The sequence below is a fragment of the Paraburkholderia sp. SUR17 genome (genome assembly GCF_029536165.1).
Lineage (GTDB): Bacteria > Pseudomonadota > Gammaproteobacteria > Burkholderiales > Burkholderiaceae > Paraburkholderia > Paraburkholderia kururiensis.
This window is the reverse complement of the sequence record NZ_CP120508.1, coordinates 2,292,721-2,350,391: the sequence shown is the minus strand read 5'-3', so window position 1 is coordinate 2,350,391 and position 57,671 is coordinate 2,292,721. Positions and strand designations below refer to the sequence as shown.

The following is a 57,671-nucleotide window of genomic DNA, read 5'->3' as shown; positions in this document are numbered from 1 at the left end:
GTATTCGTAGCCCTTTTTTCCGTCGAGCCACGGAAAGCGCGTTGAGCCCGTCCGCCCATCCGGCAGGACCGAGCGCCGTTGTGCTTTCATTTGCCTGTCAGGTGGCCGAATCAATATTACGGTCAATTACGGGAACACGGATCGCACGCCTTCAACCCGGCAGGCTGCCGGCGCCATGCCGGCGCGGCGGCTCATGTGCGGGGCGCAAGCAGAAGGAGTCGGGATCGTGCGAAAGAGCATTCCCAGCAATGTTTTACCGAACGGCCGTGCGGCCCGAGGGCGGCGCGCCGCGCGGGGTAGCGGCCAATGACGCTTCCATCGTTGCCTGTTTTGGAGTGGCTCGCCATTGCGCTGTGCTGTGTGGCCACGCTCTACGCCGTTGTCGCGGCGCTCGCCATGCCGTCGTTCGGTACCGCGCGCTTCACGCGCGAAGCCGTGCGGCGTGCCCGCGCCCAAACGCCGATGTCGGTCAGCGTGCTCAAGCCCCTGTGCGGCGCGGAGCCGCGTCTTTACGAAAACCTTGCAAGCTTCTGCGAGCAGTCGCATCCGTGCTTCCAGCTGCTGTTCGGCGTGTCGTCGCCTGCGGACCCCGCGATTGCCGTGGTGCGCCGGCTCGAAGCCGCCTATCCGCACCTCGACATCGAACTCGTGGTGGACCCGCGCGTGCACGGCAGCAACCTCAAGGTCAGCAACCTCATGAACATGGTGGCGCGGGCGCGTCATGAGGCCATCATCATCGCGGACAGCGACATCGCGGTCGAACCGGACTACCTGAGCACGGTCACGGCGCCGCTCGCCAACCCCGAGGTGGGCGTGGTCACGTGCCTGTACCACGCGAAGAGCATTGGCGGCTTCTGGCCGCGCGTGGGCTCGCTTTTCATCAACGAGTGGTTCGCGCCCTCGGTGCGGGTGGCCCACGCGGCCGGTTCCCGCGATTTCGGCTTCGGCGCCACGCTTGCGCTGCGCCGCTCGACGCTCGCGAAGATCGGCGGCTTCGAGGCGCTCAAAGACTGCCTCGCCGACGACTACATGCTGGCCGAACACGCGCGCGAGCAAGGCCTTGCCACCGTGCTCGCGCCCGTGATGGTGGAAACCGACGTCATCGAGCCGAGCCTGCGCACACTCTGGCTGCGCGAAACGCGCTGGTTGCGTACCATCCGCTCGGTCAACCCGTCCGGGTTTGCGTTCCTGTTCATCACGTTCACGTCGCCGTGGCTGCTCGCGGGTGCGCTGTTCGCCTGGCTGCTGGATGGCAGCGGTGCCACGGCGGGGCAGCCGCTTGCGGCGAATCTGCTGGTGGCGAGCACGGTTGCGGGTATCATCGCGCGTGTTTTGCTGCATGCGCGCAGCGCGCGGCATGCCCGGGCGTTCTGGCGCGACCTGCCGCTCGTGCCGCTGCGCGATGGTTTGCTTGCGCTGCAGTGGCTCGGCGCGGTGTTCGGCACCCACGTGGTGTGGCGCGGCGCCCGGATGGCGGTGGCCAATCCGGTGACCGCGCAGCCGCGGCCTTCCGTGGTCGAGGTGTCGGACGGTCGCTGAGGGGCAGCGCTTGGGGGCGGCGCTTGGGGGCAGCGCTTAGGGGCAAAAGGTCCCGAAGGCGAGGGCGGCCAGCTGTCGCAAGGCGCTGGCGCCACGCCCGAAGCGCGATCCCGAACACGAGGCCGCAGTGCGTCGCGCGCCCATCAGCATCGGTTAAGCAGGACGACGTAGGCTGCCCCTTCAGGCGCCCGCCCCCCACGTGCAGGCAAGCGCCGCGAAGCCGAGGCACGACGTCGATAAAAGCAGGCGCGCCCGCACGGGCGCCATTCAACAAGAGTCTTCAGTTACAACGCAGGTTGCCGGAGCATTCATGAAAACGCTGTTTTTGCAGGCACCGTCCTACGACGGATTCGACGGCGGCGCGGGTTCGCGCTATCAGGCCAAGCGCGAGATCCGCTCGTTCTGGTATCCCACCTGGCTCGCCCAGCCGGCTGCGCTCGTGCCTGGTAGCCGTGTCGTCGATGCGCCGGCCGACGGCCTGTCGGTCGAGGAAACGCTGAAGATCGCCAACGACTACGACCTCGTGATCATCCACACGAGCACGCCGTCGTTCCCGACCGACGCGATGTTCGCGCAGGACCTGAAGAAGATGAAGCCGTCGCTGCTGGTCGGCATGGTGGGCGCGAAGGTGATGGTCGATCCGCACAACTCGCTCACGGCGAGCGACGCCATCGACTTCGTGTGCCGCGAGGAATTCGACTACACCTGCAAGGAACTCGCCGAAGGCAAACCGTTCCCCGAGATCAAGGGCTTGAGCTGGCGCGCGAAGGACGGCTCGATCGAGCACAACGAAGCGCGTCCGATCCTCGAGAACATGGACGAGCTGCCGTTCGTCGCGCCCGTCTACAAGCGCGACCTGAAGATCGACAACTACTTCATCGGCTACCTGAACTATCCGTACGTCTCCATCTACACGGGCCGCGGCTGCAAGTCGCGCTGCACGTTCTGCCTGTGGCCGCAGACGGTGAGCGGCCACCGCTACCGCACGCGCTCGGTCGAAAACGTGCTGGAAGAAGCGAAGTGGATCCGCGACAACATGCCGGAAGTGAAGGAACTGATGTTCGACGACGACACCTTCACCGACGACCTGCCGCGCGCCGAAGCCATCGCCATTGGCCTCGGCAAGCTCGGCATGACGTGGTCGTGCAACGCGAAGGCCAACGTGCCGTACAAGTCGCTGAAGGTCATGAAGGAAAACGGCCTGCGCCTCTTGCTGGTCGGCTTCGAATCCGGCGACGACCAGATCCTCGTGAACATCAAGAAGGGCGTGCGCACCGATTTCGCGCGCCGCTTCAGCGCGGACTGCAAGAAGCTCGGCATCAAGATCCACGGCACCTTCATTCTCGGCCTGCCGGGCGAGACGCAGGAAACCATCAAGAAGACGATCGAGTACGCGAAGGAAATCAATCCGCACACCATCCAGGTGTCGCTTGCCGCGCCGTATCCGGGCACGACGCTCTACAAGCAGGCCGTCGAAAACGGCTGGATGGAAGAGAACAAGACGATCAACCTCGTGAGCAAGGAAGGCGTGCAGCTTGCAGCCATCGGCTACGCGCACCTCTCGCGCGAGGAGATCTACCACCACCTCGAGCAGTTCTATCGCCAGTTCTACTTCCGTCCGTCGAAGATCTGGGAAATCGTGCGCGAGATGCTGACGAGCTGGGACATGATGAAGCGGCGTCTGCGCGAAGGCGTGGAGTTCTTCCGCTTCCTGCGCGCGCACGAGGCGTAATGCAGTCCACCGGGCTCGCGCCGCAGCGTCCTTCCGGCCGGGTCCGCACGCTGATCATCACGGCGGACGACTTCGGCCTGCACGAGCGCGTGAACGAGGCCGTAGAGCGCGCGCATCGCGACGGCGTGCTCACGGCGGCAAGCCTCATGGTCGCCGCACCGGCGGCGCGCGATGCGGTGGAGCGCGCGCGCCGTCTGCCGCACCTGCGCGTGGGCCTGCATCTCGCGCTTGCCGACAGCGACGCGATGCTGCCGCCCGCGCAGATTCCCGCACTCGTCGATGCCAACGGCCGTTTCGGCAGCAACATGGTGCTGGACGGCGTGCGCTTCTTTTTTCTTCCGCATGTGCGTCGCCAGCTCGCGCGTGAAATCCGCGCGCAGTTCGAAGCGTTTGCCGCCACGGGCCTCACGCTCGATCACGTCAACACGCACAAGCATTTCCATCTACATCCCACGGTGCTTTCGCTGATCCTCGAGATTGGCCGCGACTACGGCATGCGCGCCATGCGCCTGCCGTGCGAGGCCGATGCGCCGGCGTGGCTGCGGCCGTGGATCAGTCTCGTGCGGGCGCGGCTCGTGCGCGCCGGTATCGACCACAACGACTACGTGGTGGGCATGGCGAACACGGGCGGCATGGACGAGCAGGTGCTGCTCGACACGCTCGCGCGGCTGCCCGACGGCGTGGGCGAAATCTACTGCCATCCGGCGGCGCCTGCGGATTCGGGCGAGGGCCCGCTCACGGCCTCCATGCATGCCTACCGCCACGCGGACGAACTCGCGGCCCTGCTGTCGCCGCGCGTGGCCGCCGCCATCGAAGCGGCGGGCGCGGTGCGCGGCGGCTTTGCCGACGTGTTCGCGCGAGGAGCACGCGCGTTATGAAATGGCTCAAGTGGATGGGCTTTCCCGTCGGTATCGCGATCCTGATCGCTCTCGTCGTGCACGAAGGCGCAAGCGACGTGATCCACGTGATCGGGCAGGCCGGTCCCACGCTGCTGTGGCTCGTGCCGTTCCACGCGCTGCCGCTGCTGCTCGACGCCCACGCATGGCGGCTCTTGCTGGGCGGCCGCGCGCCGCTCGCGTTCCTCTGGTGGGTGGCGACGGTGCGCGAAGCCGTATCGCGTCTGCTGCCTTCCGTGGGGGTGGGCGGCGAGATCGTCGGCATCCGGCTCGCGCGCTGGCAGGTGCGCGATGCGAGCCGCGTGAGCGCGTCCGTGATCGTCGAGGTGCTGATTACCATCGCGGTCCAATACGCGTTTTCGGCGCTCGGTCTCGTGTTGATCGTGGCGAGCACGCATCACTCGGATTCGCTGCGCACCATCGGGCTCGCGCTGCTGCTTTCGCTGCCGGTGCCGGTCATTACTGTGGCGCTGCTGCGTCGCGGCGGCATCTTTCACGCCATCGAACGCTGGGCGGGCCGGTTGCTCGGCGACGCGCATCCGCTCCTGCAAGGCATAGACGGCCAGAAGCTCGACGCCGACATCGACGCGTTGATGTGCCGCACAGGGCTCCTGTTTCGCTCGTTCGCGTGGCAGCTGGGCGGCTACATGCTGGGCGCGCTGGAGACCTACTGGGCGCTGGCGCTGCTCGGGCACCCCGTATCGATTGGCGGCGCGCTCGCCATCGAGGCGCTCACGCAGGCCGTGCGCCACGCGGCGTTCATGGTGCCCGCGGGGCTCGGCATCCAGGAGGCCGCCGTGGTGCTGCTCGCGCAGATGTTCGGCGTGAACCACGAGGTGGCGCTCTCGCTCGCGCTCGTGAAGCGCATGCGCGAAGTGGTGTTCGGCTGCATGGCGTTGGCGTCGTGGCAACTGGCCGAACTCGTGCGCGGCCGGCGGCACGTGCGGCCGGCAGGCGCGACGCTGGCGGTTGCCGCGGCGAGCGCGGATGCGTCGCACACGGCCGGCGGCACGCGTGCCGCCAGCGAATCGCAACGCGCGGCAGGCCGCGACGACGAACAGCGCACGCGCGAGCAGGTCCGGTAGTTTTTCAGTACGTCCTTTCTGTGCTATCTGCACTATCTGGGCTTCGATCAACCCGTGCGGTGATCGTCCCCCCGTCTTTGTTGCCCTCGGCGGCGGCATCCCTCATCTGAAACACGACGTTCGATCCGGAACGATATCGGCGCGCAGCCATTGCGCACGCCGCGCCGTGCGGTGCGGAAATTGCGACGGCCTATCGCACACGGACCCCGCGCCGCTGTGTGGACCGCGCGCGAAAGCGGTGCGCAAAAACGCCTTTAAACAGGCATGGTCGATGCTTGAATGCCTCGCATCGGTGACATACGACGCCTGAACAGGGCTGTTCGACGCTCTGGGGTGACCGCGCACGGTCCGCATTCACGCTGATGGTGCATACGTCGCCGCGGCGGGTTTCGCCGGTGTCTCGCTCAGTACCGCGCCCGTGCCGCTGGGCGGGCCGAGGCAAGACGCCAGACCGAACCCTTGTTTCCCGCTATTTCGAAGCATGTGTTGCCGACTCTCTGGAACATTTCGAAGGAGCTTTCCGCGTCATGACCCGATTCAACACCCGTTCTTTTCAGGACGTGCGCCGCACACTGATCGAACGACGCGAAATTGCGTTGCTCGACGTGCGCGAGGAGCATCCGCACGCACAGGGCCACCCGCTTTTCGCTGCCAATCTGCCGTTGTCGAGGCTCGAACTCGACGCACCCGTGCGCCTGCCGCGCCGCTCGGTCCCCATCGTCGTGCTCGACAGCGGCGAAGGACTTGCCGCGCGCGCTGCGCAGCGTTTCGTCGAACTCGGCTATACCGACGTAGCGCTGTTCGAAGGCGGCCTGAAGGGCTGGACCGCCGCCGGCGGCGAACTTTTTCGCGACGTCAACGTGCCGAGCAAGGCGTTCGGCGAACTCGTGGGCACGGAGCGCCGCACGCCGTCGCTCGATGCGCGCACCCTGCAGGCCATGCTCGACCGCGAAGAGAACGTCGTCGTACTCGACGCGCGCCGCTTCGACGAATACCAGCTCATGAACATTCCGGGCAGCATCAGCGTGCCCGGTGCGGAACTCGTGCTGCGCGCGCGGCAGATTGCGCGCGATCCTTCGACGCACATCGTGGTCAACTGCGCGGGCCGCACGCGCAGCATCATCGGTGCGCAGTCGCTGATCAACGCCCGCGTGCCGAATCCGGTCAGCGCGCTGCGCAACGGCACCATCGGCTGGAGCCTGGCGGGGCAGCCGCTCGCGCATGGCAGCGCGCGCCGCTATGACGCAGCGCTCGACGACGTGCTGCGCCTCGAAGCCGCGGACCACGCTCGCGCCCTCGCGGACCGCGCCCGGGTGGGCCGCACGACGCGCGACGAGGCACGCCGCTGGGCCGACGAGCGCGTGCGGACGATCTATCGCTTCGACGTGCGCTCGCAGGAGGAGTACGAAGCGGGCCACGTGCCCGGCTTTCGCCATGCACCCGGCGGGCAGCTCGTGCAGGAGACCGACACGTTCGCGCCCGTGCGCGGCGCGCGCGTGATTCTCGCGGACAACGACGGCGTGCGCGCGAACATGACCGCGTCGTGGCTCGCACAGATGGGCGTGGAGGTCTATGTGGCCGACGGCCTCACGCGCGGCGACTTCAGCGAGGAGGGACCCACCACCGCCGTGCGCGATGCACTCGCGGCACCTGTCGCTCAGGAGGTGACCCCCGCGGAACTCGCGTCGTGGTTACACGAGCCGGGCACCGTCGTGATCGATCTGACCACGAGTACGAACTACGTGAAGCGCCACATTCCGGGCGCCTGGTTCGCCATTCGCTCGCTGCTGGCCGATGCCGTGCATCAGCTGCCGCAGGCGCGCCGCTACGTGCTCACGTGCGGCACCAGTACGCTTGCGCGCTTCGCCGCGCCGGAACTTGCGGCGCTCGTGGACGGCAAGCCCGTGCACGTGCTCGCGGGCGGCACGGCTGCGTGGATCGACGCGGATCTGCCGGTGGAAGCGGGCGAGACGCGGCTCGCTTCGCCGCGCATCGACCATTACCACCGTCCTTATGAAGGCACCGACGTGTCGCGCGACACGATGAACGCCTACCTCGAATGGGAGTGCGGGCTCGTCGCGCAGCTCGCGCGCGACGGCACACATGGTTTTTTCGTGATCTGAGTGTCGAACGGCCGGTGGTCGGCGTGTGTGTCCGCATGCACGCGTGTACGCGGGTGATGCGCGAAATCGGTGTAAACGCGGTCTCGATAAATGCCGGTGTTGAGTCTAGATTGTGGGGCACCGAGACACACCGAATAGTCGAGGGACCAGCAAGCCGCGTGAGACGGCCCATCAATCACGGGGATGGCGCGCAGGTCGGAGGCATTCGCCTCCGACCGTGTGCGTCATCTGCGCTCATCCACTTTCCGCCGCCTGGGTTCGCGCATGTCGCGAGCCTGAAGCGTTCGTCGCTTCTTGGTCGCTTCTTCGTCCCCCCTTCGTCCGTTCTCGCTGTTTTCCCCCGCACACGGTTATGCTGTCGGACATTGCGTTTGGCGCACGCCCGTTCGTGCATGCATTCGACCATGTTCAACCCACACTCTCGCAGGCGGTTCGCGCGCGTGATGCTCATGACCGCGCTGGCCGTCAGCGTCACGCTAGGCGGCTGCGATAGCCGCGAAGGCGACCGGCTCGTGCAGAAACTCAAAGCAATCTTCAACGCCATCAAGCCCGACTTCCTGTTGCTGCGCGGCCTCACGCCCGGCGTTTCCACCGAAGAGCAGGTGCGCGACCAGATGGGCCGGCCCGAGACCGAACGCGTGTTTACCGATGGTTCGAAGCGCCTCGAATATCCGCGCGGCCCGCAAGGGCTCAACACCTACATGGTCGATATCGATCGCGACGGCAAGCTTTCCGCCATCACGCAGGTGCTCACGGCCGAAAACTTCGCGAAGATTCGCCCCGGCATGAGCGAAGACGAAGTGCGCCGCCTGCTCGGCAAGCCCGGCGAGATCGCGGTGTATCCGCTGAAGCCCGAAACGGTGTGGAGCTGGAAATGGCGCGAAGGCGGGGTCAACGAAGAGGCGTTCTTCAACGTGCACTTCGGGCCCGATGGCCGCGTCTCGACCACCTCGCGTTCCGACATCATCCGCGGACATTAGCGATACTGGCAGCGTACCGGTGACACGTGGGGATAGACCCGCGACCTACGCCTGATCGAAGAGGACCACACAGACTCATGCAACGCAGAATTCGACCTCCGCGTATCGCGCTCGTGCTCGGCGGCGGTGCCGCACGCGGCTGGGCTCATATTGGCGTGATCCGCGCGCTGCACGAGGCGGGCATCAAGCCCGACGTCGTGTGCGGCACGTCGATTGGCGCACTGGTGGGCGCCGTGTACGCGAACGGCGACCTCGACTGGCTCGAAGAATGGGTGGGCCGGCTCACGTGGCAGGCCGTGGTGCGCCTGCTCGACCCGCGCTTCACGGGCGGCGGCCTGCTGGGCGGCCGCAAGCTCATCAATCTCTTCGCCAACCGCTTCGACGGCTGTCTGATCGGCGAGTTGAAGATGCCGTTCACGGCCGTGGCCACCGAACTCGATACGGGCCGCGAGGTGTGGCTCCAGGAGGGCAGCGTGGTGGACGCGGTGCGCGCTTCCATTGCGATTCCGGGCATCTTCACGCCGATCTGGCATGACGGCGCCTGGCTCGTGGACGGCGGGCTCTCGAATCCGGTGCCGGTTTCGGCGGCGCGCGCGCTGCGCGCCGACTGCGTGATCGGCGTGGATCTCAATCACGACATCCTCAATGGCCGCGATCTGGGCGGCGCCGTGGACGACACGCCCGTGCCCGACCCCGACGCGCCGCCGCCCGTCGCGCTGCGCCGCAACGGCAAGCCGTTTCCGCGCTGGCTCCAGCCCGGGCCGCAGACTACTGATGTGCGCGTGCGGCCCGCGCCGGGCGCACGCGTGCCGTCGCTGCTCAACTCCATTGCGCAGAGCATCGACATCATGCAGGTGCGCATCACGCGCAGCCGCCTTGCGGGCGAGCCCGCGGACATCATGATCCAGCCGCGCCTGGGCGGCATGGGCATCTTCGACTTTCACCGCGCGGCGCCTGCCATCGAAGAGGGCAAAGCCGCTGTGGCCTACATGATGCCGGCCATCCGCGCGCGGCTGGGGCTGGACGGCTGAGGCTGAAGCCGGAAAGCAAGTGGGCCAGGAAACCGGAAGAACACAAGGCGGCGCGGACTCTCCAGCCCGCTCGCACCCGTTGCCGGTCTATCGAAAAAGCGACCGCAAACTTGCGAATTTGCGGCACACCGACACTGGCTGCAGGCTCTTGACGGCGCGGTGAAGCCCGCCGTGGCGCGGCTTGGCGAGCCGCCATCGCGTCACGCGAACTTATTGCGTTGCAGCATCGCAACCGCGTCCGATTGAGCAATTCATTTTCGCTTGCGAGTATCCGCGCCATGCAGCACGGTGGCCCGTTGCGGCAAGGCCTACACGGCCTGCGTGGCCCGGCCTGCGAGGCTCGACCTACGCGGCCCGCCCCGAACAAAACACCCACGGAGACAACCCAGTGTTCCTGTACGGCTTCGGCCCGATACTTCTTGCCGGCACGGTCCAGACCATCGAGCTTTCGGTGCTCTCGCTCGCCGCCGCCGTGTTGCTCGGCCTCGTGGGCGCCGCGGCGAAGCTCTCGTCGAACCGGCCGATCGCCGCGGCCGGCACGGCCTACACCACGCTGATCCGCTCGGTGCCCGACCTCGTACTGATGCTGTTGCTCTTCTACAGCATCCAGATCGCGGTGAACAATGTGACGGACCTGCTCGGCTGGGACCAGATCGACATCGACCCGTTCGTGGCCGGCGTGCTCACACTCGGCTTCATCTACGGCGCGTACTTCACCGAGACCTTCCGCGGCGCCTTTCTCGCCGTGCCGCGCGGCCAGCTCGAAGCGGGCTACGCCTACGGCATGAGCGGCGCGCGCGTGTTCGCGCGCATCCTCTTTCCACAGATGATGCGTTTCGCGCTGCCCGGCATCGGCAACAACTGGCAGGTGCTCGTGAAGGCCACGGCGCTCGTCTCCATCATCGGGCTCGCCGACGTCGTGAAGGCCGCGCAGGACGCGGGCAAGAGCACCTTCAACATGTTCTTCTTCATCCTCGTGGCGGCGCTCATCTATCTCGCCATCACGACGGTTTCGAACGTCGTGCTGCTGTGGCTGGAACGCCGTTATTCGACCGGCGTGCGGCACGCGGAACTGTAAAGGCTCAGGCGACCATGATCGAAATCCTCACGCAATTCGGGCGCGCGTTTCTCTACTGGGACGGGCAGCGCCTCTCGGGTCTTGCCGTGACGCTGTGGCTGCTGGTGGCTTCGGTGGGCATCGGCTTCGTGATGGCCGTGCCGCTCGCCGTGGCGCGCGTCTCGAAAAAGCGCTGGATCTCCACACCGGTGCGCTTTTACACCTACGTGTTTCGCGGCACGCCGCTCTACGTGCAACTGCTGCTCATCTACTCGGGGCTCTACAGCCTCGAGTTCGTGCGCTCGCACACCGTGCTCGACGCGTTCTTTCGCAGCGGCTTTCACTGCGCCATTCTCGCGTTCGCGCTCAACACCTGCGCCTATACGACCGAGATCTTCGCGGGCGCCATTCGCGCCACCTCGCACGGCGAGGTGGAAGCGGCGCGCGCCTACGGCATGACGTGGCTCACGATGTACCGGAGGATTGTGTTACCGTCCGCGCTGCGCCGCGCCCTGCCGCTGTACAGTAACGAGGTGATCCTGATGCTGCATGCCACCACCGTTGCGTTCACGGCCACCGTGCCGGACGTGCTCAAGGTGGCGCGCGACGCGAACTCCGCCACTTACGCCTCGTTCGAGTCGTTCGGGCTCGCGGCCTTGATCTACTGCGCCGTATCGTTCGCGCTCGTGGCGGCGTTTCGCCGGGCCGAACGCCGCTGGCTCGGCTATCTCGCCGTGCGGCGGCACTGAGATTCAGAGCACCGAGCGTCAAGACACCGAAGCACCGAAGCACCGAAACATCGGGTTGACCCGGCCGGCCCTGCGGCTGCCGGCCTGCATTCTGACCGGGAGAGCATCTTGCCCCAAACCACGCAAACCGAAACCTGCAAGCTGAGCGCGCAGGACATCCACAAGCGCTACGGCGACAACGAAGTGCTCAAGGGCGTCACCCTCAACGCGAAGAAGGGCGACGTGATCAGCATCATCGGCGCGAGCGGGTCGGGCAAGAGCACGTTCCTGCGCTGCATCAATTTTCTGGAGCGGCCCAACGCGGGGCAGATTGTCGTCGACGGCGAGACCGTGCGCACGAAGGCCGACCGCTACGGCAACCTCGAAGTGGCGGACCACAAGCAGTTGCAGCGCATCCGCACGAAGCTCGCCATGGTGTTTCAGCACTTCAACCTCTGGGCGCACATGAACGTGCTGGAAAACGTGATGGAAGCGCCCATTCACGTGCTCGGCGTGCCGCGCCGCGAAGCCGAAGACCGCGCCCGCGAGTACCTCGAAAAAGTGGGCCTCGCGCCGCGCGTGGAGAAGCAGTATCCGTCGCATCTTTCGGGCGGCCAGCAGCAGCGTGTGGCGATTGCGCGGGCGCTGGCCATGCATCCGGACGTGATGCTGTTCGACGAGCCCACGTCGGCGCTTGACCCCGAACTCGTCGGCGAAGTGCTCAAGGTGATGCAGAAGCTTGCCGAGGAAGGCCGCACGATGATCGTCGTGACGCATGAGATGGGCTTTGCGCGCAACGTCTCGAATCACGTGATGTTTCTGCACCAGGGCCGCACCGAAGAAGAGGGCACGCCCGGCGAAGTGCTCGGTGCGCCGAAGAGCGAGCGCCTGCGCCAGTTCCTGTCGGGCAGCCTCAAGTAAGGGCGCGTGGCGGTGGCCGTTACCACCGTCGCCGCTGTTGCCGCTGTTGCCTTTTTAGCAGCATTCCCCATCGCTGTTTTCCCACTCCACACCGCACTCGCGCTGACTTCACGATGGCCCGCACGTCCAGCCCCGCTCGCACCACACAGGTGGCTATCGTGGCCTTGCCGCCCGTGTCGATGTCGGGCGTGGGGCCCATTGTCGATACGCTCAATCTCGCCAACGAGATCGATGGCCGCGCGCTGTACCGCTGGCAGGTGTGCTCGTGGGACGGCCGGCCCGTGCCGCTCGCGGGCGGCGCGCACTGGGCCGCGGACGCCGCGTTCGGCGACGCGCTCGCGTGCGACTGGCTGATCGTCGTGAGCGAGCGCTTTCAGCAGTTCGCCGACTATCGCCTCTTTCTCGCGAGCCTTGCGCGCGTGGGGCAGCGCACGCCGCTTGTCTCGGGCATTCATCACGGCGTCTGGTGGCTCGCCATGGCCGGGCAACTGTCGGGCTACCGCGTGAGCGTGAACTGGGAGGCTTACCAGCAGTTCGCCGAGCAGTTCGAGCGCTCCATCGTCACCCAGCAGATCTTCGAGATCGACCGCGATCGCGCCACCTGCGCGGGCGGCCAGGCCACGCTCGACTTCATGCTCGCGATGATCGGCCGCGAGCACGGCCCGGAGCTGGCCGAGCGCATTGCGGATGCGATGGGCACGGGCGCGATTCGCAGCGGCGAGGAGCGTCAGCGCATTCCGTTCGTGACGGCGCCCGGCGAGCGGCATCCGCGCCTGAACGACGCGCTGCTGCTCATGGAAGCGAATATCGAAGACCCGCTTACCACCGACGAAATCGCGAATCTCGTCGGCGTATCGCGCCGGCAGCTGGAGCGGCTTTTCCGGCAGTACCTCGGGTCCATGCCGTCGAAGTACTACCTGGGCTTGCGGCTCGCCAAGGCGCGCACGCAGTTGCAGCGCACGAGCAAGTCGGTGGTGCAGATCAGTCTCGCGTGCGGATTTTCGTCGGCGGCGCATTTTTCGAACGCGTACCGCGAGCGCTTCGGCGTGACGCCGCGCGAGGACCGGCGCAACTGGATCGAAAAGCAGCACGGCGGGGCGGCGGGCGAGGGCGGCCGGCCAACCCGGTTGACGGCCGACGAGCCGCGCGCCACGGCGCTGATCGAACGGCCCGACGAAGACGGCTTCGAGCGCTGAGGGTGCATCGCGCATCGCGGCATGCAGGAACGGCAAGCCCGATAGAACGCGTCGCCTTCACGCAAGACGGTACCGGCAGGGTTTCCTACACTACTTTCATTAGCGCCTCGCGCGACTTCCCACAGGATTGGCCATGAACGACCTGACAGTGACCCGACAGACTTTCGACGAAGTGATGGTGCCCGTGTTCTCGCCCGCGGCATTCGTGCCGGACCGCGGCGAGGGCTCGCGCGTGTGGGACACCGAAGGCCGCGACTACATTGACTTCGCCGGCGGCATCGCGGTCACGGCGCTCGGCCACGCGCATCCGGCGCTGCTCGACGTGCTGCGCGAGCAGGGCGGCAAGCTCTGGCACATCGGCAACGGCTACACCAACGAGCCCGTGTTGCGCCTCGCGAAGCGTCTGGAAGCGCTGACCTTCGCCGACCGCGCGTTCTTCGCGAACTCGGGCGCGGAAGCGAACGAGGCCGCGCTCAAGCTCGCGCGCCGCGTCGCGTTCGACCGCTTCGGCGCCGACAAATACGAGATCGTTTCCTTCACGCAGTCGTTTCATGGCCGCACGTTCTTCACCGTGAGCGTGGGCGGCCAGCCCAAGTATTCCGAGGGCTTCGGCCCCGTGCCCGAGGGCATTCGCCATCTGCCGTACAACGACATCGCGGCGGCGAAAGAGGCGATCGGCGCGAAGACGTGCGCCGTGATCGTGGAGCCGGTGCAGGGCGAGGGCGGCGTGATTCCCGCCGACCCCGTGTTTCTGCGCACATTGCGCGAGCTGTGCGACGCGCACGGCGCCGTGCTGATTTTTGACGAGGTACAAACGGGCGTGGGCCGCACGGGCCACTTCTACGCGTACCAGGGCACGGGCGTGACACCCGACATCCTCACCACGGCGAAGGCGCTCGGCAACGGCTTTCCGATCGGCGCGATGCTCACCACGAACGAGCTCGCCGCGCACTTCAAGGTGGGCGTGCACGGCACGACGTACGGCGGCAATCCGCTCGGCGCGGCTATCGCGGAAAAGGTGGTGGAGATCGTAAGCGACCCCGCGGTGCTCGCGGGCGTGAACGAGCGCGGCAACGCGATTTGCGCGAAGCTCGCGGCGCTCAACGCGCGCTTCGGCATCTTCCGGGAGGTGCGCGGCAAGGGTCTGTTGATCGGCGCGGAGCTGACCGAAGCCTGGCAAGGCCGCGCGAAAGACTTCCTCACCGCTGCGGCGAAGCGCGGCGTGATGATGCTGATTGCCGGCCCCGATGTGCTGCGCTTCGCGCCGTCGCTCATCATGCCGATGGACGACCTGAACGAAGGCTTCGCGCGCATCGAACAGGCTATCGAAGACGTGGTCGGTACCGCTTCGAGCGTTGCGGCCGAAGCCGCGGCGCGCTGAACGGCACGCCGAACGGCGCGCTTCGCGCATTCATCTACCTACTGGAACGACGATGCTATTCGTACGCCCTGCGAGACTGGCCGATCTGGACGCGATCGCCCACATGGCACGCACCGCGCAGCCGGTACTGCATTCGCTGCCGCACGACCGGCAGGCGCTGGAGGCGCGCATCGCGCTCTCCGAAGATTCGTTTCGCGCCGACGTCGATTTCCCCGGCGAAGAGTTCTACCTGTTCGTGCTCGAAGACAGCGAGACGGGCCACCTGCTCGGCACGGCGAGCATCGTGGCGGCGGCCGGTTACTCCGAGCCGTTCTACGCGTTTCGCAACGACGCGCTGATTCACGCGTCGCGCGAACTGCACGTGAACCGCAAGATTCACGCGCTCACCATGTCGCACGAACTGACGGGCAGGAGCCGGCTGGCGGGCTTTTATATCGACCCGTCGTTGCGGGCAACGGCGGCGGCGCATTTGATGTCGCGCGCCCGCATGATGTACATCGCGGCGAACCGCAAGCGCTTCACGCCCGAGGTCTTCTCGCTGCTGCTCGGCGTAACGGACGAATCGGGCGTCTCGCCGTTCTGGGAAGCCGTGGGCCGCAAGTTTTTCGGGCGCGACTTCCGCGAGATCGAAGTGGCCTCGGGTGGGCGCAGCCGCACCTTCATCGCGGAAGTGATGCCGAGCTATCCGCTCTATGTGCCGCTGCTGCCTGAAGCGGCGCAGCGCGTGCTGGGCGAGCCCGACGAGAAGGCGCTGCTCGCGTGGGAGATTCATCTGGAAGAAGGCTTCGAGACGGACCGCTTCGTCGATATCTTCGACGCCGGCCCCGTACTTACGGCGCAGATGGATCGCACGGCGTCGGTGCGCAGCAACGAAACGCGTGCGGTGCGCGAAGACGGTGAAGCGTCGGCGAGCACCGCAGCGTACCTCGTGGCCCGCAACCATGCCGACGACTTCCGCTGCGTGCTGGCCGAATTGCCCGTGCTGGCGGAAACTCACAGCCACGCGAGCCGCGGCGACGCATGCACGAGCCGTCACCGCGGGGAGGCAAACGCACCGCTCACCGCCGCCGCGCGCGCGGTACTCGGCGTGCAGGAAGGCGACGCCGTGCGCTGCGTGCGCCTGCATCGCGACGCAGAAGGCGCGGAAGATGCGCAAGACACACAAGACAGCGGCCCCTACCCAACCAGGGACGAACCGATGGGAGACGCACCATGATCGTCGTTCGCGTCGTGCAGACGGGCGATGTGGACGCGCTCGTCGGGCTCGCCCAGGAAACGGGGCCGGGCCTCACCACGTTCAAGCCGGATCGCGAGGCGCTCGCCGCGCGCATCGCGCGCGCTCTGCGCACGATGGAAGACCGCGCCGAGCCGTACGAGAAGGGCTACTTCTTCGTGATGGAAGACACGGCCACGGGCGACGTGGCGGGCGTGTGCGGCATCGAAACCGCCGTGGGCCTGCAGCAGCCGTTCTACAACTACCGCGTGAGCACGGTGGTGCACGCGAGCCAGGACCTCGGCATCTGGACGCGCATGCGCGCGCTCAACATCTCGCACGACCTCACGGGCTACGCCGAAGTCTGCTCGCTGTTCCTCTCGCCGCGCTATCGCACGAGCGGTGTGGGCGGGCTGCTTTCGCGTTCGCGCTTCATGTTCATCGCGCAGTTTCGCGAGCGCTTTCCGCAACGCATCTGCGCCGAATTGCGCGGCCATTTCGATGCGGACGGCACCTCGCCGTTCTGGCGCGCGGTGGGCTCGCACTTCTATCAGATCGACTTCAACGCCGCGGACTATCTGAGTTCGCACGGCCGCAAGTCGTTTCTTGCGGAGCTGATGCCGCGCTATCCCGTCTACGTCGAACTGCTGCCCGAGGAGGCGCAACGCGCCGTGGGCCTCACGCACAGCGACACGCTGCCCGCGCGCCGCATGCTCGAAGCCGAAGGGCTGCGCTACGAGAACCACGTCGACATCTTCGATGCAGGTCCGGTGCTCGAATGCCATATCGCGGACCTGCGCACGGTGCGCGAAAGCGTGGTCGTGCCGGTGGAGATCGTCGCGGCACATGAGCCTTCGAGCGAAGCGGCGCAAGCCCGCTCACTGGTATCGAATACGTCGCTTGCCGACTTTCGCGTGGGCGTTGCGCCGGGCGTCGTGGAAGACGGCGTGTTCCGCCTCTCGCCCGACGAAGCCGCCGCGCTGCGCGTGGCTGCGGGCGACCCCGTGCGCGTGCTGCCGCTCAAACAGAAACAGGGATGACTATGAACGAGCTTTTCATCGACGGCGAATGGGCCGCCGCCAGCGGCCCCGCCTTCGCCTCGCGCAACCCCGGCACCGGACAGACCGTGTGGGAAGGCCGCAGCGCATCGGCTGAAGACGTGGACTATGCCGTGCGTAGCGCGCGCCGCGCGTTCGCCGCGTGGTCGCACACGACGCTCGACGAGCGTTGCGCGATCGTGCGCCGGTTCGCCGCGCTCATCAACGAACGCAAGGAAACGCTGGCCGAAGCCATTGGCCGCGAAACCGGCAAGCCGCTCTGGGAGGCGCGCACGGAAGTGGCGTCCATGGCGGCCAAGGTCGAGATCTCGATTCAGGCCTACCACGAGCGCACCGGCGAAAAGCGCACGCCGATGGCCGACGGCGTGGCCGTGCTGCGGCATCGTCCGCATGGTGTCGTGGCCGTGTTCGGTCCGTACAACTTCCCGGGGCATCTGCCGAACGGGCACATCGTGCCGGCGCTGATCGCGGGCAATACGGTGGTGTTCAAGCCTTCGGAACTCGCGCCCGATGTGGCGCGGGCCACGGTCGAAGTGTGGCAGGCCGCGGGCTTGCCCGCGGGCGTGCTCAACCTCGTGCAGGGCGAGAAGGACACCGGCGTGGCGCTCGCGAATCACCGGCAGATTGACGGCCTGTTCTTCACGGGCAGCTCGAACACGGGCACGCTGCTGCATCGCCAGTTTGGTGGGCGGCCCGAGATCGTGCTCGCGCTGGAGATGGGCGGCAACAATCCGCTCGTGGTGGCGCCCGTGGCCGATCTCGACGCGGCCGTGCATCACACGATTCAGTCCGCGTTTCTCTCGGCGGGGCAGCGCTGCACCTGCGCGCGCCGCATTCTCGTGCCGCGCGATGCGTTCGGCGACCGCTTCGTCGAACGCTTTCGCGACGTGACCTCGCGCATCGAAGTGGGCGAGTACAACGCCGACCCGCAACCGTTCATGGGCGCCGTGATCTCCGCGCGCGCCGCGGCGCGACTCGTGGAGGCGCAGACGCATCTGCTCGCGAACGGCGCCAAGGCGCTCTTGAAGATGGAACAGCGCGACCCGTCGCTCGGCTTCGTGAGCCCCGCGATGCTCGACGTAACGAACGCGAGCGATCTGCCCGACGAAGAGCACTTCGGCCCGCTCGCACAGATCGTGCGCTACGCGACGTTCGACGAAGCGATGGAGCGCGCCAACGATACCGCCTACGGTCTCTCGGCCGGCCTGCTCGCCGACGACGAAGCGCTCTGGGCGCGTTTTCGCGGCCAGATTCGCGCGGGCATCGTCAACTGGAACCGGCCCACCAATGGCGCCTCGAGCGCCGCGCCGTTCGGCGGCACCGGCCGCTCCGGCAACCATCAGCCCAGTGCGTATTACGCGGCGGACTACTGCGCCTACCCGATGGCGTCGGTGGAAAGCGCCGAGCTGCACATGCCCGCGAGCGTTTCGCCGGGCCTTCATTTCTGAGGATCGACGCGATGCAAGCCTTTGAAGCGAATTTCGACGGACTCGTGGGGCCCACCCACAACTACGCCGGGCTCTCGTTCGGCAACGTGGCGTCGAAGAACAACGAGAAGTCCGTGGCCAACCCGAAGGCCGCCGCGAAGCAGGGCCTGCGCAAGATGAAGCAGCTCGCGGACCTTGGCTTCCAGCAGGGTGTGTTGCCGCCGCAGGAGCGGCCTTCCGTGCGCCTGTTGCGCGAACTGGGTTTCTCGGGCAACGAAGCCGCAATGATGGCGCGCGCCGCGAAAGACGCGCCCGAATTGCTCGCGGCCGCCAGTTCGGCTTCGGCAATGTGGACCGCCAACGCGGCGACGGTGAGCCCGTCCGCTGACACCCACGACGGCCGCGTGCACTTCACGCCCGCGAACCTGTGCAGCAAGCTGCATCGCGCCATCGAACACGAATCCACGCGCCGCACGCTGCGCGCCATTTTCGCGGACCCCGCGCATTTCGAGGTGCACGACGCGCTGCCGGGCACGCCCGCGCTGGGCGACGAAGGCGCGGCGAACCACACGCGTTTTTGCGCCGAATACGGTGCGCGCGGCGTCGAGTTCTTCGTCTATGGTCGCAGCGAATACCGGCGCGAGCGCGAGCCGAAGCGTTACCCGGCGCGTCAGAGCTTCGAGGCGAGCCGCGCTGTCGCGCATCGCCACGGGCTAGACGAAGACGCGACTGTCTTCGCCCAGCAAAATCCGGACGTGATCGACGCAGGCGTGTTCCACAACGACGTGATCGCCGTGGGCAACCGCCACACGTTGTTCTGCCATCAGCGCGCGTTTGTCGAGCAACAGCAGGTGTACGACACGCTGCGCGAGAAGCTCGCGAAACTCGCTGCGCCGTTCGAGGTGATCGAGGTGCCCGAAGCGGCGGTGAGCGTGGAAGACGCCGTGTCGTCGTATCTGTTCAACAGCCAGTTGCTCACGCGCGCGGACGGCCGCCAGGTGCTCGTCGTGCCGCAGGAATGTCGCGAGAATGCGCGCGTGGCGACGTATCTGGATGGTCTTGCCGCGGGCAGCGGTCCCATTGATGACGTGCTGGTTTTCGATCTGCGCGAGAGCATGAAGAACGGCGGCGGCCCCGCGTGCCTGCGCCTGCGCGTGGTGCTCAACGAAGCGGAGCGGGCGGCGGTGGCGCCGGGCGTGTGGATCGACGACGCGCTGTTCGGGCGGCTCGATGCGTGGATCGAACGGCACTATCGCGACCAGCTTGCGCCCACGGATCTGGCCGACCCGCATCTGCTGGTGGAATCGCGCACGGCGCTCGACGAACTCACGCAGATTCTCGGTCTCGGTTCGCTGTATGACTTCCAGCGCTGAGCCGGGCGGGAGACTTCACTTGAGCACGCACGGGGGCACGCCGGCCGAGATGCTCGGAGACTTCCTCGCGTTCACGCTGGCGGGCCGGCGTCTCGCGTCGCATGAAGCGCAGGGAGCCACTGCGCACGGCGTGCGCTGGCGCTGGCACGACGAAGGCGTGCTGCAACTCGAACCCGCTGACAACGCGAGCGGCGGGCGCAGCGTCGTCGCCTCGGCGGGCGTGCATGGCGACGAGACTGCGCCCATCGAACTGCTGTCGCGGTTCGTCAGCGACATCGCAACGGGGCGCGCCGCGCTGGCGTGTCGCCTCCTCGTCGTGCTGGGCAACATTGCGGCAATGCGTGCTTCGTGCCGCTATCTCGACGACGACCTCAACCGGCTCTTCAGCGGACGCCACGCGCAACTTGAAGCAAGCCGTGAGGCGCCGCGCGCCGCCGCGCTCGAACGTGCAGCAAACCGCTTCTTCGACGATGCGCCCACCGCACCGGGCGCGCGCTGGCACATCGACATGCACACGGCGATTCGCGCCTCCGTATTCGAGCAGTTCGCGCTGCTGCCCTACACGGGTGCGCCGCCCACGCGCACGATGTTCGAATGGCTCGCCGACGCGCGCATTGCCGCCGTGCTCATTCACACGGCGAAGGGCGCGACCTATTCGCACTACACGGCCGAACGTTGCGGGGCGATAGCGTGCACGCTGGAACTTGGCAAGGTGCGGCCCTTCGGTGCGAACGATCTGACGCGCTTCGCGGGCGCGGACCTCGCGCTGCGGCGGCTGGTGAGTGGCACGACCGGCGAGGCTGCGGCACCGCTGCCGCGCGTCTTCACCGTGATCGACCAGATCACGAAGCAAAGCGAAGCGTTCGAACTCTTTCTCGCGCCCGACGTGCCCAACTTCACGCCGTTCGAAAAGGGCACGCTGCTCGCACGCGACGGCGACTACCACTACGCGGTGCGGCATGACGAAGAGCGCATCGTGTTTCCGAATCCCACCGTGAAGCCGGGACTGCGCGCGGGGCTGCTCGTGATCGATACGACGCGTGAGACGCTGGCGTCGCTGAGTTGAAGCGGTTGGCTTCGGCGGTTCGCTTCTTTGGCTCGATTTCTATTGCTGGACCTTCGTCGCTGGACTTCAGTCGCTGAGCGTCGATCGATCTCGTTCGCCCTCACGCGGATCGTGCCGCTGCAAACCTTGTAGAGCCTTGCCTGAGCGCGACGCGAAATTGCATCTTCGTGGGACGGTGCTTGCGCGCTTCGAAGTGCTGAGTCGGGCGGCCAGATATGAATTCCGCGCCATCGCCTTTGCTGGTTCAGGCACCGATACGAACCACGCATCTGTAGAATCACGCGCTCGCCGCTGTTGCGGCGCATCACAACGGCGTGCCGCATTTGAGCGGACATTTTGTCGTTGCGATGCTGCGCTACCGGAATTGGCCGATGTCAGCTCGTGCCGCTTCCGGCCGCACGAACCGTTTGTGTTTTCGTATCCATTGACCCCGCAAAGGGCGCCTTCATGAAATTGAACTCGAAATTGAACTGGAAGAGTATGGCCGCCGGCGCGTTGTTCGGCGCGGCAGCACTGGCAACGAGCGGCGCGATGGCCGCCGACATCAAGGAAATCCGCTTCGGCCTGGAGGCGTCGTATGCGCCGTTCGAGTCGAAGACGCCGGCGGGTGACCTGCAAGGCTTCGACGTCGATGTCGGCAATGCCGTGTGCGCGAAGCTGAAGGCCAAATGCGTGTGGGTCGAGAATTCGTTCGACGGCCTGATTCCCGCGTTGGAGGCACGCAAGTTCAACGCGATCAACTCGGACATGACGATCACCGACCAGCGGCGCCAGGCGATCGACTTCACCGATCCCATCTACACCATCCCCAACCAGATGATCGCGAAGAAGGGCAGCGGCTTGCAGCCCACGGCGTCGTCGCTGAAGGGCAAGCACGTGGGCGTGCTGCAAGGCACGATCCAGGAAACGTACGCGAAAGCGCGCTGGGCGCCCGCAGGCGTGGACGTCGTGCCTTACCAGACGCAGGACCAGATCTACGCGGACCTCGCGGCGGGCCGGCTGGATGCTTCGTTCCAGGACGCCGAGGCAGCATCGAAGGGGTTCCTCAAGCGTCCGCAGGGCGCGGGCTTCGAGTTCGCCGGACCGCCCGTGAGCGACGAAAAGCTGCTGGGCGCGGGCGTGGGATTTGGCGTGCGCAAGGGCGACAAGGTGCTCAAAGATGCGCTGAACGGCGCGCTCAAGGAGCTGAAGGCCGATGGGACGATCGATCGGCTGGCGGGGAAGTATTTTGATGTGAAGGTGGTGGTGAAGTAGGGGACTGCTGGTTGGTTGAGAAGCAGTGAGGACGGCCGCGGGAGTGCGGCCGGTTTTTTTGGAAGGGGTGGTTGGGGGCCGAGGAGGGACATTCGGCCTTCCCGAAAGCAGCCATCCGATCGGGGGCACTTCAGAGTCAACCCGCCTTCATCAATTTGCGAATGGAAACGAATGCGAGTTGTGTCAGACATCCTTAAGGCTTCTCCACCACGGGTTTAGCGCCTCTACCCTCAATGTTCCAGTTTCACGGGCACATGCCAGCATGGACGCGATTTCCCTTTTAACCGCAGGACCGGTTCTCCTAGAAAATCAGCTCCTCAGAATGTCCCACACGATGCTCGCGAGCAGCGGCTAGGAGTGAGGCGACCCCGAAAATCTCGGTCCTCACCTTGCAGCGGAGTTTTTCAACACAATATAGGCTGGATGTCATCAGTTGCCGACCGTCGTAGCCGGTGCTAGGCGACACGTCTTTGTCCGGAAAAATGTTCCGAATGGCCTGTTGCATCGAAAAACTACTTTTAAATTTGTCGCTCCAAGCGACCAACCTACTCAGCAAATCTTCGAGCTCTTTGTCTGGAAAGCGGCACCAATGGCGCCGCAGCTCATGACCAACAACGGTCCCAACAAGAACTGCCCCATCGACCGCCTAGGACTCGGTCATTCAAATCCCGGAGCCGAGCATAGAGCCCGACCTGGATTTTTGCGAAAAAGCCCTGATCGGACCACCCGATGGCGCGGATGTGGATTATGCAATACGCATGATATTCACTGTCGTTAGCATTCAAACGTTTGCACAAAAGACGCGAGTCTCCGTAAATGGTAACTTATGCGTTCTTGGCCTATGTATGCGTATTACATGCCCTCGATGATTTCATTGCCAGGTCATATTTCCAAATCGTGAGGAATGAAGTGCCTGATCCGTTGCTAGGCCGGAGATAGAGGCACGCCGCATCCGAGGGACAACAGACTCTGTGGAAATATGGAGGCACCGAATTTAAGGGTATATACGATCTGGATCGACTTTCGGGTGCGTTTTTTAATAAAACGATGGTGAACCGATGTTAGGTACAGCAACCTTTCAAAAGATCCTCGGTAAAGCGATGTTCATCACATTGATTGTGCTTTTGATCATCATCTGTAAGGTCGTGGGCGGGCTCACATTTCTAGATCCTCTGTGATACCACAATGAAAGAAGATACAGATCGAGGCCAGTTATGGCTCACGCTGTGCGTCGCATGCTTCCTGATATTCTGGTTCGCACGCTTTATACAGACAGGCAGCTACGATCTCGTGCAGCACTTCCTACTGGTTGACGAAATCATGCGCCACGCTGGAGTACGACCACCGCCGGTACCGAATCTGGCGACAATGGCTTACTACCCGCCCGGGGCGCATTGGGCGGCTGCGATCGTCGGGTGGGTAGGCGGCTCCGGACTGGTCGGGATCACCGTCGTATCAATACTATCGATCTATGCTTGTTACCTCTTGATCATTCGCCTTACAGGCGTCGATCTTTCCAGGATAACTCTGCTTGCCGTCGCTTTTGTAGGAACTGCGTGGAGCCATTCTTTCATCGGCTGGGAGGTCGCCAGAGTTTTCTTCTATCCGCAACTCGTCGCGGATGTCATCTTTCTTGGGACCCTTCTGTTGGCTTCGCGGGAACCGTCCCACTGGCATTGCGCTGTACTCTTTGCGGTCAGCGCGATACTTACGATGTGGATTCAGCCGCTGATTGCCCTGCACGTCCTAGGATCGGGTTGCGTGCTCATGGTCGTCAAGCTGATCGACGTCCGCCATGAGCGCCATAAGCTGGTTGGCCACGCTATTGCGACCGTGGCGCTTGTCATTGCTGCCGGCGCAATTGCTAAGTTCCATCCGGCTTTCCGGGTAATGACCCAGATCGCCAGCAACAATGGATATCTGGAGTTCGGCTATCGCCACATCATTCCGGTAGCGACCCTATGCGGCATCCTCGGCGCAGCAAATCTATTCAAACGGCTGAGCGGCGGGAAAGCCGTTGCTATTGACGCCGTGCTGGGTTCCGCAGTCATCGCCGCTATGTTGTTGACGGTCGCGCAGTTGGTTGCTTTCCGCCTTTATGGCGCCGGTTCGTCGTACGCCGTCAAAAAGCACATGTTTATAGTCTTTACACTAGGCGTGATGAATCTGGTACGCCTTGTTGCCGGTGCGCTTCCGACCTCTTTTAGAAATCTGAAAGCACCATGGGTTATGGTGCCGGTGCTCTCTGGCCTATTTTCATTTCTGCCGCTGCGCCATTTTGATGTGCCGGTTAATCCGATCCTGAGCGCGATGAACTACGCAAATTACGCGGTGCACTATGGGTTTCCCGAATTTTCGCCAGGTAACACGGCCGACGGAGATACAACAGAGCCGAAAATGGCGCAGGTTATGATTTCCCTAACGGCATTCCAACATCCATTTAACGAGAAGGCGATCTCTTGGCAACAAGGGCGGACGATTGCAAACGCCATGCAGTATGTGATGGTAAGGCGTACGCACGAGACAGAAGCAGATTGTCCGATACATTACGCACAAGGGACCGAGTATATGATCGTTCGGCCTACCTGTCTAAGGTCCTACCGACTTGACGAGACATTCGATTTCACCACAAGCCAGGATGGACCGCGCTTTCTCAGAAACGGCTGGGAACCTCCCGAAAAGTGGGGAACGTGGTCAATAGGAGACAGGGATGCGGCGATCACGGTGCCCCTCCTGCCCGAAAGCCGCGGGCCGTACAAGCTCGTGGTCAAGAGTATTGCCTTCATTGACAAGGCTCATCCTCGTCAAATGGTCAATGTGGAGGTCGGTGGCATCCAGGTGGCACAATGGACCTTCGACAATGAAACCCCGGGTGGTGTGAATTCGATCATGGTTCCATCCAGCGCTGTGTCGGGCAATTCGATGGACGTCGTGTTCAAAACGCCGGGCGCGGTGTCGCCGAAGCAGATCGGCTCGTCGGTTGATCCACGTGTACTTGGAATCGGTCTTATCAGCTTAAACGTACAGGATCTCGGAAAGTAGATATAAGGTGCATATCGCGTTTTTAGGGGGTAAGCGTCCAACCTTGATCTTGTGCGGCGGCGGCTGCCTCACTTACATTCATTTCGGTTCGGAAGCCATCTACTTCGAAAGCGACACCCGGCAGAGGTGCTGTAGCAGCCAGCGCTACCAGAGTCGTCTTTTCATCTAGTCGCCGTCCACCAGTTTGACCATTCACAGTCTCCGCTACCGTGCAATGTGGGCGGAATCGTTGTGAATATCGTTACCAGTCCATGCCGCCATGCCGCCATGGCGATAGGGACGCACCGAGTTACAGCGCCAAATTTCGATGCGTCTCCTTCTGACGCTGCGTTATCCCGCGAGTCGGCTCGTGATCGCAATATCCTCGGTTACTGCCAGGAATCTCGCAATGTCACTCGGCGCATGGCAATGCAACGGAGAGATACGCACCGCACCGTCGAGGTTGAACGATTTCAACATCCGCCCCGAGTAGAGGCTTGTCGCAATCCGCTCATAGACGATCACGCCGCGCTCTTCATAGGCGCGCACGGCGGCAGTCGGATCCAGACCATCGAAGCCGATGCCCGCGATCAGATCGCGGCGCGTCAGATCGTCGTGATCCCAGAACACGCGCACGCCATCGATCGCTCGCAGCCCACGCTGTCCATCAGCTCCGTCCAGCATCAACGAAAGCAGCGCTCGCTCGTGTTCTTCGATGCGGTGCATACCCTGCGCGAAGCGTTCGCGGCGGTCTTCGGCGTCGCTGAACTGCGCGCCGATCCACGCGACGTAATCGACAATTGCGCTCACCACGGCAAACTGCGCCGGCGCGGGGCTGCCGAGTTCCCAGACACCTTGCTCTTTGGCCGCGAGCCGATGATGAGGAAGTTCCGCGAGCCGTTCCGACAGCCACGCCACGCCCGCGCCCCGGCATCCGAAGAACTTGTACGGCGCGAAGTTGATGCCGTCGACGGGCGTCTTCTGCAAGTCGATGACCGCGTGCGGCGCATGCTGGACCGCATCGACGATGATGTAGAGATCCGGCTTGCGCGCCCGCGCGCGTTCGACGATTGCCGCGATGTCCAGCTTCGCGCCCGAAATGTTCGACGCGTACATCACGCTCAATAGCGATGTGTTCTCGTCGATGAGCGAAACAATGGCATCGACATCGACGCCGCCCGTTTCGGCGTTGCTTGGCGCGACGCGCAGCGCCTTGCCGGTGCGCTCGCAGTACAGCGTCATCGCGTCGAAGGACGACGGGTGCTCGAGAATGGTCGTTACGGCATTCGTGCCAGGCACGTTCTCCATCACCGCGCGCACCATTTCGAACATCGCCGCCGATGCCGTCAGCGAGAGATACACGCTGCCGTCCCGCGCGTTGAGAATGCGGCGGATGTCGTCTTCGCCACGCGTCTGAATGTCCTGCAAAACCAGCGCGCGTTCGTGGATGCGCTCGGGACAATCCGGCAACGCGTCGATCTGCGCGAACGCTTCCAGTGCCGATTTCAGTCTGAACGAACCGCCGGCGTTGTCGAAGAAGAGACGCGCACGGCCGTCGACGTCGTGATCGACGTAATGAAAATGGCGCTTGATCTCTTGCATGACCGATTCGGAAAACAACTGTCCGCGACGGCTACTCATTTCACTTGCTCCTCGTTCTACGATTGCCATTTCTGCTTTTACCTGTTCTCATGCGTCCAGCGACGCGATATAAGCCTTGCCTTTTTCCACGTCGTACTGGCCTTCCCATCTGGCGATGACGAGCGGTGCGAGCGCGTTGCCCACTACGTTCAGCGCGGTGCGTCCCATATCCATGATCCGGTCCACGCCCGCGATGAACGCGAGCCCTTCGAGCGGCAAGCCCGCGCTCGCGAGCGTCGTCAGCAGGATGACGAACATGAAACCCGGCACACCCGCTGCGCCCTTGGATGTGACGACCATCGTCAGTATGAGAACAATCTGCTCTTGCAGACCGAGATGCACGCCATACAGCTGGGCGACGAACAACGTGCCGATGCCGAGATAGATCGATGCGCCGTCGAGATTGAAGGTGTAGCCCGTCGGCACCACGAAGGTCGTGATGCTTTTAGGTACGCCGAAGTCCTCCATCTTCTTCATCAGTTGCGGCAGCACCGTCGCCGAGCTGCACGTCGAGAACGCGATGATCAGTTCGTCCTTGATGACGCGCAGCAGCGTGAAGATGCGAAATCCAAAGATGCGCGCCGTGATGCCGAGCACGAACACCGCGAACACGATGATCGCGAGGTAGGTCACCGCTACGAGTTTGATAAGCGGCAACAGCGAACCGAAGCCGAAGCTCGCAACGGTCACCGCGATCAGCGCACACACGCCGAAGGGCGCGTAACGCATCACCATGCCGGTGACCTTGAACATGGCATCGCTGATGCCTTTGAAAGTCGCGATCACGGGGTTCCGATACTCGGCAGGTACCGATTGCAGGCCAAGTCCGAACAGCACCGAAAAGAAAATCACGGGCAGAAGGTCGCCGCGTCCCATTGCCATGACGATGTTGTCGGGAATGATGCTCAGCAACAGCGCCATGAAGCCGTGGTGTCCATGGGTCTGCTGAGATGTCTGCTGATAGCGCGAGATATCAGTGTGGCCAAGCTGCGACAGATCGGTGCCCAGGCCCGGATGCAGCACGTTGCCGAGCACGAGACCCAGCACGATGGCGATCGTCGTGATGATTTCGAAGTACACGAGCGTCTTCAGGCCGATGCGCCCGAGCGAGCGCCCATCGCCCACGCCTGCGATTCCCATCACCATGCTGGTGAAGACGATAGGCACGACGACCATCTTGATCAGGCGGATGAAGACTTCGCCCGCCGGTTGCAGGAAGCCGTTGATCGCGGATTCGCGAAACTCCGGGAAACGGTTGAGTACCAGCCCCACCACGATACCGACAATGAGGCCGATCACAATTTGCATAGCGAGCCCGACGCGCGGCTTGCGCTCCATGCGCTCGGGTTGAGGTATTTCCATGACGGATTCCATGCGTTCTCCAGACTCGTATCGGTTGATATGAATAAAGTCGAGCCTCGCCCGGACTCGTTACGGGCCAAAGTAATCAGCCAAAATGAGCAAAAAAAGCGATTTTTTTCTATGAGAAACTATCGCTTTTGGTGATGGAAGGTGCGAACCATGCTGACGTTCAAGCAGATGGAGGCCTTGTACTGGATCGTTCAGCTCGGTTCGTTCGAGGCCGCCGCGACGCGACTGAACACCACGCAATCGGCAATCTCCAAGCGCGTGCAGGAGCTGGAACGCGCATTCGACGTGCTGGTGTTCGACCGCGCAAATCGCAGCGCACGTCTCACGGAGAAAGGGACAGAGTTCTTCGAGCACGCTAAAGAACTGCTCGAACGGCGCGACCAGATCGTCGAGCGCATGAGTTCGAAAGAGGCGCTGGTACGTCAGATCCGCATCGGCGTGACAGAGCTCACGGCGCTGACGTGGCTGCCGCGCCTTATCGCGGCGATTCAGACCGAGTATCCGAAGGTGAAGGTCGAAGCAGAAGTGGATCTGAACGCGATGTTGCGCGAACGGCTGGCCGCGGCGACTGTTGACGTCATCATCGTGCCGCAGACGCACGAGGTCGAGCCGTATGCGTCGACGCTCGTCGGTCAGGTTCAGAATAAGTGGATGTGCGCGGCCAGCCTCGCGCCGGGCAAGCGTGCGATTCCGCTTGCTGACATCGCGAAGTTTCCGCTGATTTTGCAGGGCGGCCTGTCGGGTACGGGTTACGTGTACAGCCGGTTTCTGGAGGAGCAAGGCGTAGCGTTGCAGAAAGTGCTGGCGAGCAACAGTCTTATTGCGCAGATCGGGCTCACGCTGTCGGGACTTGGCGTCAGTTACTTACCCGAAGCATGTCTTGCGCGCATGCTCAAGCGGCGGGCGCTTGTCGTGGTGCCGACTTCCCCAGCATTGCCTCCCGTTAGATACGTTGCTATGCATCGGGCAGAGCAGCCGCATTCGCTCAGTGCTGCTGTGGCGAGGCTTGCGGCGCAATCGTGTGACTTCTCCTCGAATCTGCTTGATCCGGACGTTAGGCGAAAGTAGAGGTGAAAGTAAAGGCGAAAGCTTTCCGCGCCCCCGCGTAAAGACCCATCCCCACCCTCAACCTCCCTCCCACTGTGCCGTAATCCAGAACGTGATGTCGCAATGTATCCACGCAAACGTAAGCGAATCGAAGGCACGTAGCGAGACGAAAGCGGCATGGAAAAACAGGTCGAAACCATTAGCCATCCACTGCCAGCACCCAACCCGCCAGGATAGAATTTGACCTTGTTTTCGCGGCCCGCAAACGGTTCACACCTGGCCCGCACGCAAGCGGTGTCACACCGCATCGAAGCAAGCACGCAAGCATCGCGATACACAGAAAAGCCGCACACACCACCACAAAGACTCACACGAACACCAAGGCGCGACGCGCTTCCCGGGGGACCGCAATGACGACAAGAGCAGCCGCAAGGGCAGGGGCCGAGACGGGCGAAGAATCGGGCCGCGAACTGGGCCGCGAACCGGGCAGGCAGCACGGCGGCTACGAAGTGGAGTTCGCGCGTCAGCCCATACTCGATCGCGACGGCATGCTCTGCGCCTTCGAGTTCAAAAGTCGCATCGTCGCGCCCGAGCATGACGACAGCGACGACGATGACGATACCCCCGAGCTGCGTCTCGCCCGCCGCGAACGGCGTGCGGCGGCCGCGTTCATCGAGGCGCTCACGCATCGCGACGTGCGCGGTGCGCTCGCCGGCCACGCGGGTTATGTCGACGCAACGCGCGCGATGCTGCTCGACGAACTGGTGCAACGCATTCCGCCCGAGCGCTTCACGTTCGAACTCGCGCCCGACATCGAAGTGGACAGCGAACTCATCGCGCGTCTCGTCACGCTGCACGCGCGTCGCTATCGCTTCGTGCTGGACGCGGTGACCCAGGCTGACGAAACGCTTGCGAAGCTGCTGCCCTACGCGGAGGCGGTCAAGATCGATCTGCGGCTCATTTCGCGCGCGCTATTGCCGAAATTCGCGAGCGTGCTCAAGTCCGCGGGCAAGCTGCTCATTGCGCTCGGCGTGGATTCGCAGGCCGACTTCGAACTGGCGCGCGACCTCGGCTTCGACCGCTTCCAGGGCTATTTCTTCGCGCTGCCGCATGCGTCCAGCACGCGGCGGCCCAGCGCGCCCCGTCACGCGCTGCTCAACCTGCTGAAGCTGCTGTCAGCGGACCCCACGGTCGCGCAGCTCGAAGCCGAACTGAAGCTGAACCCGGTGCTCGTCATGCACCTGATGCGCCTCGCCAATTCGAGCGCATTCGGTCTGGGCCACAAGGTCACGACGTTGCGCGAGGCCATCAATGCCACGGGCACGAATCGCATTGCGCGCTGGACCCAGCTGCTGCTCTATGCCGACGGCCGCAAGGTCTCGCTCGAAGACGATCCGCTCCTGCAACTCGCCGCTACGCGCGCGCGTTTCATGGAGCTGGCGGTGGGTCAGTTGCCCGATGCGGGCCGCGACGAGGCCGACGCGGCGTTTCTCGTGGGCGTGTTCTCGTTCGTCGATGCGGTGTTCGGCGGCACGCTGGAAAGCACGCTCGACGCACTCACGATGTCACGCACCATCCGCGAGGCCATTCTGCATCGCGAAGGTCCGCTGGGGCGTCTGTTGACGGTGGTGGAACGGATGGAGCGCGCGGCGTGGGACGAGGTCGATGCCGTCTGCGCGGAGCTTGCTCCTTTCACGACGCGCGACGCCGTCGCGCTGGCGCTTGCTGCCGGCGAATGGGCGGGCATGGCGGACCATCATGCCGAAGCGGAAGGGTTGGAGCGGATCGAAGACTGATCGGTCGATCCGTGGAAGGAATGAGTCACTGAGAGGAAAGCGCGCCGCCGCAATCGCGGCGCCGTATAGCCCATCAAACGGCACTTCAAGCAGCACCCCTTGCGCGCCGCCGCTATTGCACCTCGATTTCCCGCGCCGGCACCGACACGAAGAACCGCCCTAGCTCGCGCGCCAGTTCATTGAGCGCGCTCATGGCCTGCGGCGTGATCTTGCGCGGCTCGTGCGCGTCGGACCAGTCGCCGTAGAGCAGGGCAACGGGCGCGCCGCCTTCGGCGGCCACGGGCAACAGCACGAACGCGCGTGCGTCATCGAAGGCGTGGCGGAACCACGCCGGCAGCCGCGTTACCATCTTCGGATCGCGCGCATTCTCGATATAGATGCCCACCGCGTTCGCAATCGCGAGATGGAATACGTCCGGCTGGAACGCGGCGTCGAAGGCGAGCTTCGGCAGCGCCTGCTCCACGCCTGGGCCGAAGCCGAACTTCGCCTCGAAGGCGTTCGAGCCGCGTCGCACGAAGACGATCGTGCGCGTGAAGCCGAGTCCGGCGAGCACGGTTTCGGAGGCCAGTGCGAGCGCGGGCTGCAACGAGTTGTCGGGCGGCAAGGCCCGCAGGTCTGCGACGCCGGCAGCAATGCGCGCTTCGGGGTCGAGCGCTTCGCGGGCAATCGCATCGGCGTTGGCCCGCAGTTCCATGATTTCGCGCATCACGCCTTCGCCGGCTTCCTCGCGGGCCAGCGCCACGCTCATTTCCACGAGCACTTCGGGGTCGGTGGAGAGGGCGCGGCTGTAGCGGTGCGCGAGATCGGTGATGTGCGCCTCGCGTTCGCGCGGGTCGATGTCGGGCGCGATCAGCACGCTCGCCACGTCGGTCGAATAGTTGGTGGTGGCGCGCAGCCACTGGATGGAGCGTGGTTCGTCGGCGGCGTGCGGGTCGTAATGGCTCATCCCCGCGCGGATCGTTTCGGGCAGGCGCCAGCGCGAGGCGGCTTCAAGCCCGAGTTCGTCGAAGGTGACGCCGAGCACGGCAACGCTCGCTTCGTTCTCGTCGGCGCCGTCGTTGCAGCGCCGGCGAATCTGGTCCCACTCCGCTTCCAGATAGAACACGACGAGCAGCTTGCCCACCTGGCGCATCAGCGTGCAGACCACGGCTTCTTCGCCCACGCGCAGGTCGCCGTGCTCCGTGAGCTTGCGCGCGACGCAGCCCGAAAGCATGGTGCGGTTCAGTTCGAGCTTGGCGTCGATGCGGCGCGGCGCGGAATGATGGAAGTGATCGACCAGCTTGAGGCCCACCACGAGGTGGCCCACGGCGTCCATGCCGAGCACCATCAGCGCGCGCGTGACGGTGGTGATGTTGCCGCCGAAGGCCATGTACATGGCCGAGTTGGCGAGGCGCAGCACTTTCTGCGTGAGCGCGAAATCGGAGAGCACCACCTGCACGAGTGCGGCGAAGTCGAGGTCGTCGTTGCCCATCGCCGCCACTGTCGTGCGCAGCGACTGCGACAGCATCGGGAAGTCGCCGCGCTCGTTCATGCGCGCCCACAGCCTGTCGAGTACCGCCGCCTTTACCGTCTGCCCCATGTCAATTCCGCGAAAACCCTGCCTGTCCTGGTCCGGCCACTTGCGCCACGAGGCGCCGCCGCCGGCCGTCGATAAGATGTGCTGCACGCATCAGGCCGCTGCATGGAGATGGAGTTCGCGCGCTTCGAAGCGCTGCGCGAGCTCGTCGGAGGGCAGCGCCTTGCACACCAGCCATCCCTGTATGTGGTCGCAGCCCATCTCGGTCAGCAACGTGCGCTGGGCTTCGGTCTCGACGCCCTCGGCCACGAGTTCGAGGTCCAGCGTGCGCGCAAGCCCCACCACCGCGTTGACGATGGCCTGATCGTTGCGCGAGGTTAGCAGATTTTCGACAAAGCTCCGGTCGATCTTGAGTTTGGCGAGGGGAAACCGTTGCAGGTACGCAAGGCTCGAGTAGCCGGTGCCGAAGTCGTCCACGGCAAAACGGATGCCGATAGCCGTTAATTCCTCGAGCAGCACCTTCGCGTGCGCCGGGTCGTGCATGAGCAGGCTTTCCGTAATCTCGAATACGAGCCGGCACGGGTCGAGCCCGGTGAGGCGAATGGCTTCGCGCACGCTGTCGGTGAAGCGCGGATTGCGGAACTGCTGCGCGGAGACGTTCACGGCCACGTATTGCAGCGCGATGCCCTGGGCGTCCCACTGGATCAGCTGCATGCAGGCGGCCCGCAACACCCAGTTGCCGAGATAGTTGATGAGCCCCACCGACTCGGCGAGCGGAATGAACATCGAAGGCGGCACGAGCCCGTGCACCGGATGCTGCCAGCGGATCAGCGCTTCCACGCCCACCACGCCGCGCGTCTGGCTGCTCGTGATGGGCTGGAAGTGCAGCGAGAACTCGCCGTTGCGCACGCCGTCGTAAAGGTCCGATTCGAGCTTGAGGCGCTGGGCGTCGCTCGGGTCGTTGTCGGGCACGTGGAAGGCGAGCGTGTTGCCGCCCGCGGCCTTGGCCTGCTGCAGCGCCTGGTCCGCCCAGCGCTGCAGCCGCGTGTCGCCCGCGGCGGTGCCGGGGCTGTCAGGCGTATCGGAGGCGTGACGGGCGTCCGGGTAGAGCGCGATGCCGATGCTCGCCGACAGATGCACGGGCTGATCGCGGTACGCGTACGGCTGCAGGATCGAGGTCAGCATGCGCCGCGCGAGCGACTCCGCGTGCAGCGAGACGGCCGTCGCGTCGGGACGCATGGCGTTCGAGGGAATAAGGATCGCGAACTCGTCGCTGCCTACGCGGGCCACGGTTTCGTGCTCGCCCACGAGGTGCGTGAGCCGGCGCGCGGTATCGCAGAGCATGGCGTCGCCCGCGTCGTAGCCGAGCGCGCGGTTGATGCGCTGATAGTCGTCCACGTCGAGCAGCAGCAGGGCGGCGGGCAGGCCGGTCTCGTCGGCGGTGCGCTGCGCCGCGGCGAGCGCCGGCGCGAGCGCGGTCACGTTGGGCAGGCCCGTGAGCTTGTCGTGATTGAGCGCGTGGGTCAGCTGGACCTGCGTGGCCTGCCAGGCCGAAACGTCGAAGCCGGCAATGGCGTAGCCATCCACGCCGTCGTGCGGATTCTTCACGACCCGCAGCTCGACGGCCACGGGGTAGGTGAGCGACTTGACGAGATTGAGCGTGTCTTTTTCCACCACACCGCTTTGGGCTGCGCGCGCCAGCAGCGCATCGACGCGGGCGATGTCCGACGCAGCCACGAGGTCGTGCAGCGTGGCCGTCTCCAGGTATTCGCGGTGATAGCCGGCGAAGCGCAGGCTCGCGTCGGAGATGTAGAGAAAGCGCAGTTCGCGATCCACCTGGGCGAGGAAGTCCACGGCGCCGGCAGCCTGTTCGAACGGATTGGGCGCCGGGGGGAGCGTGGCTATGTCCCGTGCCCGCGCCGGGGCGCCGTGGCTCTCGTAGCCGCCGTTGTCATCGCTCTGGCTGTTTCGGGCGCTCTGGTCGCCCGGGGTATGGCCGGCCTGCCCGGCACCGCGCAGCTGATCGGTTGGGTCCGCGGCGTGGCCGTGGGGCCGCCGAACGAGCGCACGCAGGCGCTCGACGACCGTGCTCAGTATGTTCTGGCGTGGCGCGGTGTTCCTGTTCGCTTCCATGTATGGTCGGCAACCCTGTTTCCCGCACGGCCCGGTCTGCGGGCGCGTGATGTGCTTCGAGGCGGAGCCGGGGCGTACCCGAGGTACGTGTTGACACCGCCCATCAGAGCAGGTTATCGACCGGCGAGCATAAATCTTTAGACTCGATTTAAACATTTTGGGGCGCTGCGACTATGCGCCATACGCCCGGTGCGGTGCCGCATGGATTCGGTTAAAGTGGCGCGGTCGTTGCCGGTCACATGCGCGCCCGAACGCATGCGCACCGGCTCACATGGGTCCCGGCGTTATCAGACGCGTGACGGGGCGGTCCGTGAAGGCCGCTGCAAGGGCGGTAAGGGCAGTATGCAGACTGGATGGAGAGCCTGAGCATGTCTGAATCATCGTCGCTGGACACCGCGAGCGTGCCGCCTTCGCCATGCGCATGCGCCCCGGCGGGCGATGTGCCGTGTCCGCAGGCCGAGGCCGCCGGTCCGTCCGACGGCGTGGACGACGCAGCGGCCACCGCTGCCGGCTCCGATAGCGGCTTCAATAGCGGCTCCAATAGCGGCTCCGATGATAGCGGCTCCACGCAGTGCCACGTCGACGGCTGTATCGCCAGCGCGTGCTGCAGCGTTGCCCAGGCGGCCGCGGGCGCCGCCACTGCCGAGCCCGTCTCCACGCAGTTCGTCTACGTGGGCCGTCAACCGATTCTCGATCGCAGCGGTGCGCTGCATGCCTACGAATTACTGTTCCGCTCGGGCCTTCACAACTACGCGGAAGTAACCGACGAGGCGCGCGCCACGGCGCAGGTCGTGGTGCGTACGATCGGCAGCATCGGCGTGTCGGCGGTGCTCGGCTCGCATCGCGGCTACGTGAACATTGGCCGCGAGCTGCTGTTCGACGACATCGTGCATCTGATGTCGGCCGACCGCTTCGTGCTGGAGATTCTCGAAACCGTGACGTTCGACGCGCGCCTGATCCGGCGTGTCGACGAATTGCGCCGCAACGGCTTTCTGATTGCGCTCGACGACGTTTGCGCGCTCACGCCGAGTGTGCTCGCGGCGCTGCCTCACGCGGACATCGTCAAGGTGGACTTTCTGGAGACCGGCCGCGACGCACTGCCCGCGCTTGCCGCGGCGCTGCGCCGCGAAGGCAAGACGCTGCTCGCCGAAAAGGTGGAAACGGAAGAGGACTTCGAGCTGGCGCGCGACCTCGGCTTCGACCTGTTCCAGGGGTATTTCTTCGCGCGGCCGCAGGTGCTGAGTGCGCGCCGCGTGCGTTCGTCGCGCGAAGCGCTGCTGCGGCTACTCGCGCTCGTGGCGCGCGACGCGGGCATCGCGGAGCTCGAAGTCGAACTCAAGCGCCACCCCACGGTGGTCGTGCAGTTGCTGCGGCTCGTCAATTCGAGCGCGTTCGGTTTGGGGCGGCCCATCTCGTCGCTGCGCGAGGCCGTGATCGCGGTGGGCACGCGCCAGATTGCGCGCTGGGCGCAACTGCTGCTCTACGCGAACGGGCGCGACATGCCCTGGCGTTCCGACCCGCTCGTGCAACTGGCGGGCACGCGCTCGCGCTTCATGGAACTGGCGGCGCGCTGGCTCAAGCCGTCGAACGAAGACTTCGCGGACCAGGCCTTCATGACCGGCATCTTTTCGCTCGCTCACGTGGTGATTGGCGCGACGCCCGAGCGGGCGCTCCACAAGCTCGGCCTTGCACGTCCCATTCGCGATGCCATCGTCGATTACGCGGGCGAACTGGGCGCGTTGCTCGCGCTCGCCGAGGCCTCCGAACGCGGCGAATGCTTGCGCGTGACGGTGGCGGGCACGGAACTCGGGCCCGAGGTGCTGGCCGAGTTGAGCCTCTCCGCGGCGGCGTGGTTCGGGGCGCACGCGGGCGACTGAAGGGGCGGCGAACGCGTGCCGGCGCATTGTGGTTCAATGACCGTTCGCCCACCCCGCGAGGAATTTCGAGATGAAACGCAGCGACATGAAGCGCAGCATCAGGCGCGGCACCATCAAGCGCAGCGCGACTTGTGCGGCCCTTGCGGCCGTGTTCGGCGCAGGCCTGTCGATCTACGCGGCGAGTGCATCCGCCACGCTCAAACCCGGCGACGCCGCGCCGAACTTCACCACCGAAGCATCGCTTGGCGGCAAGACCTACACGTACTCGCTCGCCGATGCGCTCAAGAAGGGCCCGGTGGTGGTGTACTTCTATCCGGCCGCCTTCACGAAAGGCTGCACGATCGAAGCCCACGAATTCGCCGAGGCCGTGGACGAGTACAAGAAGTACGGCGCCACCGTCATCGGCGTATCGCACGACAACATCGACACGCTCACGAAATTTTCCGTGAGCGAGTGCCGCAGCAAATTCCCGGTGGCCGCCGACGCCGATTCGAAAATCATCAAGGCCTATGACGCGTCGATGCCGATGCACTCGGCCATGGCCAACCGCGTCTCGTACGTGATCGCGCCGGACGGCAAGGTGCTCTACGAATACACGAGTCTCTCGCCGGACCAGCACGTGGCGAACACGTTGCGCGCGGTCAAGGCGTGGGCCGCCGCGCACAGTCAGCAGTAAAGCCGGCGAGGCGCGTGCCGCGGAGGTCTTCCGGTCTTTCGGCTCAGGCCGTGAGATCGACGATTACGCCCGCGGCACGCCAGTGCATGTTCTGCGTGCGTTGGGCCAAAGCTTCGAGCAATGCGGGCAAGGTCACGCTGCTTGTGCTTCCGGCGCTGCCCGTATCGAGCGTGGAGAGGTAATCGTTGAGCGCGCCGTTCAATTGGCCGATGGCGCCCGTCATGGTGCCGCTTTCCGTGGTGGTGGAGGCGGACGTGTCGGTGCTGACGGTCGGGGTGGTCGCGAGACCCCATTCCCAGTCGTCGCTGTTGCTGCTGTTCGTTGCGGGCGTAGTCAGCGCGCCTGGATTCGCGCGAGCCGACGCCGCAAGCGCAGTGAGCGAGGTGCCGAGGTCACGGTAGGGGCCTGTTGCGGCGTCGATGGCGCCGGCTTCATGCACCGCGCCCGCCATGCCACTCGCGCTCGTATCGTTCGTTGCGCCCGTCTGCGGGTTGCTCAATCCCGCTTGCGCCGCCAATGCGCTTTGCAGCACCAGCGCCTGGTAGAGCGCGACGAGAAAGCGTTCCTTCGCGGACTGCGTGTCTTCGGCCGAAGCGCCGCTCGTGCTCGTTATCGTGCCGCCCGCGGTACTCGTGATGGTGGATGCCGACGTGGCGACCGTAGCGGGATCGATGCCGAGCTGCTGAAGGCTTTGTTCGATGGCGGCCAGCAGCGGACCGTTGCTCGGGTTGCCGGTGGGGAGGTTGCCCGTGCGAGAGGGCGGCTTCTGGGGCGGCACGGCCGCAGCGGCCGGCGCATTCGTGGTGGAGGCCAGTGCGGCCGTCCATGCGCTTTGCGTCATGTCTGATTCCCCGAAGCCTGTTGGCCGTACGCGCTTGCCGCGCATTGATTATTCACCGCATGCATTCCGGCCACGGCGATTCGACGTGCCGTTGGCGTTCCCGTATTGCATTGGAATGCCAACGGATGCTAGCACGTCAAAATCTTACGGATTATCCGGCTTTATCACCCGCTATTACGCCATTACCTGCCCTGGCGAATCGGTCAATACGCGACGTACGGACCGCTGCCGCCGGGCGTGGATTGCTGCTCGATGGCCGCGTAGACCGTGCGTCCGTAGAAGAACGGCAGTCCCCAATCGAAGATCGACGACGTGACGAACGCCGGCCCGGCGAGCAACGGCATCACGGCGTCGCCTGCGTAGGTCTCTGCAAGCGCGCTGGCGTTGCCGACGTCGAACGAGACAGACGCGGTGATGCCGTTCGCCCCCTGCATCACGGCGCTCAATTGCTGCGTGGACGACGGGCAGTAATACGCGCTGTTGGGGCTCGCGCACACGGGTAGCGCGCCGGTCTGGAAGAACACGCCGGTGGAGCCGCTGTCGACGATGCTGCGCGAGTAGGTGGTGCCGTTGTGCGTAGTCGTGAATGTGCCGTTGCTCGCGCTCACGCCGATCACCTGCGCATTGCCGAGCCCGTTGTTACTGCGCGTGCCGATGCCGAAAATCAGCTGTCCCGTGAGCGATGCCTCGCCGCCCGACGTGACGGCAGGCAGCGCGAGCAGCGAGCCGTTGTTGTCGGTGGCGAAATACGGAATGGGATTGGCCACCTGGAACGCTTCGGCAAGCGGGATCGACGTGCAGCCCGAACTCGTGCAGCCGTAGTAGGTGGCCGGCACCGCCTGGTTCACGCAGTTGTAGCCGCAGTCGTGCTTGAACACGCCGATGCCCAGTATGCCGTTGGCCGCAAGCGCCGATGGCGTGTTGCGCGACGCGCCCACGTTGGTGCAGTCCGTGGGCGTGGTGTTGTAGGACGGGTCGATCACCTGGATGGGCAGCGCCGCGGCCTTTTCACCGGCGATCTGCACGTCGGCGATGCGCACGGGCCCCCACGTGTAGCCGTCGAAGAACTGCATGCATTCGGCGAGCGTGTTGCCGGAGGCGTCCTGCTCCTGCGGGAGCGCAACGGACGCGGGCAGTTGCGAGGCGAATACGCGCAGCCCCCACGAGCCGGTATCCACGAGCACGTGGTCGATCGTCTGGCACTGCGCAGTGCCCGGGGCACACACGGTCACGCTGACGAACGGCATGTTGGGCACGCCGCTCACGCCGGCGTCCACGGTGACGGCCGCGGCGTTGGCGGCGAGCGCAGGCTGCGACGACGTCGTGTTGGTGACGGGCTGCGCCGGCGCAGCGGTGTTCGTGCTGGTGCTGCTGCCGGTGTTGGCGCTCGCCCCCGATCCGCCGCCGCCACCGCCGCCGCAGGCGGCAAGAATCAAAGAGAGCGCGAGCACGATGAAAGACGCGCTGAGCGCGCTGCGCGATGAATGCTGAGCAAACATGATCGCCCCTGCCCTTACTGGATGACGCCGACGTCGACGCCGGCCGGCACTGCTCTCGGCAGCCACGCATGACCCGCGAAGGCGCGCAGATGGCCGCCCGAATAAACGACGAGGTCATTGTTCGACACGGCAAGCGGCGTGGCCTTGCGCGTTGCGTTGGCCGCGACGTACTGGTCGAATGCGGCGCCCAGCATCGCCTTGAGGTCCGGCAGCGTGGGGCCTTCCCACGCCACGCCGAAGACGATGCCGCCCGGCGCCACGTATTCGCGCACCACGGTGCCCGAGGCGAGCGTGATCTCGTGCACGGTATAGGCTGCTTGAACAACCGCGGCTTGCGCGACGGCGCGCAGGCTCGCTACATCGTGGTTCACGCTGATCGCGCTTTCACCGAGCGTGGCATGAGCGGGTCCGGCGAGGGCAAAAGCGCCCCCCAGCATTGCGCAGGCAATGCCCATAAAAGACTTCGGCTTCAATTGATTTCCTTCGACGTCGATACGCCTTTGACTGACAGATCGTGTCCGCAGACGGCGGACGGCAAGCGCAGACATGGGCGGGGCCGGCGCGGGTCGCCGGGGTGCGTCGCGATGCTGCGTGGATGCGTCAACGGAGGACCGACGCGAATCTTTAGCGGTGCAAAGAGAGGCCGTGCAATCGTTTGCGCGAAAGATGGAACGATTTCCTGCTGCGGCGCCGTTTGAAAATCAGGTCGACGCGGCCGGCTTGTGTGGCAAGACGGTCTGTTTTTGCGGAAGCAGGCGTTTTAAGCGAACGGGCGTTAGCGAGGCCGTTGTTCGGCCGAAAAAAATTTCAGGGCAGACGAGCCCGCGCGAGATTCTTAAGCGGGTTTTTCATACGCGGGTACATCGCTTGCTGAATGATGGGCACTCACCTTGTTCGTTGGGTACGGCAGGGGAGAGGACAGCGACGCGGCGACCCTGCGGCGTCGCTTCACGGCCGTGGCCCGCGTATGGAGGCGTCTATGCTTGGAACCATTCTGATCGTCGTACTGCTGCTATTGCTCGTCGGCGCGTTTCCCGCCTGGCCTTACAGCCGGAGCTGGGGCTATGCGCCTACCGGCACGCTCGGCCTGATCGTGGTGATCGTCGTCGTGCTGGTGGTGTTGGGGCAGATATAGCCCTCAGCGTGTCATGCAGTGGGCCGCGCGGGGCAGGCGCGGCCCACTCTTTATTGCGCATCCTGCGAGGTGCGAGGCAGCGGGTTTGACCTGCTTCCCAAGCCAGTTATTTCACCGCTCCCGCTTCGAACGTCCCCGGCCTCCGCCTGCTGTCCCACCACACGCGCAGCCGATCCATGTAGAGATACACCACCGGCGTCGTGTAGAGCGTGAGCATCTGGCTCACGATCAACCCGCCCACAATCGAGATGCCGAGCGGCGAGCGCAGTTCTGCGCCTTCGCCGCGTCCGAACGCAAGCGGCAGCGCGCCGAGCAGCGCTGCGCAGGTCGTCATCATGATCGGGCGGAAGCGCAGCAGGCACGCCTGATAGATGGCGTCGCGTGAAGAGAGCCCCTCGCGCGAGGCCTGGATCGCGAAGTCCACCATCATGATCGCGTTCTTCTTCACGATGCCGATCAGCAGAATCACGCCGATCAGCGCAATGATGCTGAACTCCGTATTGAAGAGCAGCAGCGCGAGCAGCGCGCCTACGCCCGCCGAGGGCAGCGTGGAGAGAATCGTGAGCGGATGGATGTAACTCTCGTAGAGAATGCCGAGCACGATGTACACGGCCGCGAGCGCCGCGAGAATCAGGATCGGTTGGTCCGACATCGACTGCTGGAACGCCTGGGCCGTGCCCGCGAAGCTGCCGTGGATCGTGCCCGGCATGCCGATGCGCGCCATCGTGTCATAGATGATCGCGGTCGCCTGCGAAAGCGAGCGCCCCGGCGGCAGATTGAACGAGATCGTGGAGGCCACGAACTGGCTCTGGTGATTCACGGAAAGCGGCGTGTTGCCCGGCCCGAACTTCGCGATGGCCGAGAGCGGCACCATCGTTTCCTTCGAGGTGGAGACCGCCGCGCCTGACGACGCCCCCGACTTGCCGCTCGACGCAATCGAATTGATCGCGAGGTTGCGCGCCGAATCGGCCGCGATGGTGGCCGCGCTCGACGCGGTGGTGCCCGCCGTGCCACCCGCAGTGCTTGACGTGGTGGCGGTGGCGGCCGTGCCCGGCCCGCTCACGGTGCCTGCGGTGGCGTTGGTGCTCTGCACGCCGCTCGCGCTGCCGCCCGAGGTGCTCACGTAGATCTGCTTGAGCATGTCGGGGCTCTGCCAGTATTCGGGCGCCACTTCCATCACCACGTGGTACTGGTTGAGCGGGTTGTAGATGGTCGATACCTGACGCTGGCCGAACGCGTCGTAGAGCGTGTTGTCGATCTGCGCGGGCTTGATGCCGAAGCGTGCCGCGGTGGCGCGGTCGATGGTCACCATCGCTTCCAGCCCGCCTTGCTGCTGGTCCGAATTCACGTCGGCGAGTTCGGGGCGCGCCTGCAATGCCTCGGTGAGCTTCGGCGTCCACGTGTAGAGGTCGCTCGTGTTGTCGGCGAGCAGCGTGAACTGGTACTGCGCATTCGACTGGCGTCCGCCCACGCGAATGTCCTGCACGGCCTGCAGGAATGTGCGGGCGCCCGCCACGTGCGAGAGCGGTCCGCGCAACTGCTGGATCACCTGATCGGCCGTTGCCTTGCGCACGCTCTTGGACTTGAGCGAGACGAACATGAAGCCCGAGTTGGTCTGCCGGCCGCCCGTGAAACCCACCACCGTATCGACGTTGGGATTGGCCTGCACGATGCGCATCATTTCGGAGAACTTGATCTTCATGGCCTGGAACGACGTGGCCTGGTCCGCCTGGATGCCGCCGATGAGCCGCCCCGTGTCCTGCTGCGGGAAAAAGCCCTTGGGCACGATGATGTAGAGCCACACGTTGAGGCCGATGGCGGCAATCAGAATGAGGAGCACCGTGCGCGGATGGCGCAGTGACCAGCCGAGCGTGCGTTCGTAGCCGTTCTGCATGGCCACGAAGCGCGCTTCGAGCCAGCGCGAAAAGCGGCCTTCCTTGCGTGCATCGTGCGGTTGCGCGAGCAGCCGCGAGCACATCATCGGCGTGAGCGTGAGCGAGACCACGAGCGACACCGCAATGGCCAGCGACAGCGTGAGCGCGAACTCGCGAAAGAGCCGCCCCACGATGCCGCCCATCAGCAGAATGGGCAGGAACACGGCGACGAGCGACACGCTGATGGAGAGCACCGTGAAGCCCACTTCGCGCGCGCCGAGCAGCGCGGCCTGCATGCGCGGCACGCCTTTCTCGATGTGCCGCTGGATGTTTTCGAGCACCACGATGGCGTCGTCCACCACGAAGCCGGTCGCGATGGTGAGCGCCATCAGCGAGAGGTTGTCGATGGAAAAGCCCATCAGGTACATCGCCGCGAAGGTGCCGACAATCGAAATGGGCACCGCCACGCTTGGAATCAGCGTAGCGCGCCAGTTGCGCAGGAACAGGAACACCACCATCACGACGAGCGCCACCGCGATCATCAGCGTGTGCTCGGTGTCTTTCAGCGAGGCGCGAATCGTGACCGACCGGTCCGCTGCGGGTGTGACGTCGACGTCCGCCGGCAGCGACGCCTTCAGTTGCGGCAGCATCGCGATCACGCGGTCCACGGTTTCGATGATGTTCGCGCCCGGCTGCCGGTACAGGATCACGAGCACCGAGCGCTTGCCGTTCGAGAGGCCGAGGTTGCGCAGGTCTTCCACCGAATCCACCACGTCGGCCACATCCGAGAGCAGCACGCCCGCACCGTTGCGATACGCGATCACGAGGTCGCGGTATTGCGCGGCGTGGCTGGCCTGGTCGTTGGTGTAGAGCTGCACGTGGTTCGGGCCGAACTCGATGGCGCCTTTCGGACTGTTCGCGTTGGCCGAGGCGAGCGCGGCGCGCACGTCTTCGAGCCCGATGCCGTAGTGAAAGAGCGCCTGCGGTTTCAGCTCCACGCGCACGGCAGGGTTCGCCGAACCGCTCACGTCCACTTCGCCCACGCCGTCCACCTGCGAGAGCGATTGCTGCAGCACCGTGGCCGCCGAATCGTAGAGCTGGCCCGCCGTGAGCGTGTTCGACGTGAGCGCGAGAATCAGAATGGGCGCGTCGGCCGGATTGACCTTGTGATAGGTCGGATTGCTGCGCAGGCTCGACGGTAGATCCGCGCGCGCCGCGTTGATGGCGGCCTGGACGTCGCGCGCGGCGCCGTCGATGTCGCGGTTCAGGCCGAACTGCAGCGTGATGCGCGTGTTGCCGACCGAACTCATCGAGGTCATCTCGGTGACGTCGGCAATGGTGCCCAGATGGCGTTCCAGCGGGCTCGCCACGCTGGTGGCCACGGTCTCCGGACTGGCGCCGGGCAGCGTGGCCTGCACGGAGATGGTGGGGAAGTCCACCTGCGGCAGCGGCGCTACCGGCAGCCGCGCGAAGGCGAAGAGGCCGGCGAGTGCGATGCCGATGGCGAGCAGCGTGGTGGCGACGGGCCGGGCGATGAACGGGCGCGCGAGGTTCATGGCTTATGCCTCGGGCGTCGTGGCGGACGCACTACCGCCTGTGCCGCCGCCCGTGCCGTTGTTTTTGCCGCTACTGCCGCCGCTTTCCATGCCGAACCGCTCACGCAGCCGGCGCGCGAGCGAATCGAAGCCGAGGTAGATCACGGGCGTCGTGAAGAGCGTGAGCAACTGGCTCACGATCAACCCGCCCGCAATCGCGATACCGAGCGGCCGGCGCAGTTCCGAGCCCGCGCCTGTGCCGAGCATGAGCGGCAGCGCGCCCAGCAGCGCCGCCATCGTCGTCATGAGGATGGGGCGGAAGCGCAGCAGACACGCCTGGTAGATCGCTTCGCGCGGCGGCTTGCCTTCCACGCGCTCGGCCTCCAGCGCGAAGTCGATCATCATGATGGCGTTCTTCTTCACGATGCCGATCAGGAGCACGATGCCGATGATGCCGATGATGTCGAGGTCATGGCCCGTCAGCATCAGCGCGAGCAGCGCGCCCACGCCGGCCGAGGGCAGCGTCGAGAGAATCGTGATGGGATGGATGAAGCTCTCGTAGAGCACGCCCAGCACGATGTACATCGTCACGATGGCCGCGAGAATCAGGAACAGTTCGTTGGAGAGCGACGCCTGGAACGCGAGCGCCGCGCCCTGGAAGCGCGTCTGGAACGACGCGGGCAGGCCGATGTCCTGCTCGGCCTGGTCGATCGCCTTCACGGCCGCACCGAGCGAGGCGCCCGGCGCGAGGTTGAACGACACCACGGTGGCCGGGAACTGCGAGAGGTGCGTGACGAGCAGCGGCGCCGCACGCTCGTGGAAGCTCGCGATGGCCGAGAGCGGCACCTGCCCGTTGGTGGCGGTTGAGGAGGGCAGGTAGATCGAGTTGAGCGAGTCCGTGTAGTGCTGCATGTCCGGCTGCGACTCGAGAATCACGCGGTACTGGTTCGACTGCGTGAAAATGGTCGAGATGATGCGCTGGCCGAACGCGTCGTAGAGCGCGTTATCCACGGTGGCCGGCGTGATGCCGTAGCGCGAGGCGGTGGCGCGGTCGATCTCGATGTAGACGGACTGCCCGTTCTGCTGAAGGTCGGTGGCGACGTCGGCGAGTTCGGGCGACTGCTGCAGACGGCGCACGAGCTTCGGCACCCACGTCGCGAATTCCGCGATATTGGGCGTGGTGAGCATGAACTGGTATTGCGTGGGGCTCACCGTCGAGTCGATCGTGAGGTCCTGCACGGGCTGCATGTAGAGCGAGGCGCCCGGGAAATGCGCCACCTGCTGCTGGATCTGGCGGATCACTTCGCTTGCCGTGTCGCTGCGCTCGTCGCGCGGCTTCAGGTTGATGAGCATGCGGCCGCTGTTGAGCGTGATGTTGGTGCCGTCCACGCCGATGAACGAAGTGAGGCTTTCCACGTTCGGGTTCTTCAGCACTTCGGCGGCGAGCGCCTGCTGGCGCTCGGCCATCGACTGGTACGAGACCGACTGCGGCGCCTGCGTGATGGCCTGAATCACGCCCGTGTCCTGCACGGGGAAGAAGCCCTTCGGCACGAAGACGTACAGTACGGCGGTGAGCACGAGCGTGCCGAGCGCCACGAAGAGCGTCAGGCGATGGTGGTCCAGCACCCAGCGCAGCGCTACCGAATAGCGTTCGATCACGTAGTCGATGAACGCGTGGGCGCGTGCTTCGAAGCCGCCGTTTTCTTTCGGCGGCGTGTGGCGCAGCAGCTTCGCGCACATCATGGGCACGAGCGTGAGCGACACCACCGCGGAAATCACGATGGTGACCGCGAGCGTAATGGCGAATTCGCGGAAGAGACGCCCCACCACGTCGCCCATGAAGAGCAGCGGAATCAGCACCGCGATCAGTGACACCGTCAGCGAAATGATCGTGAAGCCGATCTGCTTCGAGCCCTTCAGCGCCGCTTCGAGCGGCGTGTCGCCTTCCTCCACGTAGCGCGCGATGTTTTCGATCATCACGATGGCGTCGTCCACCACGAAGCCCGTGGCGATGGTGAGCGCCATCAGCGAAAGGTTGTCGAGCGAGAAGCCGCACAGGTACATCACGGCGAGCGTGCCGATCAGCGAGAGCGGCACCGAAAGGCTCGGAATGACGGTGGCGTAGATGTTGGCGAGGAACAGGTACATCACGAGCACGACGAGCACCACCGACATCAAGAGCTCGAACTGCACGTCGCGCACCGAGGCGCGGATGGTCGTGGTGCGGTCCGTGACCACCTTCACGTCGAGCGAGGCCGGCAGCGATTGCTGCAGCGTGGGCAGGAGCCGCTTGATGCTGTCCACCACCTGGATCACGTTCGCGCCGGGCTGGCGCTGCACGTTGAGAATGATGCCCTGCGTGTTGTTCGCCCACGCGCCCAGCTTGGTGTTTTCCGCGCCCTGGATGATGTTGGCCACATCCGTGAGCATCACGGGCCGGCCGTTGCGGTAGGCGACCACGGCGCTCTTGTAGGCGTCGGCGTCGGTCAACTGGTCGTTCGCGTTGATCGTGTAGTTGCGCGTGGGGCCGTCGAAGTTGCCCTTCGGCGTGTTCACGTTGAGGTTCGCGATGGTGGTGCGCAGGTCGTCCAGATTGAGCCCGTAGGCCGCGAGCGCGCGCGGGTTGGCCTGAATGCGGATGGCGGGACGCTGCCCGCCCGACAGCGAAACGAGCCCGACGCCCGCTACCTGCGAGATTTTCTGGCCGAGCCGCGTGTCGGCGAGATCCTGGATCTGCGTGAGCGGCAGCGTCTTCGAGGTGATGGCAAGCGTGAGAATGGGCGCGTCGGCCGGGTTGACCTTCGCGTAGATGGGCGGCGCGGGCAGGTCGGAGGGCAGCAGGTTGCCGGCTGCGTTGATGGCGGCCTGCACCTCCTGTTCGGCGACGTCGAGCGGCAAATCCAGGCTGAACTGCAACGTGATGACCGACGAACCCGCCGAACTCTGCGACGACATCTGGTTCAGCGATGGCATCTGCCCGAACTGCCGCTCGAGCGGCGCGGTGACCGAAGACGTCATGACCTCGGGGCTCGCGCCCGGGTAGAACGTTTGAACCTGGATGGTCGGGTAATCCACTTCGGGCAGCGCCGAGAGCGGCAAGAAGCGCAGCGCGACGAGGCCGACCAGCATGATCGCCGCCATCAAGAGGGCGGTGCCGACCGGGCGCAGGATAAAGGCGCGGGATGGATTCATGCGGCGTTACTGGTTGGCGGCGGCTTGCGAGGCATGGCGGCGGTGGCCGTGAGCGCCCGAGGCACCCGAGGCACCCGAGGCACCCGAGGCACCCGAGGCACCCGAGGCACCCGATGCTGCGTAGGCGCCTGACGCACCCCGCGCGCCCGACGTGCCGCGCGGCATGTCGGCCGGGATCGTGATCTTCGCGCCTTCGCGCAGGCGGTCGGAGCCGTCGATCACCACGCGCTCGCCCGCGGCAAGGCCGGACTTGATGCTCGAGCGTTCGCCGTCCACCGGCCCCACCTTGACCGGACGCACCGTGACCGTGTTGTCCGGCTTCACGACATAGACGAACTGGCCCATCGATCCGTTCAGCACGGCCGAGGTCGGCACGATGACCGCATTTTTCAGTACGTCCACGAGCAGGCGCGCGTTGACGAACTGGTTCGGGAAGAGCCCGAGCCCGGTGTTCGGGAACAGCGCGCGCAGTTTCACGGTGCCCGTGGTGGTGTCGATCTGGTTGTCCACGGTTTCGAGGTAGCCGCCTTCGAGCGACGTGGTGTTGCTGCGGTCGTAGGCCGTGACCGACATCTTCGTGCCCGTGTGCAGCTGCTTCATGATGGCGGGCAGGTTGTCCTCCGAAGTGGTGAACACCACGCTGATGGGCTGGATCTGCGTGAGCACGACGATGCCGTTGGTGTCCGAGGGCGTCACGTAGTTGCCCGGATCCACCTGGCGCAGGCCGACGCGGCCCGAGACGGGGGCCGTGATGCGCGCGTAGGCCAGATCCAGCTTGAAGGTGGCGACGTTGGCGCGGTCGGACTTCACGGTGCCCTCGTACTGCTTGACGAGCGAGGCCTGCGTGTCCACCTGCTGGCTCGCGATCGAGTCCTGCGAGAGCAGCGTCTGATAGCGCTTGAGGTCGAGCCGTGCCGTGGCGAGCAGCGCTTCGTCGCGTGCCAGCTGGCCCTCGGCGTTCGCGAGCGAAATTTCATAAGGGCGCGGATCGACCTGGGCGAGCACGTCGCCTTGCTTCACCATCTGCCCTTCCTTGAAGTTCACCGACTGGAGCGTGCCCGAAAGCTGGGTGCGCACCGTGACGTTGGCGAGCGGCGTGACGGTGCCGAGCGCGGTAATCACGATCGGCATGTCGCCGGGCGACGCGGTGGCCACGTGAACGGGCTGCGGCATGTTGGCGAACGCGCCGGGGCCGCCGCGTCGCGCCATGGGGCCGCCCGGCCCACCGGCTCCGCTGGCGGCGCCGGGCGCGGCGGCGCCGCTTCCCGCGCTCCACGGATGCCAGCGCGCGATCACGATGCCGGCCACGATGAGCGCGACGACGAGCAGCCCAAGGGCACGGCCGCGGCCGCGCGGCTTTTGCGGCGGCGGGTTGCCGCCCGGCGAGCCTTGCGTGCCGTGTGTGTCCTGAGGTCCGGTCGGCGCGGACGGCGTCCGCGATGCCTGGGCGGGCTCGTCGTTGCGCGGCGTGTCGAGAGGCTTTTGTTGTTCGTCCATCGGTCAGATCGGTAACTGGCGTGTAGGTGGAAGCGGCGCGGCCGGTGCGGCGGGCGCCTGCGGAGTGGTCACGTGGCGCGGGCGCCGGTCCCGCAGCGGTACGGCGGCCGAGGCGCGCGGAATCGGCTCGATGCTACGCGAGGAACGTGGAAGAAGCGGTGACGTTCCCGCGATGACGCTCATCGGAATGGGCGGTCAGGCCGCGCGGTGGCCTGGGTTGCGGTCTGCCCGGTGCGCCGGTCCGCGGCCTTTCGCTGGCCGCATGCGCCGCGCCTTGTCCTGGGAGGCTCGTTCTCGGCGAACGGGACGAAGAGGCGGCAACGGGTATCGGATGTGCAATCGGTTGAGTGAGCGGGTGTGGTCGGCATGTGCGGCAAAAACAGTGCAAGCGAACGGCGCGACAGCGGTGCATGCGGCGCGTGGGCGTCGGACCGTGAGGATGCGGGCAGCGGACAGGGCAGCGGGACACTGCGCCGCGCAACGGCCCCTCGCTCGCGCCTCGCCGGAACGGCACGCAAGCCGCACTGCGGCCGCGTCGAAGAACCATGATGCTACGTCCGCGCCCAAGTTACAGTCCAGCGACGTATTTTTCGGTGGATTACGCGCGGGTCATGCACGCCGCGCGGGAGGTGTGGCTGGAGTGGCTGGTACAGCTTCGGTGCTGACGGTGGCGTGATGGGGTGCCCAATGGCCGGGGTCGAACAAGAGGCGACCAGCAGACGGGCGCCGCCGCCCCTTGTCCCGCGGGCCAGGCCGCGAATGCGACAGACCGCCCGGCCTAGTTGTCCAGCCGCTGCCCCGGCGTGCCGCCGATCTCGCGCACGATGTTCGCAATGCATTCGGCGAGAGCCGGCACGGCGCGCTCGATCAGCCAGTCGCGCGGACACTGGTGCGCCGCTCCGCCGCAATTGACGGCGTAGCGCTCGCCGGCCGGCCCGACGAAGCCCGCCGCGATCGCATTGAGCCCTTCGTGCCATTCGCCCGTCGCAATCGCAAAGCCTTGCGTCGCGGTCTCTTGCAGCGCTGCATCGAGCCGTCCGCCGATCAGCGCCCAGTCGTCGCCTGTGGCTGCCTGCAGCGCGACGAGCATCTTGTCGCGCTCGGGCGCGTCGAGCGCGGCCAGATACGCGCGGCCTACGGCGGTGCGCGGCATGTCGATCCGTGAACCCACTTCGAGCCGCGATACCAGCACCGCGGAGCGCGGCCGGATGGCGTCGATCACGACCATGTCGAGCCGGTCGCGCACGGCGAGATGGACCGAGAGCGCGGTGCGCTCGGCAAGCTCGATCAGGAACGGCCGGGAACGCGCCCGGATGTCGAAGTTGCGTAGAAAGCCATGCGAAAGCTCGAGCACGGAGGCCGTCAGCACGAAGCGTTCGCTGTCCGCGAGACGGAGCAGGAAGCCCGCGTTCACGAGCGTCGCAGTGATGCGTGAGAGCGTCGCCTTCGGGATGCCGGTCTGTTCGGTGAGTTCGCGGTTGCTGATGGGCGCGTGGGCTGCGGCGACGCAGCGGAGCACGGCAAGGCCGCGTGCGAGCGCCGTGACTTCGTCGCCGGATCCGTCCTTGTCTTTGGCGGGATTGGCGACCGGGTGGGGCGTCGTGGTCATGGTCAGTGTTTATGAAACATCATTTCAGTTTAGTTGAGCAACCTACGGAGGCCGGCAATGTCGATCTGGCCGCTCATCTCATATTGTGAGTCTCGTTCCGGGGCATGGGGTTTATCGTCGGAGTGCTGATTTTCGCGACAGATCATTCTACTGTACCGCGGCGTGCCGTCCGGCGCGGGCGATGCGCGCAAAGCCAAATTTTTCTTGACTTCGTCAGCATAAATGGAAAAAATGGAACCCGATTTCGAATTGCCGCTTCGGTGCATCATTTATTGTCCGGCTCCCGATGTGTGTCAAAATATGCGAATTGCATAATATGCCGCGACAACGAGGACGCACAGGCGCTTTCATGCACGCTCCAGCCCGGCCGGCTGTGGTGCACTCCGTCCCCGCACGAGTCCCCCAGGACTTCGGATTACCGTCTCTCAGGTTCTAGCACGGCCCTCGGAATGGCTAGAACTTTTCAAGCGTCACGCGACAGCGTGGCGCTTTTTTTTCGCCCTGCGTTTCTCTCTCCGAACGGCGTCGATTCGATGGTTCGCGTCTACATCTCTGGCGCAAACATGAATTTATATTCATGAACCGGAGCGCGAGCCGACATCTCCACGCGGGTAAAATCCGCGCATCGAAAAAGGAATGCGATATGGCGCAATTGCGCGTACTGACCGTCGAAGATGATGCCGTCACGGCAAACGAGATCATCGATGAACTCAGGAAATGCGGTTTCGAAGTCGACTGGACCGACAACGGCAAGGAAGGCATGAGCCGGGCGATGAGCGAGCAGTACGACGCCATCACACTGGACCGCATGCTGCCCGGCGTGGACGGCCTCACGATCCTCACCACCATGCGCACGATCGGCGTGCAGACGCCCGTGCTGATGCTCAGCGCGCTGGGCGATGTCGATGAACGTATTCGCGGCTTGCGCGCCGGCGGCGACGACTACCTCACCAAACCGTTCGATCCCGAGGAACTCACCGCCCGGCTCGAAGTGCTGCTGCGGCGTGCCCAGGCGCGAACCGTGGCGCCGCAGACGGTGCTGTGCGTCGGCCCGCTGAGCCTCGATCTCATTTCGCGCAAGGTGCGCCGCGACGACGAAGAAATCGCGCTGTTGCCCACGGAGTACCGCGTGCTCGAGTTCATGATGCGTCATGCGGGCAAGACGATTACGCGCACCATGCTGTTCGAGGCCGTCTGGGGTTATCACTTCGATCCCGGCACCAATCTGATCGACGTCCATATGGGGCGTCTGCGCAGAAAGATCGACCCGCCCGGCGTGGCGCCGTTGATCCAGACGGTACGCGGCGCGGGTTACATGATCGGCTGATCTATTAAGTACTCCCCTTGAACGAACTTTCTTCTTCCCCGCCGATCGGCGTGGGCCGGCGTTGGCACACCACGACATTCCGCTGGCTCTCGGGTTATGCGGCGATCTTTGCGGCTTCCATGACGTTGCTCGTGGGTGTCATCGCGTGGGCGGCGACGAACGCGATGGAGCACGACACCGACGACATCATGGCCTGGCAGCTCATCTACTTCGACTCCATACCCGACGTCGAACTGGCGGGCGCCATACACAGCCGTCTCGAACACGAACGGATGCACACGAACTTCTACGGCCTCTTCACGGCCGACGGCCGCCATATTGCGGGCGACGTCGTGCACTTGCCGCCGCGGCTCACGTTCGACCGCAATGGGCGAACGCTGCGCCACACCCTGAAACTCGTGGACGGACAGCAGTCTCCAATCGTGCGTGCCATGTGCGAACGGCGCACGAACGGCACGATCCTGCTGGTCGCGCGCGACCTCACGCACATTCTCAAGATGCGAGAGGCCGTGATTCGGGCGCTCGTGATAGGCGGTCTTCTGGTCCTCGTTGCAGGTGTTGCCGGCGGGCTCGTACTGAGCGTGCGACAGTTGCGCCGCGTGCGCGAGATTCGGCGCGTCACGCAGCGCATTGCCCGGGGCGACCTCAATCAGCGGCTGCCGATTGGCGGACGCGACGAACTCGACATGCTCTCCCATCTCGTGAATCACATGCTCGAAGAGGTGGAGCGGTTGATGAGCGAGGTGAAGGGAGCGTGCGACGGCATTGCGCACGACCTGCGCACACCGCTTGCACACGTGCATACGCTGCTGGGACGAATCGCGGAGCGCACTGCGCAGTGCGGCGACGACGGCGTCGCGACCTTGCTCACGCGCGCGCGCAGTGAAACGGATACGTTGCTCGAGCGTTTTCGCGCCATGCTGCGTATCTCGGAGATCGGCGCGTTGCAGCGCAGAGGCGGTTTCGGTCGCGTCGATCTGCGTCTGCTCATTGAGGAGCTCGGCGAACTCTACGAGCCGCTGGCCGAGAGCCGGAGCATGGGTTGGACACTGCTCGCCGAACCGGTCGATGAAATTCATGGCGACCGCGCACTGCTGTTCGAGGCGTTCAGCAACCTGCTCGACAACGCCATCAAGTTTTCGCCGGAAGGCGGGGCGGTGGGCATGACGTTGCGCGCAACGCCGTGGGGCCCGGCCGTCGACGTCTACGACGAGGGTCCCGGCATTCCACCCAACGAGCGCGATGCGGTCCTGCAGCGTTTCTATCGTAGCGAGCAGGGGCGTTACGTGCCGGGGTCGGGGCTCGGGCTCAGCATCGTATCTGCGGTCATGCGTGTGCACGATTTCACGCTGCATATCGAGGACGCGAACCGCCACGAGGTCAACGCGACGCACGCTGGTCCCGGCACGAAGATCACGGTCGAGTGCTGGCCGCGTGCGCTTGCGTGACCCGAACGGAACCGTGACGCCATGCGAATCCTTCTTGTCTCCGCGCCGCACGCAGAGGGCGCGTGGCTGCATAAGGCATTGCGCGAAAGTACCCATAGCGTGCAACGGACCGAAGATTTGCGCGACGGCGTGTTTCTCGCCTCGCAAGAGCCCTACGACGTCATCGTGATCGTGGCAACCGAGGCGGCGACGCTCACGCCCCTCGTGGAAACGTTGCCGCGCTTCGCGGCGGTCGGCGCGGCGTCGATCATCGTGCTGCTCGGCCGCGCGAGCGCCGGCGATCGGTCCAGAGTGTTGCGTGCGGGCGCCGATGCGTGTTTCGACCAGCCATGGTCGTTCATCGAAATGCACGAACGGATGCAGGCGCTTCAGCGCACGGCAGCCGTGTCCCCGGTCCCGGCGTACGCGCCCGGCAGTATGCCGCGGCTCGATGGACTGACACGCGAACTGGTCGAGGAGCGCCGGCGCGTACCGCTGACCAAGCGCGAGTATCTGCTGATGGAGTGCTTGCTGCGTCAGACCAATGCGCCCGTGCCGCGCGAACAGTTGATTCGCTACGCGTGGCCCGAAAGGGAAGACATCGAACCGTCGAGCGTCAATCTCGTCGTGTCCAGGCTGCGTCGCAAGCTTGAGGCACACGCGCTTCGCGCGCGCATCGAAACCGTCAGCCGGTACGGCTACGAACTGAATACCGGCCAATAGAAACAAAAGAAGGAGGGCAACGGCGTGGCGCCGTTGCCCTCAGGACGAACGCGGTTTTCAGGAGCCGAAGTAGGGCACGCAGAAACTGGGCGGCCCCACGCAATCGGACTTTGCGCTGTTGGCCGGCGGCAGCGCGCAGCCGGCCAGCGCCGCGGCGGCAATCGCCGCGATGGCGTAGCGCGAGGACTTCTTCAAGAGGCTCATCGGGTTCAAGGTTGCCGCTCCACAGGCGGGCTATCCGGCGAGTACGCGGAGCCTTGCCGGCGCCGCGTACGGTCGTGCCGCCTATGCGCAGGCAAAGCGATCAGTGAGCGTAGATGGTGGAATTGAGGTATGCGAGCTGCCCGTCCTTCTCTGCTTCCACGAGTTCCTGATAGACCTGAGCACGCGTTTTCTGCATGACAGGCTGCCCATAGGGCGGCACCCAGCCGCCTTGCGAAGGCGTTGCCGCGGTGTTCTGGGCGACTTGAGTGGCCGCCGTGGCCGGGCTCGAAGCGTTGGCGGACGGCGTGGACTGCGCGAAAGCGGACGTGGCCGAAGCGAGACCGACAAAGGTGGCAGCGATCAGCAGCGTTTTCATGTTGGCTATCCTCATTGACTGGATTGATGATCCGGTGTGCCAGGCAAGTTGTGCCATTGCATTCCGGTCAGAGTCAGGATAGTGAGCAGCGCCTATCGAATTGAATGCGCGACCATGAAGAAAGTTTTAGAGATTGGCATGCGCCGGGGAAGTGCTGGCGGCCGTTCTGAAAAAAGGGTGTCGCGCAGATGAACGAAGTTTCATTTTTCACCTGCTTTTTAACACGCCGCTGTCACCGCCCAATCCTACATTTTCCGCTCCCACCAGGCGGTGGCGAGGATGCGCATACGAGGCAAACCACGCTTCGCGAGGCGCAGGAGATTTCATTCTTTTCCGCGGAAAACTTGAACATGAAAAAAGCGTTGTTGACTACGCTCGCTGTGGTAGCGGGGACGGTTTCATCATTTGCCCACGCGCAAAGCAGCGTCACGCTGTACGGTACGGTCGATGCCGGTATCGACTACGTGAGCAACCAGAAGGGCGCCGCGGGTGCGGGACACAACAACTGGATCATGGAGTCCGGCAACCTGAGCACGGACCGCTGGGGCCTGCGCGGCTCCGAAGACCTGGGCGGCGGCCTGAAGGCCGTGTTCGACCTCGAAAACGGCTTCAATATAGCGAACGGCAAGCTCGGCAACGGCGGCGACGAGTTCGGGCGCCAGGCGTGGGTGGGGATCGGCAGCAACGCATACGGCACCGTTACGCTGGGTCGCCAGTACGACGCGCTGGTTGATTTCGTCGCGCCGCTTTCGGCCACGGGCTCCGGTTTCGGCGGCAACATTGCGGACCATCCCTTCGACAACGACAACCTCAACAACGACTTCCGCATGAACAATGCGATGAAGTTTCGCAGCGCGAATTACGCCGGTTTCTCGTTCGAAGGCGCGTACGCGTTCAGCAACATGGCGGGCGGCTTCTCGAACAACAACGCCTATACGCTCGGCGCGGCCTATGACGGCGGCCCGCTCAATCTTGCGCTCGCCTACTTCCAGTCGAACCAGCCGGGCGGCGTGAACAGCCCGACGAACACGGGCGGCGCGATGAGCAGCAACGACGGCAACGCGACCATCACCGGGGCGCGGGAACGCATTCTGGGCGCGGGCGGGCGCTATGCCTTCGGCAACGCGACGGTGGGGCTCGTGTTCACTCGCACGACGGTCGACGACCCGCGCCAGATCGCACAGGGCGGCTCATACGGCGCAGTCAGTGGCGACTACCTCACGTTCAACAACTACGAACTGAATGGCCGCTACGCGCTCACGTCGCGCTTCAGCCTGGGCGGCTCGTATACGTTCACGGACGGACACTTCGGAACGGCGACGGGTGCTGTTTCGCCGAAATGGAATCAGTTCATGCTGCAGGCCGACTATGCGATGAGCCGCCGCACGGACCTCTATCTCGAAGGGGTGTACCAGCACGTCTCGGGTGCGGATGGCATCGCGGTGCTCGGCAACGCGTCGATCTATTCGCTCGCGGCGTCGTCGAACGACAAGCAGGTGGTGGTGGCGGCCGGTATCCGCCATCGCTTCTGAGGCAAGGGCTCGCGGCGACGCGACAAGAGGGCTGTAACGTATAACGCAGTGATCTTGAGGCCGCCTGCATTGCAGGCGGCCTTTTTTTCGACTGCTCCGGCGCTCGTTTGCAGGGTTCTTTACCGCACTTGTGCCGCGGTCAAACTGTGCCGTGCAGGCGACGCATCAGGATGCCGCAGCCGCTGTGGTCTGCAGCGATTGCGCCGACCAGCCGCCACCCAGCGCCTCGATCAGACCGACAGCTGCTTTCAGCCGCCGCGTGTGCAACTCCAGCGCTGAAATCTGCGTGGTGAGCGCGGTGGTTTGAGCCGTGACCACGTCGAGATAGCTCACCACGCCATCGCGATAACGCGACATGGAAAGCGCGAGCGTGTGCTGCGCGGCGTCGAGCGCAGCATTCTCTCGTGTGGATTCGTCTCCGAGATGATGGAGCAGCGCGAGATTGTCTTCGACCTGCTGGAAAGCGAGCAGCACGGTGGCCTTGTAGTCGGCGCCGTTTTCGGCAAGCTGTGCGCGCGCTTCGCGCACGACCGCGGCACGCCGTCCGCCGTCGAAGAGCGTCATCATCAGATCGGGGCCGATCGACCAGAGTTCGTTGGGTGCCGCGAGCCACGGCGAGAACGTGTCGCTCTGGAAGCCGCCTGCGAGGCCAAGCGAAATGTCGGGAAAGAAGGCTGCCTTTGCCACGCCGATCTGCGCGTTGGCGGCGGCCACGCGACGCTCGGCGGCGGCCACGTCGGGACGGCGCTGCAGCAGCGCGGCGGGAATGCCGACGGGAATGTGCGGCACGTGCGGTGTCGCGGTTGCGGGATCGAGCGAGAACTGCGAGGCCGGCACGCCCGTCACCGTGGCGATGGCGTGCTCGAAGAGCGCCCGGCGTGCCTTGATGTCTTCCGCGGCGGCCTGGGCGGATTCGAGCTGCGTCTGCGCACGCGAGACGTCGAGTGCCGAAGCGATGCCGCCGTTGTGGCGGCTCACCGTGAGTTGCAACGCGCGGCGATACGCGGCAATGGTGTCGTCGAGCAGTTGCGCCTGCCGGTCCAGACCGTTTAGCTCGAAGTACGCGGTGGCAAGGCTCGCCTCCAGACTCAGGCGCAGCGAGGCGAGATCCGCACTGGCCGCGTCGAGTTCGGCGCCACCCGCCTTCACCTCGTTGCGTACCTTGCCCCAGAGGTCGAGGTCGTAGCTCGCGCCCAACTCCAGCGTATTCGAACCGTAGACGTTGGGTTGATCCACGCCTCGCAGAGGGCGGCGTGCGGATTGCCGGTCGCGCTCCATGTCCACCTCGGCGCCCACGGTGGGGAAGAGCCCCGCGCGGGCCTGCGTCAACAGCGCCGCGGCTTCGTCGTGACGAGCCACGGCTGCCGCCACGTCCGGATTGGCCGCCGCGACTTGCGGCTCCAGCCTGTCGAGCACGGGGTCGTTGAATACGCGCCACCAGCCGTCGCGCTCAATGCGGTCGGCAGGGCGGGCCGTTTGCCACGGTCCGGCTTCCTTGAAGTGCGTCGGAATGGCGGTAGCAGGCGCGTGGTAGGGCGGCGCAAACGAGCACGCGCCCAGCGTGGCCACGACAAGCGCCACCGCCACGGCGAGGGTCTTCTTAGCCATGCGTCTGCTCCGCGTCGTGGGCCGCGGGTGTTGCCGCGACCTTCTCTGTCGACGCTACGCGCACGGCGTCGCCTTGCGCGAGCGAGTCGGGCGGGTTGTCGATCACACGGTCGTCAGGCTGAAGCCCGGAGGCGATTTCGACCTGCGTTCCGAG

Annotated in this window: 43 protein-coding genes (1 of these 43 running past the window's edge); 28 read left to right on the top strand and 15 right to left on the bottom strand. The window is 65.0% G+C overall.

Annotated features, from left to right (window positions below):
* Window positions 1-306 precede the first annotated feature (306 nt).
* The 19 genes from hpnI (at window position 307) to P2869_RS10185 (ending at window position 25,102) form a co-directional block, all read left to right on the top strand.
* Window positions 307-1,539 (top strand): bacteriohopanetetrol glucosamine biosynthesis glycosyltransferase HpnI, encoded by a 1,233-nt coding sequence (gene hpnI, locus P2869_RS10275; protein WP_277596382.1) that lies wholly within the window; start codon window positions 307-309, stop codon window positions 1,537-1,539.
* A 310-nt stretch (window positions 1,540-1,849) separates the two neighbouring features.
* On the top strand, window positions 1,850-3,271 hold the full coding sequence (hpnJ, locus tag P2869_RS10270; protein WP_277596381.1) for a hopanoid biosynthesis associated radical SAM protein HpnJ: 1,422 nt from the start codon (window positions 1,850-1,852) through the stop codon (window positions 3,269-3,271).
* A complete protein-coding gene (hpnK, locus tag P2869_RS10265) occupies window positions 3,271-4,149 on the top strand; it encodes a hopanoid biosynthesis-associated protein HpnK (RefSeq protein WP_277596380.1) in 879 nt (292 codons plus the stop codon). Before hpnJ ends, hpnK begins: the two co-directional genes overlap by 1 nt.
* Window positions 4,146-5,252, top strand: coding sequence for a lysylphosphatidylglycerol synthase domain-containing protein (locus P2869_RS10260; RefSeq protein ID WP_277596379.1), 1,107 nt, complete (start codon window positions 4,146-4,148; stop codon window positions 5,250-5,252). The genes hpnK and P2869_RS10260 overlap by 4 nt, the downstream gene beginning before the upstream one ends.
* A 527-nt stretch (window positions 5,253-5,779) precedes the next feature.
* On the top strand, window positions 5,780-7,375 hold the full coding sequence (locus P2869_RS10255) for a rhodanese homology domain-containing protein (RefSeq protein WP_277596378.1): 1,596 nt from the start codon (window positions 5,780-5,782) through the stop codon (window positions 7,373-7,375).
* Between the two features lie 443 nt (window positions 7,376-7,818).
* A complete protein-coding gene (gene bamE / locus P2869_RS10250; protein WP_277598107.1) occupies window positions 7,819-8,355 on the top strand; it encodes an outer membrane protein assembly factor BamE in 537 nt (178 codons plus the stop codon).
* Window positions 8,356-8,432: 77 nt separating this feature from the next.
* Window positions 8,433-9,386, top strand: a complete 954-nt coding sequence (locus P2869_RS10245; RefSeq protein WP_017776462.1) for a patatin-like phospholipase family protein — start codon at window positions 8,433-8,435, stop codon at window positions 9,384-9,386.
* Window positions 9,387-9,774: 388 nt separating this feature from the next.
* A complete protein-coding gene (gene hisQ, locus P2869_RS10240) occupies window positions 9,775-10,464 on the top strand; it encodes a histidine ABC transporter permease HisQ (protein WP_277596377.1) in 690 nt (229 codons plus the stop codon).
* A 14-nt stretch (window positions 10,465-10,478) separates the two neighbouring features.
* Complete coding sequence (locus tag P2869_RS10235; RefSeq protein ID WP_126876203.1) at window positions 10,479-11,192, top strand: ABC transporter permease; 714 nt, start codon at window positions 10,479-10,481, stop codon at window positions 11,190-11,192.
* Between the two features lie 108 nt (window positions 11,193-11,300).
* Complete coding sequence (locus P2869_RS10230) at window positions 11,301-12,092, top strand: ABC transporter ATP-binding protein (RefSeq protein WP_017776465.1); 792 nt, start codon at window positions 11,301-11,303, stop codon at window positions 12,090-12,092.
* 113 nt (window positions 12,093-12,205) lie between these two features.
* Window positions 12,206-13,288 carry a GlxA family transcriptional regulator gene (locus tag P2869_RS10225; protein ID WP_277596376.1) on the top strand — a complete coding sequence of 361 codons (1,083 nt, stop codon included), beginning with the start codon at window positions 12,206-12,208 and terminating at the stop codon, window positions 13,286-13,288.
* Window positions 13,289-13,421: 133 nt separating this feature from the next.
* On the top strand, window positions 13,422-14,669 hold the full coding sequence (locus P2869_RS10220) for an aspartate aminotransferase family protein (protein WP_277596375.1): 1,248 nt from the start codon (window positions 13,422-13,424) through the stop codon (window positions 14,667-14,669).
* Window positions 14,670-14,721: 52 nt separating this feature from the next.
* Entirely contained in the window at window positions 14,722-15,885 is a 1,164-nt protein-coding gene (gene aruF, locus P2869_RS10215) for an arginine/ornithine succinyltransferase subunit alpha (RefSeq protein ID WP_277596374.1), read from the top strand.
* On the top strand, window positions 15,882-16,922 hold the full coding sequence (astA, locus tag P2869_RS10210) for an arginine N-succinyltransferase (RefSeq protein ID WP_277596373.1): 1,041 nt from the start codon (window positions 15,882-15,884) through the stop codon (window positions 16,920-16,922). Before aruF ends, astA begins: the two co-directional genes overlap by 4 nt.
* A gap of 2 nt (window positions 16,923-16,924) precedes the next feature.
* Window positions 16,925-18,388: a succinylglutamate-semialdehyde dehydrogenase gene (astD, locus tag P2869_RS10205; protein WP_277596372.1), complete on the top strand. Its 1,464-nt coding sequence runs from the start codon at window positions 16,925-16,927 to the stop codon at window positions 18,386-18,388.
* Between the two features lie 11 nt (window positions 18,389-18,399).
* Window positions 18,400-19,740, top strand: coding sequence for an N-succinylarginine dihydrolase (gene astB / locus P2869_RS10200; RefSeq protein WP_277596371.1), 1,341 nt, complete (start codon window positions 18,400-18,402; stop codon window positions 19,738-19,740).
* A gap of 49 nt (window positions 19,741-19,789) precedes the next feature.
* Window positions 19,790-20,806 carry a succinylglutamate desuccinylase gene (gene astE, locus P2869_RS10195; protein ID WP_277598106.1) on the top strand — a complete coding sequence of 339 codons (1,017 nt, stop codon included), beginning with the start codon at window positions 19,790-19,792 and terminating at the stop codon, window positions 20,804-20,806.
* Between the two features lie 447 nt (window positions 20,807-21,253).
* Window positions 21,254-22,060 (top strand): ABC transporter substrate-binding protein, encoded by an 807-nt coding sequence (locus P2869_RS10190; protein ID WP_277596370.1) that lies wholly within the window; start codon window positions 21,254-21,256, stop codon window positions 22,058-22,060.
* A 1,185-nt stretch (window positions 22,061-23,245) separates the two neighbouring features.
* Window positions 23,246-25,102, top strand: coding sequence for a hypothetical protein (locus P2869_RS10185; protein ID WP_277596369.1), 1,857 nt, complete (start codon window positions 23,246-23,248; stop codon window positions 25,100-25,102).
* A gap of 330 nt (window positions 25,103-25,432) precedes the next feature.
* Here P2869_RS10185 and P2869_RS10180 read toward each other — a convergent pair whose 3' ends face one another.
* Both P2869_RS10180 and P2869_RS10175 read right to left on the bottom strand, forming a co-directional pair.
* Window positions 25,433-26,722, bottom strand: a complete 1,290-nt coding sequence (locus P2869_RS10180) for an aminotransferase class V-fold PLP-dependent enzyme (RefSeq protein ID WP_277596368.1) — start codon at window positions 26,720-26,722, stop codon at window positions 25,433-25,435.
* A 48-nt stretch (window positions 26,723-26,770) separates the two neighbouring features.
* Window positions 26,771-28,096 carry a cation:dicarboxylase symporter family transporter gene (locus P2869_RS10175; RefSeq protein WP_346833724.1) on the bottom strand — a complete coding sequence of 442 codons (1,326 nt, stop codon included), beginning with the start codon at window positions 28,094-28,096 and terminating at the stop codon, window positions 26,771-26,773.
* A 147-nt stretch (window positions 28,097-28,243) separates the two neighbouring features.
* On the opposite strand from P2869_RS10175, the gene P2869_RS10170 reads away from it, so the two are divergent.
* Entirely contained in the window at window positions 28,244-29,161 is a 918-nt protein-coding gene (locus tag P2869_RS10170) for a LysR family transcriptional regulator (RefSeq protein WP_199539837.1), read from the top strand.
* 527 nt (window positions 29,162-29,688) lie between these two features.
* Window positions 29,689-30,936, top strand: coding sequence for an EAL domain-containing protein (locus tag P2869_RS10165; RefSeq protein ID WP_277598105.1), 1,248 nt, complete (start codon window positions 29,689-29,691; stop codon window positions 30,934-30,936).
* Between the two features lie 112 nt (window positions 30,937-31,048).
* Here the strand turns inward: P2869_RS10165 and P2869_RS10160 are convergent, their stop codons facing one another.
* Together P2869_RS10160 and P2869_RS10155 are read right to left on the bottom strand one after the other, a co-directional pair.
* Window positions 31,049-32,515 carry an HDOD domain-containing protein gene (locus P2869_RS10160; RefSeq protein ID WP_026121794.1) on the bottom strand — a complete coding sequence of 489 codons (1,467 nt, stop codon included), beginning with the start codon at window positions 32,513-32,515 and terminating at the stop codon, window positions 31,049-31,051.
* Window positions 32,516-32,605: 90 nt separating this feature from the next.
* Entirely contained in the window at window positions 32,606-34,357 is a 1,752-nt protein-coding gene (locus P2869_RS10155; protein ID WP_346833745.1) for an EAL domain-containing protein, read from the bottom strand.
* Between the two features lie 596 nt (window positions 34,358-34,953).
* Here P2869_RS10155 and P2869_RS10150 point away from each other — a divergent pair.
* Both P2869_RS10150 and P2869_RS10145 read left to right on the top strand, forming a co-directional pair.
* Window positions 34,954-36,462, top strand: coding sequence for an EAL domain-containing protein (locus tag P2869_RS10150; protein ID WP_277596365.1), 1,509 nt, complete (start codon window positions 34,954-34,956; stop codon window positions 36,460-36,462).
* 85 nt (window positions 36,463-36,547) lie between these two features.
* On the top strand, window positions 36,548-37,138 hold the full coding sequence (locus P2869_RS10145; RefSeq protein ID WP_277598104.1) for a peroxiredoxin: 591 nt from the start codon (window positions 36,548-36,550) through the stop codon (window positions 37,136-37,138).
* A gap of 43 nt (window positions 37,139-37,181) precedes the next feature.
* On the opposite strand, the gene P2869_RS10140 is transcribed toward P2869_RS10145, so the two are convergent.
* The 3 genes from P2869_RS10140 to P2869_RS10130 all read right to left on the bottom strand — a co-directional run bounded on the left by P2869_RS10140 (window position 37,182) and on the right by P2869_RS10130 (window position 39,933).
* A complete protein-coding gene (locus P2869_RS10140) occupies window positions 37,182-37,979 on the bottom strand; it encodes a hypothetical protein (protein WP_277596364.1) in 798 nt (265 codons plus the stop codon).
* Window positions 37,980-38,182: 203 nt separating this feature from the next.
* Window positions 38,183-39,478: a DUF3443 domain-containing protein gene (locus P2869_RS10135; protein ID WP_277596363.1), complete on the bottom strand. Its 1,296-nt coding sequence runs from the start codon at window positions 39,476-39,478 to the stop codon at window positions 38,183-38,185.
* Between the two features lie 14 nt (window positions 39,479-39,492).
* Window positions 39,493-39,933 carry a DUF2844 domain-containing protein gene (locus P2869_RS10130; RefSeq protein ID WP_277598103.1) on the bottom strand — a complete coding sequence of 147 codons (441 nt, stop codon included), beginning with the start codon at window positions 39,931-39,933 and terminating at the stop codon, window positions 39,493-39,495.
* A gap of 524 nt (window positions 39,934-40,457) precedes the next feature.
* On the opposite strand from P2869_RS10130, the gene P2869_RS10125 reads away from it, so the two are divergent.
* Entirely contained in the window at window positions 40,458-40,613 is a 156-nt protein-coding gene (locus P2869_RS10125; protein ID WP_017776485.1) for a DUF3309 family protein, read from the top strand.
* A 106-nt stretch (window positions 40,614-40,719) separates the two neighbouring features.
* On the opposite strand, the gene P2869_RS10120 is transcribed toward P2869_RS10125, so the two are convergent.
* From P2869_RS10120 to P2869_RS10105, 4 genes are all read right to left on the bottom strand, one after another.
* Window positions 40,720-44,043 (bottom strand): efflux RND transporter permease subunit, encoded by a 3,324-nt coding sequence (locus tag P2869_RS10120; protein WP_277596362.1) that lies wholly within the window; start codon window positions 44,041-44,043, stop codon window positions 40,720-40,722.
* Window positions 44,044-44,046: 3 nt separating this feature from the next.
* Window positions 44,047-47,214 carry an MdtB/MuxB family multidrug efflux RND transporter permease subunit gene (locus tag P2869_RS10115; protein ID WP_277596361.1) on the bottom strand — a complete coding sequence of 1,056 codons (3,168 nt, stop codon included), beginning with the start codon at window positions 47,212-47,214 and terminating at the stop codon, window positions 44,047-44,049.
* Between the two features lie 6 nt (window positions 47,215-47,220).
* On the bottom strand, window positions 47,221-48,711 hold the full coding sequence (locus P2869_RS10110) for an MdtA/MuxA family multidrug efflux RND transporter periplasmic adaptor subunit (RefSeq protein WP_277596360.1): 1,491 nt from the start codon (window positions 48,709-48,711) through the stop codon (window positions 47,221-47,223).
* A gap of 778 nt (window positions 48,712-49,489) precedes the next feature.
* Entirely contained in the window at window positions 49,490-50,320 is an 831-nt protein-coding gene (locus tag P2869_RS10105; protein ID WP_017776488.1) for an IclR family transcriptional regulator, read from the bottom strand.
* A 652-nt stretch (window positions 50,321-50,972) separates the two neighbouring features.
* Between P2869_RS10105 and P2869_RS10100 the strand changes: the two genes are divergently transcribed.
* Genes P2869_RS10100 through P2869_RS10090 form a run of 3 tightly spaced genes read left to right on the top strand, consistent with a single transcriptional unit; the run spans window position 50,973 to window position 53,797 of the window.
* Window positions 50,973-51,647 carry a response regulator transcription factor gene (locus tag P2869_RS10100; RefSeq protein ID WP_126876337.1) on the top strand — a complete coding sequence of 225 codons (675 nt, stop codon included), beginning with the start codon at window positions 50,973-50,975 and terminating at the stop codon, window positions 51,645-51,647.
* 50 nt (window positions 51,648-51,697) lie between these two features.
* Entirely contained in the window at window positions 51,698-53,095 is a 1,398-nt protein-coding gene (locus P2869_RS10095; RefSeq protein ID WP_277598102.1) for a HAMP domain-containing sensor histidine kinase, read from the top strand.
* Window positions 53,096-53,116: 21 nt separating this feature from the next.
* Window positions 53,117-53,797, top strand: a complete 681-nt coding sequence (locus tag P2869_RS10090; RefSeq protein ID WP_277596359.1) for a response regulator transcription factor — start codon at window positions 53,117-53,119, stop codon at window positions 53,795-53,797.
* Window positions 53,798-53,854: 57 nt separating this feature from the next.
* Here P2869_RS10090 and P2869_RS10085 read toward each other — a convergent pair whose 3' ends face one another.
* Both P2869_RS10085 and P2869_RS10080 read right to left on the bottom strand, forming a co-directional pair.
* Entirely contained in the window at window positions 53,855-54,010 is a 156-nt protein-coding gene (locus P2869_RS10085; RefSeq protein ID WP_156125654.1) for a hypothetical protein, read from the bottom strand.
* A 91-nt stretch (window positions 54,011-54,101) separates the two neighbouring features.
* A complete protein-coding gene (locus P2869_RS10080; RefSeq protein ID WP_199539844.1) occupies window positions 54,102-54,377 on the bottom strand; it encodes a DUF4148 domain-containing protein in 276 nt (91 codons plus the stop codon).
* 350 nt (window positions 54,378-54,727) lie between these two features.
* Between P2869_RS10080 and P2869_RS10075 the strand changes: the two genes are divergently transcribed.
* Complete coding sequence (locus tag P2869_RS10075; RefSeq protein WP_277596358.1) at window positions 54,728-55,909, top strand: porin; 1,182 nt, start codon at window positions 54,728-54,730, stop codon at window positions 55,907-55,909.
* A 165-nt stretch (window positions 55,910-56,074) separates the two neighbouring features.
* Here P2869_RS10075 and P2869_RS10070 read toward each other — a convergent pair whose 3' ends face one another.
* Both P2869_RS10070 and P2869_RS10065 read right to left on the bottom strand, forming a co-directional pair.
* Window positions 56,075-57,517: an efflux transporter outer membrane subunit gene (locus tag P2869_RS10070; RefSeq protein ID WP_277596357.1), complete on the bottom strand. Its 1,443-nt coding sequence runs from the start codon at window positions 57,515-57,517 to the stop codon at window positions 56,075-56,077.
* Window positions 57,510-57,671 carry the 3' end of an efflux RND transporter periplasmic adaptor subunit gene (locus tag P2869_RS10065; protein ID WP_017776496.1) on the bottom strand. It continues 1,050 nt past the right edge of the window, so the window shows 162 of its 1,212 coding nt (coding positions 1,051-1,212); the start codon falls outside the window, past its right edge; the stop codon is at window positions 57,510-57,512. Before P2869_RS10065 ends, P2869_RS10070 begins: the two co-directional genes overlap by 8 nt.

Coding starts and splice junctions, on each gene's coding strand:
- hpnI (WP_277596382.1), top strand. CDS start 307: ATGACGCTTCCATCGTTGCCTGTTTTGGAGTGGCTCGCCATTGCGCTG.
- hpnJ (WP_277596381.1), top strand. CDS start 1,850: ATGAAAACGCTGTTTTTGCAGGCACCGTCCTACGACGGATTCGACGGC.
- hpnK (WP_277596380.1), top strand. CDS start 3,271: ATGCAGTCCACCGGGCTCGCGCCGCAGCGTCCTTCCGGCCGGGTCCGC.
- P2869_RS10260 (WP_277596379.1), top strand. CDS start 4,146: ATGAAATGGCTCAAGTGGATGGGCTTTCCCGTCGGTATCGCGATCCTG.
- P2869_RS10255 (WP_277596378.1), top strand. CDS start 5,780: ATGACCCGATTCAACACCCGTTCTTTTCAGGACGTGCGCCGCACACTG.
- bamE (WP_277598107.1), top strand. CDS start 7,819: ATGCTCATGACCGCGCTGGCCGTCAGCGTCACGCTAGGCGGCTGCGAT.
- P2869_RS10245 (WP_017776462.1), top strand. CDS start 8,433: ATGCAACGCAGAATTCGACCTCCGCGTATCGCGCTCGTGCTCGGCGGC.
- P2869_RS10235 (WP_126876203.1), top strand. CDS start 10,479: ATGATCGAAATCCTCACGCAATTCGGGCGCGCGTTTCTCTACTGGGAC.
- P2869_RS10225 (WP_277596376.1), top strand. CDS start 12,206: ATGGCCCGCACGTCCAGCCCCGCTCGCACCACACAGGTGGCTATCGTG.
- P2869_RS10220 (WP_277596375.1), top strand. CDS start 13,422: ATGAACGACCTGACAGTGACCCGACAGACTTTCGACGAAGTGATGGTG.
- aruF (WP_277596374.1), top strand. CDS start 14,722: ATGCTATTCGTACGCCCTGCGAGACTGGCCGATCTGGACGCGATCGCC.
- astA (WP_277596373.1), top strand. CDS start 15,882: ATGATCGTCGTTCGCGTCGTGCAGACGGGCGATGTGGACGCGCTCGTC.
- astD (WP_277596372.1), top strand. CDS start 16,925: ATGAACGAGCTTTTCATCGACGGCGAATGGGCCGCCGCCAGCGGCCCC.
- astB (WP_277596371.1), top strand. CDS start 18,400: ATGCAAGCCTTTGAAGCGAATTTCGACGGACTCGTGGGGCCCACCCAC.
- astE (WP_277598106.1), top strand. CDS start 19,790: ATGCTCGGAGACTTCCTCGCGTTCACGCTGGCGGGCCGGCGTCTCGCG.
- P2869_RS10190 (WP_277596370.1), top strand. CDS start 21,254: ATGAAATTGAACTCGAAATTGAACTGGAAGAGTATGGCCGCCGGCGCG.
- P2869_RS10185 (WP_277596369.1), top strand. CDS start 23,246: ATGAAAGAAGATACAGATCGAGGCCAGTTATGGCTCACGCTGTGCGTC.
- P2869_RS10180 (WP_277596368.1), bottom strand. CDS start 26,722: ATGAGTAGCCGTCGCGGACAGTTGTTTTCCGAATCGGTCATGCAAGAG.
- P2869_RS10175 (WP_346833724.1), bottom strand. CDS start 28,096: ATGGAATCCGTCATGGAAATACCTCAACCCGAGCGCATGGAGCGCAAG.
- P2869_RS10170 (WP_199539837.1), top strand. CDS start 28,244: ATGCTGACGTTCAAGCAGATGGAGGCCTTGTACTGGATCGTTCAGCTC.
- P2869_RS10165 (WP_277598105.1), top strand. CDS start 29,689: ATGCTCTGCGCCTTCGAGTTCAAAAGTCGCATCGTCGCGCCCGAGCAT.
- P2869_RS10160 (WP_026121794.1), bottom strand. CDS start 32,515: ATGGGGCAGACGGTAAAGGCGGCGGTACTCGACAGGCTGTGGGCGCGC.
- P2869_RS10150 (WP_277596365.1), top strand. CDS start 34,954: ATGTCTGAATCATCGTCGCTGGACACCGCGAGCGTGCCGCCTTCGCCA.
- P2869_RS10145 (WP_277598104.1), top strand. CDS start 36,548: ATGAAGCGCAGCATCAGGCGCGGCACCATCAAGCGCAGCGCGACTTGT.
- P2869_RS10140 (WP_277596364.1), bottom strand. CDS start 37,979: ATGACGCAAAGCGCATGGACGGCCGCACTGGCCTCCACCACGAATGCG.
- P2869_RS10135 (WP_277596363.1), bottom strand. CDS start 39,478: ATGTTTGCTCAGCATTCATCGCGCAGCGCGCTCAGCGCGTCTTTCATC.
- P2869_RS10130 (WP_277598103.1), bottom strand. CDS start 39,933: ATGGGCATTGCCTGCGCAATGCTGGGGGGCGCTTTTGCCCTCGCCGGA.
- P2869_RS10125 (WP_017776485.1), top strand. CDS start 40,458: ATGCTTGGAACCATTCTGATCGTCGTACTGCTGCTATTGCTCGTCGGC.
- P2869_RS10120 (WP_277596362.1), bottom strand. CDS start 44,043: ATGAACCTCGCGCGCCCGTTCATCGCCCGGCCCGTCGCCACCACGCTG.
- P2869_RS10115 (WP_277596361.1), bottom strand. CDS start 47,214: ATGAATCCATCCCGCGCCTTTATCCTGCGCCCGGTCGGCACCGCCCTC.
- P2869_RS10110 (WP_277596360.1), bottom strand. CDS start 48,711: ATGGACGAACAACAAAAGCCTCTCGACACGCCGCGCAACGACGAGCCC.
- P2869_RS10105 (WP_017776488.1), bottom strand. CDS start 50,320: ATGACCACGACGCCCCACCCGGTCGCCAATCCCGCCAAAGACAAGGAC.
- P2869_RS10090 (WP_277596359.1), top strand. CDS start 53,117: ATGCGAATCCTTCTTGTCTCCGCGCCGCACGCAGAGGGCGCGTGGCTG.
- P2869_RS10080 (WP_199539844.1), bottom strand. CDS start 54,377: ATGAAAACGCTGCTGATCGCTGCCACCTTTGTCGGTCTCGCTTCGGCC.
- P2869_RS10075 (WP_277596358.1), top strand. CDS start 54,728: ATGAAAAAAGCGTTGTTGACTACGCTCGCTGTGGTAGCGGGGACGGTT.
- P2869_RS10070 (WP_277596357.1), bottom strand. CDS start 57,517: ATGGCTAAGAAGACCCTCGCCGTGGCGGTGGCGCTTGTCGTGGCCACG.